Genomic DNA, 48478 nt, shown 5'->3' on the forward strand with positions numbered 1-48478 from the left:
CCCGCGCCGCCCGGGCGGGGCGGGGGGGGGGGCCCGCCCGCCCGCGACGGTATCCTGCGGCGCGGCGACGCGCGCTTCGCGGTGACCCTGCGCACATTCCCCGACCGGCCGGAACTGCCCGTCATCGCCACGGCCATTCAGGAGCAGTTGCGTCTCGTCGGTATCGACGTCCGCGTGGCGGTCGGCAACTCGAGCGACATTCCATTCGCGCACCGCGACGGTACCCTGGCACTGGCGCTATATGCGCGCAACTACGGCGTGGTACCCGACGCGTTCGGGGCCGTCGCGCAGGATTTCGGCGGAGAGGGCGGTGACTGGGGACCCATGGGCTGGCACGCACCGGCCATCGCCAGCGCGCTCGCCGAACTGCCGGCCACCGTGGACACCCGGCAGGCCCAGACCTTGCGTGGGCAAATCGCCGCGGTGCTGCAGCAGGAGCTACCGCTGATTCCCGTGGTCTGGTATCGGCAGACGCTCGCGGCCAACCCGCGCCTCGCCAATGTGTCGATCGATCCGTACGAGCGCACCTACCGTCTGACGCCACTGCAGTGGTCTTCATGAACGAGCAATCCGCTTCCCTTCCCGACGAGGCTTCGTTGCCGGACGCGTCCCCGACCCGCCGCGCATCGGCTGGCGGCCTCGGCCGCGCCGTCGGCCGCATCGTGCTCCAGCGCGGTGTGCAGGCACTGATCGTGGCGGCACTCGTGGGCACGCTGAGCTTCGTGATGATGCGGTTGCTGCCCGGCGACATGGCGTTTCGCGTGGCGGCGGGCCGCTATGGCTACGACATGGTGACTGCCCAGGCCGCGGAGGCCGTGCGCGCCGAACTTGGCCTCGGCCTGCCATGGGCGCAGGCACTGATGCAGTGGTGGCACCGGTTACTGCAGGGCGACCTCGGTCTTTCCGCGGTCACCGGCGCGCCAGTCGTCGCGGAGATCGGCCACCAGCTTGGGCATACGCTCATGCTGGCGATGGCCGCGCTTGCCGTGTCCTGCGCCATCGCGGTGCCGCTGGGCTTTGTCGCGGGCCTGCGCGCCGGTGGCGCGGCCGACCGTGCAACGCTGGTGGCCTCCGTGCTGTTGCGTGCCATGCCGCCGTTCGTACTGGGCATCGTGCTGGTGTCGGTGCTGTCGATCGATTTCGCGCTGATCCCGGCCGCTGGGCCGCACGATCACGGCGGCCTGCTGGCGCCGGCCATCACGCTGGGGCTCGGCCTGTCCGCCACCGCCATGCGCGTGGCGCGCGATGCCATGGCCGCGGTGACATCGTCGGCCTATTTCCGCTTCGCCCAGACCAAGGGACTTGCCGACCGCGACGCGCTGCTGCGGCACGGTGTCCGCAATGCCGCGATTCCGCTGGTCGCCTACCTGGGCGTCCAGCTGGTGTTCCTCGTCGAAGGCGTGGTCGTGATCGAGACGCTATTTGCCTGGCCCGGTATCGGCCACGCGCTCGTGCATGCGATCTTCGGCCGCGATGTGCCCATGATCCAGGGCACCGCGATCGTGATGGGGCTGCTGTTCGTCGTCCTCAATACCGTGGTGGATCTGGCCTGCGCGGGAATCGATCCCCGGCTGCGGTTGCGTCCATGGTCGCGCGGCACCGGCGCGGGGAGCGCGCCGTGACGATGCTTCGCTCTCCGCGCCATCTTTCAGGGCTTGCGCTGCTTGTGCTGCTGGCCGCGTTTGCACTTGCGGGTCCGTGGGTCGCCGGCCGCGCGCCGTTCGAGCAGAACCTGTACGGCATCCTGCAGGCACCGAGTCTGCAGGAACCGCTTGGCACCGATCACCTCGGCCGCAGCATGCTGGCGCGGCTGGCGAGTGCAAGCCGTCTGTCGCTTGGCCTCGCTGTGCTCAGTGTGCTTACTGCCGCGATCCCCGGGACATTGCTGGGTCTGCTGGCCGCCTGGCGAGGCGGCTGGACCGCGCGCACGATCGGCGCTATCGCCGATGCGGTGCTCGCGCTGCCCGGCCTGCTGCTCGTCCTGCTGCTCAGCGCGTTTGCGCCGGGTGCGTTCTGGCCGCTGTATGTCGGCCTGTCGCTCGTGCTGTGGGTCGAGTACTTCCGCGTCACGCGCGCGTCGGCGGCCGTGCAGCTCGCCAGCGAGCATGTGGAGGCCGCGAGGCTGCTTGGCTTCGGGCCGATGCATGTGCTGCGCCATCACGTGCTGCCTGAGCTGCTGCCGCTGCTCGGCACGCTGATGAGCTTCGGCGCGAGTGCCGCGGTGCTTGCGCTGGCCGCGATGGGCTTTGTCGGACTCGGCGCGCAGCCGCCTTCGGCCGAACTCGGCCTGATGATGACCGAACTGCTGCCCTACGCCGCCGAGGCGCCGTGGATCATCGCGAGCCCGATCGTCGTGCTGACGTTGGCCACGCTGACCATGGTGCTGCTTGGCGGCGGCGCAAACCGGAGGCACGCCGCATGACGCCAATGCAGCCATTGCTCGAAGTCGAGGCACTGCATGTGGAAGGTGCCAATGGCCGGTTGCTGGCGCCCGTATCGTTCGCGCTGCACGCCGGCCGCGCCCTCACGCTGCTCGGCGAAAGCGGCTCGGGCAAGAGCGTGCTTGCCCATGCGATCATGGGCACGCTGCCGCGTGGCTTGCGCGCGCATGGCCGCCTCGTGCTGGGTGGCCGCGCTTTCGATGCCGCCGACGGCGCATCGCGCCGCGCGTGCTGGGGCCACGAGATTGCGCTGCTGCCGCAGGAGCCGTGGGGCGCGCTCGATCCGACCATGCGCGTCGGGTCTCAGTTATCGGAAACGCATGCGCTGGTCGCCGGCAAATCGCGTGCCGAGGCATGGTCGCGCACGCTCGACGATCTGCGCACACTGGGTATCGGGGACGCGGCGATGGCATGGCCCATCACGCTGTCCGGCGGCATGGCCCAGCGCGCGGCATTCGCGATCACGCGCGCTGGCGGGGCGCCGGTGCTCATCGTCGACGAACCGACCAAGGGGCTCGATCATGCCTGTCGCGACGAGATCGTTGCGCGACTGCGGCAGGCGCTGGACGCAGGCTGCACGGTCCTTACGATCACCCACGATATCGCTGTCGCACGCGCATTGGGCGGGGATGTCGCGGTGATGCTGGGCGGCGATATCGTCGAACGTGGCGAGGCGCGGACCGTGCTGGCGCAGCCCGCGCACGCGTACACGCGTGCACTGATCGCTGCCGACCCGGAAGCGTGGACGGCCCACGCGGTAGCGGAACCCGGCGAGGAAATTCTCGGTGCCACGCGTCTGGGCAAGCGCTTCGGGCAACGAGCGCTGTTCCGCCACCTCGACCTCACCCTCCATGCGGGCGACCGCGTCGCCGTCACGGGTCCGAGCGGTAGCGGCAAATCGACGCTGGGCAACGTCCTGCTTGGACTGCACGCGGCCGACGAAGGCACGGTCCGCCGCCACACGGCCATCGACCGCGTGCGCTACCAGAAGCTCTATCAGGAACCCACCTCCGCGTTCGCCCCGCGCCGCAGCATCGGCCAGGCGCTGGCCGACCTGTGCAAACTTCATCGCCTCGACGGCGCGCGCATCGCCCCGCTGATGCGGCAGATGCGCCTGCCCGACGCACTGCTCGTGCGCCTGCCCGGCGAAGTCTCCGGCGGCGAACTCCAGCGCTTCGCCCTGCTCCGCGCGCTGCTGCTCGACCCCGTCTTCCTGTTCGCCGACGAACCCACGTCACGACTGGACCCGATCACCCAGAAAGAGGTCATCGACATCCTCATCGGCATGACCCGCGAGCGCGGATGCGCGCTGATGCTCGTCACGCATGATCCGTTCATCGCGGCCAGCGTCGCGATGCGGCGGGTAGAGATGCGGGGTGAGCAGATTTCATGAATCTGCCCAGAATCTACTCAGATCTGAGCGGATTCATTGCAAATCCGCTCAGATTACCTTAATCTGCTCACAAACTGAGCAGATTGAGCCCTAACCATGCAACGTCTTTCTCCTGAACAGGTACTCGACGCGATCGAACGACTCGCCAACGCGGGCAGGAACGAGGTGTCTTCCAGCGAAGTCACGCGCGAGCTTCAAGGAAGTTCGGCCTCGGTCCGCCGACATCTGGAAGCTTTGCTGGCCAATGGCAAGCTGACGCGCACGGGACAGGCCAGAGCCACCCGATATCGCTTGACGGGGTCCTCGCAGGTCGGGGTAGCCAGCCCTATCGCCCGACCTGCCGCCAGCAACGCACCCGCGTCCGATCCGTACGCCCATCCCAACTGGTCGCAGGCATCCCGCGTGTTGCGCGAGCAGTTGAGCGCGCCGCTCGGTGCCAGGGCCCCGGTCACATATCATCGCGGCTTCGTCGATGGATATCGTCCGAACGACAGTTTCCTGCTTCCCCAAGGGCTGGCCGATGAGCTCTATCAACTGGGCCGCCTGACTGACCAGCAACCGGCGGGAACCTACGCGCGCAAGGTCTTCGAGCAATTGCTGGTAGACCTGTCCTGGTCCTCATCCCACCTCGAAGGCAATCGATACACGCTGCTGGCAACGAAGGAACTGTTCGAGCGCGGCGTGGATGGAGACGATGCCGACGCAACCATGCTGCTCAATCACAAGCGCGCGATCGAGTATCTGGTGGAGGGCGTTCCCACTGAAGGCCTGACGATGGCCGTACTCCGGAATCTGCATGCAACGCTGATGGAGGCCCTGCTTGCGAACGACAACGCCCTGGGCGCCATTCGGAGCACCGTCGTCAATATCAGCGACACCGTTTACGTTCCCGCTCAGGTGCCGGCGGTACTGCACGAGATGTTGCAGGCCATCGTCGACAAGGCTCGTCTCATCAAGAACCCGGTCGAAGGCGCGTTTTTCCTCTGGGTCAACGTCGCTTACCTGCAACCTTTCGAGGATGGCAACAAACGCACGAGCCGCCTTGCGGCGAATATTCCCTTGATGCTGTACAACTGCGCACCCCTGTCGTTCCTCGATGTGGATCCGTCGGATTATGCGCAGGCCATGCTCGGCATCTACGAACTCAGAGACACGTCGGCGGCCGTGGATCTCTTCGCATGGACCTACCGCAGATCCATCAGGAAGTACGCCGCGGTGAAAAACTCCTTCGCCGCACCGGACCCGAGGCGCCTTCGCTATCGGCCCGCGCTCGAAGACGCCATCAGAATGGTCGTACTCGATCGCCAGCCCGCCGACGCTGCGATCAGGGCTGTGGAACATACGGAAGACAAGGCTCCGGGCTTCGCCGCCCTGCTCGCTGAAACGCTTCAGTCGCTAGGCGAGTACAACTGCGCGCGGTTTCGCCTCACTTCGAGCGCGACGAAGGAATGGGTCGAGGCGGGACGCCCGATGTAAAGGACCGCAATTAGATCCGTTCCGCCCGCGCCGTCCGGCGGAGCACGTCGGCTGGCACGCCGAATGTTCTGACGAAGGCGCGCCGCATGCGTTCGCGGTCGGCGAAGCCGGTTTCCCGCGCGACCACGTTGATCGTGTGCCGGCCCTGCTCGATCATGAATCGGGCCGCTTCCAGCCGGAGTTGTTCCACTGCCTTGGCCGGAGACTGGCCGGTTTCGGCCTGAAAGGTCCGGCTGAACTGGCGCGGGCTCAGGTTGGCCACGTCCGCGAGTTCCTCGACGGTGAGCGGATTTCGCAGATTGCGGCGGATATGCGCGAAGACCAGTTCGATGCGATCGGACTTCGGGGTCATGTCGAGCAGTGCGGAGTGCTGCATCTGCCCGCCCAGCCGGCGCTGGTTCATCACCAGCAGCCTCGCGACCAGCTTCGCCACGTCGCCGCCCAGATCGTTGTCGAGCAATGCCAGCGCGAGGTCGATGCCGGCGGTCATGCCGGCCGATGTCCACACCGCGCCATCGTTGATGAAGATGCGGTCTTCCTCGGTGAGGACGTCGGGATAGCGCACCCGGAATTCCGACGCATGGGCCCAGTGCATCGTGGCGCGCCTGCCAGCGAGCAGACCCGCTTCGGCCAGCACGAACGCGCCGCTGCAGATCGAGGCGACGCGGCGCGATGTCTTCGCGGCCGCTTTCACGTACCGCACCACTGCCGAGTCCGCTGCCGGCATCTTCACTTCGGTGACCGACCCCACGATCACCGTATCGAACGCGGCGTCGCCGAACGCCTCGGTCTCCAGACGCATACCGCCCGAGGACTCGACCGGCCCACCGTGCTCCGACAGCACATGGACGTCGTAGCAGCGCCCTTTCATCGGTATCTCCGCCAGCTCGAATACCGTGAGCGCTGCAAGGCTCATCATCTGGAACCTGTTCGGGACGACGAATCCAATCCGGTGCATGGCCGCTCTCTTGAATGACGGATGTCATGAATGGTGGCAACAACGACATCATCGTAATGGCTCGCGACACTAAGGTACAAGCACTCGCTGCAGCAAGCAGCCACGTCACGAAAGGAACACCACATGTCGAAAGTCATCCGGGCCGCGGCGGTACAGATCGCACCCGTACTCTACAGCCGCGAAGGCACCGTCGATAAAGTCGTCAGAAAGATTCTGGAACTGGGCAAGCGCGGCGTGCAGTTCGCGACGTTTCCCGAGACGGTCGTCCCGTATTACCCCTACTTCTCCTTTATCGAATCGCCCTTCGCCATGGGTGCCGAGCATTACAAGCTGCTCGAACAGGCCGTGGTCGTCCCGTCGGACACTACCCGAGCCATCGGCGATGCGGCACGGCAGGCCGGCATGGTCGTGTCGATCGGCGTCAACGAGCGCGACGGCGGCACGCTGTACAACACGCAGTTGCTGTTCGATGCCGACGGCACGCTCGTGCAGCGGCGCCGGAAACTCTCACCGACCTACCACGAGAGGATGGTCTGGGGCATGGGCGACGGCTCGGGCCTGCGCGCCGTCGATACCGCCGTGGGCCGCGTGGGTCAGCTCGCCTGCTGGGAGCACTACAACCCGCTCGCCCGCTATGCGCTGATGGCGGACGGCGAGGAGATTCATTCCGCGATGTATCCGGGCTCGTTCGCGGGCGATCTGTTCTCCGAGCAGATCTCGGTCAACATCCGCCAGCATGCGCTGGAAGCGGGCGCCTTCGTCGTCAACGCCACCGCCTGGCTCACGCCCGAACAGCAGCAACAGATCCTGAAGGACACCAACACGACGCAGGTCGGCCCCATCTCCAGCGGCTGCTTTACCGCCATCGTCTCTCCGGAAGGCGAATTCATGGGCGGCGAGCCCCTGCGCGAAGGCGAAGGCGAGGTTATCGCCGATCTCGACTTCTGGCAGATCGACAAGCGCAAACGCATGATGGACTCGCGCGGTCATTACAGCCGCCCCGATGTCCTGGGGCTGGTGATCGATCGCTCGCCAAAGCTGCACGTCACCGAGCGTCTGCTGCGCGCGGCGGACGAAGAACCCGTACGTATCGAGACACTGGCCTGAGGAGCTTGGAAAATGGACTTCAACGATGTCATGCTGGAACGCAACGCCGAGTTTGCAAAGACCGCGTTCGCCCCCGAACTCAAGATGATGCCGTCCACAGGCACCGTGGTGGTCGGTTGTGTCGATCCGCGTGTGGATCCGGCCAACGTACTGGGCCTGAAGCAGGGCGAGGCGGCCGTCATCCGCAATGTCGGCGGTCGCGTGAACAAGCCGCTGCTGGACACGCTCGCCATTCTGGGTGTGGTCGCGAAGGCCGCGGGCCGACCCGATGGCGCGCGCAATCTCGTTTTGCTGCAGCACACGGATTGCGGCATCATCGGCTGCCATCATCACGCGCCCGCGTTGCTCGCGGACCATCTCGGCGTGGAGGCCTCCGGCCTCGACGAACTGGCGGTCACCGATCCGTACAAGGCCGTCGCGCTCGACGTGGCCGCGCTCCGGGCCAATAGCAAGCTGCCCGACAACGTCGTGGTGTCGGGCCTCGTCTACGACGTCAAGACCGGCGAGATTGCGACCGTCGTACCGCCCGCACCACTGCGGGCGCCGAAAGCCTGAAGCTCAATGCGCGTAGACCGCTTCCCAGGTCTTGAACCCCTTGACCTCGATCGGGTTGCCGAACGGGTCGGTGAAGAACATGGTCCACTGTTCGCCCGGCTCGCCTTCGAAGCGCACCTGCGGCGCGAGGACGAATTCGGTACCGGCCGCCGTGAGGCGGTCGGCCAGCGCGCGCCAGTCCGGCAGCAGCAGGATGATCCCGAAATGCGGCATCGGTACCATCGCATTGCCGACGCGCCCCGTGCGGGCGGTGTCGAAGGGCTTGCCGAGGTGTAGCGAGATCTGGTGGCCGAAGAAATCGAAATCGACCCAGGTCTCGGTGCTGCGGCCTTCCTTGCAGCCCAGGACGTCGCCGTAGAAGCGGCGCGCCTCGTCGAGGTTCGTGATGTTGAAGGCGAAGTGGAAAACCGATTGCGCGGGTTGCGTCATGAAGCGTTGAATGCCGATGGAGTGGATGGAAAGCGTCAAGCCGCCGGGCGGCGCCGAAGGACCGCGCCGGCGCGCGCGCCAGTCGCGGCGCCGTCGCGCCATGCGAGCTCGCCATTGACGAGCACGCACACGATGCCGGCGGCCTGTGCCACCGGCTGCTCGAACGTCGCGGTGTCGATGATACGCGCGGCGTCGAACACCGTGATGTCGGCGTAGTTGCCCTCGGCCAGCACGCCACGGCCCTCGAGACCGAAATGGCGCGCCGTCAGGCCGCTCATCTTGTGCACCGCGGTTTCGAGCGGGAACAGCCCGACGTCGCGGCTGTAGTGCCCGAGCACGCGCGGAAACGTGCCCCACAGGCGCGGATGCGGCACGGGATCGTGCGGCAGGCCATCGGAGCCGATCATCGTTTGCGGGAAAGCCAGAATGCGGCGCACGTCGGCCTCATCCATCAGAAAGTAGATGGCGCCGGCCGGTTGCAGCGCGTCGACGGCGTCTTCCGGCGACAGCCCCATCTGCGCGGCGATCGCATCGAGGTCCTGCCCCGCGTACTCGGGATGCGGCTGGGAACGCGTCACGATCACGCGGCTCGACACCGCAAGGCGATCCTTGCGCAGGATCGTCGAACCCGCCTGATAGGGATAGCAGTCGAGGCCGACGCAGTGATGGCGCATCGCCTGCGACAAATGCCCGAGCGTTTCCACCGAGCGGCCATGATTCTTCGGGCCAATCAGCTTGTGATGGGACACCACGGTGCCCGCTTCGGCCGCCGCGCCGATGGTCACGGCCTCGTCGATGGCATCGCAGACTCGATCGCCCTCGTCGCGGATATGGCTCGCATGCACGCCGCCGAAGCCCCGCATCGCCGAAGCCACGCGCGACATCTCGTCGGTGGGCGCCGGCATGGCCGCGGGATAGGCGGCACCCGTGGACATGCCACGTGCGCCCGCCACCATCGCATCGCGCAGCAATGCCTGCATGGCACCGATCTCGGCATCGGTCGCCGCGCGATCGAGCCGGTCCATCACCGCCACGCGCAGCGAGGTATGGCCCACGAGGCATGCCGCATTGACGGCCGGCATCGCGCGCTCGAGTGCATCGAGGTAGTCGCCGAACACCGTATAGCGAAACGCGGACGCCTCTTCGCCGAGCAGATCGAGCGGCGGTGGCACGGTCTGCCCCGGCGTGGCACACCACGGCGCCAGGCTGATGCCGCAGTTGCCGGTGACCACGGTCGTCACGCCCTGGCTGAGTTTGGCCGGCATGAGCGGGTTCTGCATCAGATAGCGGTCATCGTGCGTATGCGCGTCGATAAAGCCGGGCGCCACGATATGCCCGCCCACGTCGAGCTCGACGCGACCGCGCGCGCCGGACAGATCGCCGATCGCCGCGATGCGCTGGCCCTCGATGCCCACGTCCGCATCGAAGCGCGGCGCGCCCGTTCCATCGATCACCGCGCCGCCGCGCAGCACCACGTCGAAGTCCGCCATGATCGTCAGTCCAGCGTCGCGCCGGACATGCGGATCACGCCCGCCCAGATCGGACGCTCCTTGTGCGCGAGGTCGAACAGCGCGCTGCGCGGGCCGGTGGTGACTTCGTACGCCATGTCCGCGAGGCGTGCCTTGAGGGCATCCGAATTGGCTGCCTTGTTGAACGCGCGGTTCAGCATGTCGAGGATCTGCGGATCGACACCGGCCGGCGCGACATAGCCGGTCCATGCCACAGCCTGATAGTCCTTGAGACCGCTCTCCGCCATCGTCGGCAGTTGTGGCAGGCGGCTATCGCGCTCCTTGCCCGTCACGGCCAGCGGCACGACGCTGCCGTTCTTGAGGTATGGAGAGATCGACGTGATGTTCTCGAACACGAGGTCCACCTCGCCGCGCAGCACCGCGAGGTCGGCTTCCGGGCCGCCCTTGTACGGCACATGCGTGATCGACACGCCGGCCATCGACTTGAACATCTCCGCGCTCAGGTGCCCCGTGGTGCCGTTACCGCCCGATGCCACGGCCAGCTTGCCCGGCGCCGCCTTGGCCTTGGCCACGAGTTCGGCCACGCTCTTGACGCCCAGGTCCTTGCGCACGGCCAGCACGTTCTGCACGTAGCCGGTGAGTGCCACCGGCGCAAGCTGCTTGTCCGCGTCGTACGGCAGCTTCTTGTACAGCGACTGGTTGATGGCCAGCGTCGCCACGTTGGCAAACCCGATCGTGTAGCCGTCGGCCGGCGCATTGATGATGGCCTGCGTACCGATGATGCCGGACGCGCCCACGCGGTTCATGACGACGATCTGCTGCCCGATGTCGCGGCCCACGGCTTCGGCGAGCAGACGCGACACGATATCGGGTGTGGTGCCGGCATTGAACGGTACGATCAGCTGGATCGGGCGCTCGGGGTAGGCGGCGAACGCCTGGGCGGACAGCAGCAGCGAGGCGGCGGCAAGCGCCATGCGCGCGAACTTGCGGAACGGGTTGAGGTTGGGAGACATATGATGCGATTCCTGATTCGGCGGGGTTGGCCGCACGTTGGTGGTAATCCGGCGCATGCGCCGGCATGGGCACGGGTTGTCTCAGTTCCCGTGCATCGCGGCCGCAGTGGACTGCAGCATCGTTTGTAGAAGAGGAAGATCGATATTGCCGCCGGACAGCACCACGACGGCATCGCGGCCGGCCAGGTCGATGCGGCCGGCAAGCAGGGCCGCCAGCGCAACGGCGCCGCCGGGTTCGACGAGTAGCCGCAGTTCCTCGAGCGCGAAGCGAATCGCGGCGGCGACTTCCTCGTCGCTGACCGCATGGGCGGCATCGAGGTAACGGCCGTTGATCGCGAAGGGCAGCTCGGCCGGTGTGACGGCCTGCAGCGCGTCGCAGATCGATGCGGCGCCCGCCGCGTTGGTTTCGCGCTGACCGCTGCGCAGCGAACGCACGGTATCGTCGAATGCGGCGGGCTCGGCGGCGACGAGGCGCGTGCCGGGACTGATGGCTTCGATCGCGAGCCCGCAGCCCGCGAGCATGCCGCCGCCGCCGCATGGCGCGGCAAACGTGCCGAGGTTGCGGCGCGCGCCCGATGGCAAGTCCTGCAGCGCTTCCAGCGCCAGCGTGCCCTGTGCCGCGAGCACGTCGGGATGATCGCCGGGCGGCACGAGCGTGCCGCCGGTTTCGTCGAGCAGACGCATTCCGATGGTCTCGCGGCTTTCATGGCGGCGGTCGTAATGCACGACGCGCGCGCCTTGCGCCAGCGCGCGTTCCACCTTGTTGCGCGGCGCATCCACGGGCATCACGATGGTGGCTTCCACACCAAGACGTTTGGCGGCCCATGCGATGGCCTGCCCGTGATTGCCCGTCGAATACGCGATGACGCCGCGCGCCCGCGTGGCATCGTCCATCGCGAGCAAGGCGTTCAACGCGCCGCGCGCCTTGAACGAGCCCGTGACCTGCAGGCACTCGGGCTTGATCCATACCGGCGCGCCGGTCAATGCATCGAGCCGCGCGCTGCGCAGCAGCGGCGTCCGCACGATATGCGGAGCCAGCGCCCCCGCGGCGCGTTCCACATCGGCGAATACGGGCACGCGCATCTCGCCGAGCATCTCGTGATGAATCGTGGCGGGCAGCGCCGGACGGATTGTCGATTGCATCGAGGCCTCCATCATGCGGATGCCGGCGTCCACACGGGCGGCGCCTCGCTGCCCGTCTGCTCGGTAATGCGGCCATAGGCTTCGATGCGGCGATGCTTCTCGAAGTTGAACACCGTGGAGCGGCCCAGCTCGCACAGGTCGAGGTTGCAGTCGGCGACGATCAGTTCGTCGTCCCACGTAGTGGCCTGCGCGAGGATCTCGCCCTGCGGATTGACGATGATCGAGTGGCCGAACAGCTCGTGCCCATCCTCGTTCCCCGCCTTTGCCACCGCCGCGGCGAACGTCGCGTTCTGGTAGCAGCCGGCCTGGATCGAAAGCTGCGAGTGGAACACGCGCAGGTGATGGGCCTCGAACCCGCGGTTCTCCTGATTCATGCTCGGGGTGTTGTAGCCCAGCATGACCAGTTCCACCTGCTGCAGGCCCAGCACGCGCCACGACTCGGGCCAGCGGCGATCGTTGCAGATCATCATGCCGAGGTTCACATCGACGTCGCCGATCGGCGCGCGCTTCACGGGGAAGCCGAGGTTGCCGATCTCGAAGTAGCGCTTCTCCAGATGCTGCACCTTGCGGTGCGTCGCGAACTCGGCGTGGCCCGGCAGATGGACCTTCCGATACTTGAGGATGATTTCGCCCGACGGCGCGATGACGACCGACGTGTTGAACCGGCGCTTGCGCACGATGCCCGTTTCATCGGGCTCGAATGCGATTTCCGCGTAGCCGAGGTAGACGGTCAGCCCATACTTGCGGATCGCATCGAACAGCGGCTGGGTGGCCGGCGACGGCAACTCGGTTTCGTACCAGCCTTCGGCTTCGTCGAGGTCCTCGTGATACCAGCGCGGAAAAAACGTCGTCAGGGCCAGTTCCGGGAAGACGACCGCCTGCGCACCACGTTGGTGTGCGCGTTCGAGCAACCGCACCATGCGGCCAACCGCAACGTCGCGGCCCTCGTGTTTCTGGATCGGGCCAAGCTGGGCGGCGGCTACGGTGATGAGTCGGGTCATGGATCTGGCGTGCGGGGGCATCTGACGTTGAAGGCAGGGCCAGTGTAGGGAGGCCGCCATCGCGCCGAAAGCGCCCGGCCCGCGCGCCGGCAGGCCCTGCCCGGCAAGGGATTCCGGGTGCTCCGGCCTTGCCGCGCAAGGGCTGCCGGCCAGCCGGGGGCGATCTCGCCATCCATGACCCATAACCGTGCGTTATGGGTTTCCGACAAACATTGATGCCGCTTCGGCCGCCGTCGTCGCAAGGCCGCCACACACGCGCGCGTGCTTACCCCGCCTGCCGGTCGAGCAGATGCGTGAGCGTCGCGACGAATCCCTTGGCCAGCGTGGACATCGCCTGCTGGCGCGAGTGGATCAGGTAGATCTTGTGGGCGAGCGCCGGCCGGATCGGCTTGAGCACGATATCGCCGGCCCCCTCGGGGGTGTAGCCGAACGACTCCATCAGCGCGACCCCGACACCTTCGCGCACGAGCGCCATCGCCTCCGGTGTCGAGCGGATCTCGATATCGGGCGCGAGCGTGCCGCGCTCGGACGTGAGGAACCGCGCGGAGAGCCGGCCGAACGGCGTATCGCCGCCGTAGCCGATAAAGGTCGAGCCGCGCAGATCGTCCACGGTCAGCTCGGCGTACTCGGCCAGCGCATGGCCACGCGGCACCGCGCACATGATGTTGCCTTCGCCGATCTCGCGCGCACGCAGCTCCGAGCCTTCCGGCGGCGCCATCGACGCGATGCAGAGGTCCGCATGCCCTTGCGCCACGAACGTCATCAGCGCGTCGGACGGCAATGGCCGGTAGTGCACGCGTACCGACGGATGCCTGTGGCGAAAGCGCTGGATCGCGCGCGGCATCAGCCATTCGCTATAGCTCGGGCTCGACACGATCGAGAGCTTGCCGTCGCCATGCTCGGCGAGACTCGCCGCCACCTCGTTGAAGCGGCGCACCCCATCGAGAATGGGCCGCACCTCGGCAAACAGCCGATGCGCCTCGGGGGTGGGATGCAACCGCCCACGCTCGCGATCGAACAACGCAAAGCGCATGCGCGACTCGATGGTGGCGAGCACGCGGCTGATCGCGGGCTGCGACACGCACAGCATGCGGCCGGCCTCGCTCAGCGAGCCGGCCACCATGATGGCGTGGAAGACCTCGATCTGGCGGAGGTTGAGCGGCGCGGAGGAACTGCGGGCCGGGGTGGGCGGCTGTGAAGGGGAAGGCATGCGAGGGTGCGCTCTGCGGGCGCTTGATCGAGCAGGACGCTTCGTCACGCAAGATTTACGCCACGGCAGTCTTCATCCCGCCCGCGCCGTCAAAGAGGCACCATCGCAAAGTCCTCCTTGCCGACGTCGCACAGCGGGCAGCGCCAGTCATCGGGCACGTCCGCCCATTTCGTGCCGGGCGGAATCCCCTCTTCGGGCACCCCTTCCGCTTCGTCGTAGACCCACCCGCAAAGCAGGCAGACCCATTGCTGGAATTCCGTATCGGCCGATGGCGCGGGCTTGCTCACGGCCTTGCCGGGCGCCCGCACGTCGGCCACGTCGGCCACGTCGGCCACGACGTCCAACGGCATGACGAGCGGCGGCGCGGTATCGGGAAGCTGTTCATCGAGCCGCCGCTGCAACGCCTCGCACAACGCGCGCGCCTCGTCGCGAGAAAGATCGATCCAAAAGGGCTCCCCCGCCGCGTCGTTGAGCCGGCGAGCGGAGAACTGCAATTCGAGAAATGTGCCTTTGGTGTACATGCGGGTGAATCGTCTGAAGTGAGACAGAACGATAAGCCAGCAGGCGCCTGGCAATGCGGGCCGATGCCGTACGAGTCGTACAAAATCGTTGAGGATCTCAACAGATGGCGGTGTTCGCGCGCGCGGGCGACTGGCACGATGGGAGACCACTTTTTGACCAGCACGTTGCGCAAACTGAACTAGGAACGAACATGTCTAAACGCCGTCTTTTCGACGTACTGAACGAAGGGTTCGACGAACTCGCGGCAGCGCGCGCGGGCAACATTGCAGTTCAAGGACGGCCGGTCCGCGCCGTCAAAACCTGTTCCAGGTCCTTCAACGCCGCCGCTGCCGTGGCGAGCGGCTCCTCCGCGTGTGACATCGCCACGGTCTCGCCCATTTCGTCCGACGTGATGCGAATCGCCTTGCTCTTGCCCCCCACATGCGCAAACGGGTCGCCGCGCGGGTAAGTGCGAATGCCGACGCCCGCGCGGATCGTGCCCGCCTCGCGCGTCAACGTGCCGACAAGCTTCGGCGTCAGTCCCGCCGCGCGCCACGCGTCGATGTCATCAGGCGTGACGGAGGCGATGCCCTCGACGGACAGATCGTCCATGGTCAGGTCCGTGCCGAGCCCGAAGTTCGCGAGCAATAGCAGCTTGCAGGCGGTGTCCCACCCTTCCGTGTCGTTGCGGGGATCCGCCTCCGCGAAGCCGCCTGCCTGCGCCTCGCGCAATGCGTCCTCGAACCGAAGGCCCCGCGTCATCATCGCGTCGAGCAGGTAGTTGGTGGTGGCGTTCAATATGCCCTCCACGCGCGTGACGTTGCAGCCCGCGAGGCTGCGTTCGAGCAGATCGATGGTCGGCAGGGCCGCGGCGGCCGCGCCGCTGAGCTTCAGCAACGCGCCCTTGGCGCGCGCCGTCTCGCGCAACGCGCGCCCGCTATGCACCAGGGCGCCCTTCGATATCACGATGGCATCACGGCCGTCCGCCAGCGCCGCGCGGAGGTACGGCAGGCCGGGGCCGCCCGTGCGGAAATCGCTGGGGCCCGCTTCGATCAGGATTTGCGCGCCGCTTGCGAGGAGGAACGCCGGTCCCGACAAGCCCGCTTCCAGCGCGTCCAGATGCCCGGCCTCGAGTCCGCCCGCATCCCTCACACCAGCCCGCGCGCCGCAGACGGCGACCAGGCGGACGTCCGCCCCGTACACCTGACGAAACCGCTCGCGGCGCGAGAGCAGCAGGTTGGCGGTGGCGCGGCCGACGTTGCCGAAGCCTGCGATGGCGATGGGGATCGTGCGCATGGTTGTCATGGGTCAGAACAAGCGATGGCGCGAGTCTGCATCATTCCCCGGAAATTTACTAGACGACTGGTCTATTCTGGGCTACAGTCCAACCCATGACGACTTTGCGCGCCACCGAAACCCACGACACCCGCGAGAGCATTCTTGCCCACGGCCAACGCATCATGGCCGGCAAGGGATTCTCCGCCGTGGGCATCAACGAGGTGCTGTCGGCGGCGGGCGTACCGAAGGGCTCGTTCTATCACTACTTCGGGTCGAAGGACGCGTTCGGCGAGGCGCTGCTCGATAGCTATTTCGAGGAGTATCTGGCCGAACTGGATGCCACGCTGACCGCGCCGGGCCTGAATATGGCGCAGCGCCTGATGAACTACTGGACGTTCTGGAAGGACAACCAGCTGTTCTACGACTGCCAGGGCAAGTGCCTCGCGGTCAAGCTCGCGGCGGAGGTGGCGGATCTTTCCGAGTCCATGCGCCGCGCGCTGATGCGCGGTACGACGGGCATCATCGAGCGTCTGGCGCGCGCCATCGAGGCGGGCGCGGCGGAAGGTTCGCTGTCCATCGACAGTACGCCGCGGGAAGTTGCGACCAGCCTCTATCAACTCTGGCTCGGGGCCAGCGTGATGGTAAAGATCGTGCGGACCCCGCAACCGTTCGAGAACGCGTTGTCGGTTACGCGCGATACGCTGCATATCCGCGCCTGAAACAGGCAAAACAGCCGCACTTCTTCGGAAGTGCTTTTTTTGACTCACTTACTAGACGACCGGTCTAATTTATCTGGAGCACAACATGACGGCATACGTGATCTTCATTCGGGAAACGGTGACCGACGGCGAGGCCCTCGCGCGCTATCGCGAGGGCGCCCGCGCCGCGCGGGCGGGGCATCAGCTCTCGCCCATCGCGTTCTATGGCGCGCACGAGGTACTGGAAGGCGCGCCCGTGGACGGCGTTGCGATCCTGAGTTTCCCGTCCATGGCCGAGGCGCGGGCCTGGTACGACAGCCCCGCGTATCAGGCGGCGCGTCCCCATCGCCTTCAGGGCAGCACCGGCAAGCTGTACCTCGTCGAAGGCGTCGACGCGCAGCCGGCGGCCGGAAACTGAACCCACTGGAGATACCACATGAACACCCATCCGATGTACTTCAAACCCTTGCAACTGGGCCGCCATACGCTGCGCAACCGCATCGTCCTGCCACCGCTGACCCGTCAGCGCGCCGCGCAGCCCGGCGATACCGCGACGGATCTCATGGCCGACTACTATCGCCAGCGCGCGAGCGCCGGCTTCATGGTGACCGAGGGCACGCAGATCGAGCCGCGCGGGCAGGGTTACGCGTGGACGCCTGGCATCTACACCGATGCGCAGATCGAAGGCTGGCGCAAGGTCACCGATGCGGTCCATGCCGAGAACGGTGTCATCTTTGCCCAGCTGTGGCACGTCGGGCGCGTGTCGCACCACGCGCTGCAACCCAACGGCGAGGCCCCCGTGGCGCCCTCCGCCATCGCGCCGCAGAAAGTGAAAGCGTTTATCGAGACTGCGCCCGGCGCGGGCGAACTGGTCGTGCCACCGACCCCGCGGGCGCTCACCGTGCCGGAGATCAAGGAATTGGTCGCGCTCTATGCGCAGGCCGCGCGCAACGCGATCGCGGCCGGCTTCGACGGCGTGGAACTGCATTGCGCCAACGGCTACCTCGTCAATCAGTTCATCTCGGCGCATGCCAATACGCGCACCGACGAATATGGCGGCTCGCTGCAGAACCGCCTGCGCTTCCTGCGCGAGATCGTCGATGCGGTCGCGGAAGCGATCGGCGCCGATCGCATGGGCGTCCGCTTGACGCCGCTGTTCGAGACCACCACGCAGGACCGCGTCTACATCGGCCTCGTCGAGGCGAACCCACATGAGACCTACATCGAAGCGATCCGGATTCTGGAGAACGCGGGCGTTGCCTATCTGTCGATCGCCGAGGCCGACTGGGACAACGCGCCGGACCTCCCGGTGACCTTCCGCCAGGCGGTGCGCGAAACGTATTCGGGGCGTGTCATCTATGCCGGCAAGTACACGGTCGAGCGCGGTGCCCGAATGCTCGAGAGCGGGTTCGCGGACATGATCGCGTTCGGCCGCACGTTCATCGCGAACCCGGACCTGCCCGCGCGCATCGCCAACGGCTGGCCGCTGAATCCGCTCGATGTGGCTACGCTCTATGGCGGCAACGAGAAAGGGTTGACGGACTACCCGACCTTCGGGGAGCGATAAGTCACCAGACGCTGATCAAAGGGCCCTGATGCCGTACGAGTCGTACGGCATCGTTGATGAAATCGACATGGCTCTGCTCTGGATCATGGCGACCTCATACGCTGACGGCTACTCTACGCAGCCCTGCGACCAATGCAAACGGTCCGTTCACGCGAAGAGAACAACGGCATGACATCCAGCTTCCGCGTCTACATTGACGAGTCTGGCGATGAAGGATTCAAGTTCCTGCCTGGCGAGAGAGGCAGTTCTCGTTGGTTTGTGCAATCCGCTACGGTGGTCCGCACCGTCAATGATCTGGCGATGGTGCGACTGATCAAGGACGCGAGGGTGTTGTTGGGCAAGCACCCGAAGGCACCTTTGCACTTTCGCCATCTACGGCATGAGCATCGGGTCCCGTTGGCTCGCCTGATCGGTGAAGCACCGCTACGCCATGCACATGTGCTGGTACACAAGCCATCGATTGCCGATCCGGAGATTTTCCAGCAGGAGGCATTTTCTCTTTATCGTTACACGATCCGGCTCTTGCTTGAGCGAGTGAGTTGGTTGTGCAGGGATACGGTACGCAAGGGGGAAGGAGATGGCAAGGCAGAACTGATCTTCTCCAATCGCTCGGCGATGTCATACCGCGATCTGCACGAGTATATGGTTCGACTTCAACGCGTAAGCGAATGCCGCATTCACTGGCACAGCCTTGATCTGACCCGAGTCGAAGCAGTCAACCATGACCAGCTTGCAGGCCTGCAGATCGCGGACGCCGTGGCGACGAGCACGTACTACGCAGTCAACCGGAGTCAGTACGGCGAAACGGAAGACCGCTATTTGCGTTTGCTTGCGCGCAACCTTTTTCGCGCAAGCAATGGCAACGTGGACGGCTATGGTTTGAAGTTCTGGTGTGGTGACGCCGTGGAGGCGGAGCGTCAGCATGTACTTGCCGCGGTGCGTAACACGTAGCAACAAGCAACTAGAAAGGGACGGTTGCAGGCCCCGGATTCGAGGATCCCACCCATACGGGCTGCCATCTCGCGACGACCTCTACAAGCTCCGCGCTTGCCTGCAACGCCTGCAGTATAAGACCTCTTCCACGTTGGGCGCAATGTGCGTCGACGTGGTTGGTGAGCTTTCAAGTTGACAGCTACACTCTGGAGACAAAGGGACAACCGATGGGGAAACGGAAGGATATCTGCGCCGAACTCATGCACGATCCGGAGTTTCGGGCACGCTACGAGGAGCAGCAAACTCTTCTGCGTAAGCGTCGGCTTTTCGATGCGCTGAAGGATATCGCCGCGGTCTTGGCTCGTCATGGTGCTCCCGTCACGACAATCGGCGACGACTCGGTGGCTCGGGAAATTGCCCGCGCGGGTACGTCGCATCTCAGGATTGCGCGCGAGCGCTTTCAGATGAGCGCCGATCCGAAGAAGCAAAAGCTGGTCGAGTCCAAGTAACGACAACCGTCATGCGCAAGCAGCCGCACTTCATGTGCGGCTTTTTTTTTGCGTTCTGCATTGGGATGTGCAATCCGTATGCCCTTGGTTGCGTCGTTTAGGAACTAGGTATCCGAGTCCGCATGCGTGGAATGTTGGGTTATCAGCTAGTACGTGCGATTTCCAGCCTCGCTTGAAGTTATAACGGAGACGTCGTGGGATGAGCATGATTGGACGACCCATCTTGCAGCGGATGTCTGGGGTCAACGCAAATCGCCCCCAGAAGCCTGCGCGCTCAGGCATGGCGGCATGCATGAGTCGCCCTCAACCTTAACGGTTATAGTGCGAGACACATCCACACTGACCGGAGGTTTCCCCTCATGCTGACGCAGGACACCGCCTTGCAGATCGCCTATGCCGGGCGGCCCGACATGCTGCTGCGCCTGGCGGAATTCGCCAGCAGCTATGCACTGCCCGATAAGCCCGCCCTAATTGTGCAGGCGAGCCCCGAGATCCAGGACGCCGCGCCCCCCTTGGCCGACTCGGCCATCAAGATGGCGTTAAGCCACGGGACAAACCGCCAGGTAGCTTGGTGGGATGGCTTCCACTCCTCTCAGGGCGCCCGCCCGGTCTTCCGCGGCTGGGCGTGCCGAGACGCAAGGAACGATCCGCAATGGGCGCTCGAGATGCATCGCGACGGCTCGTGTATCGCCGGCGTGTGGGCCTTCCCGGACGGCCATCGCGAACCGGCCGGACCTTGCTTGCATGACTTCTATGCGGGCGCCTTCGAGGACTTCGTAAAAATGGCGCTGCGGCTCACCGGCGAATCGCCGCCATCCTATCGGTTGACGGCCACCCTCCTGCACGCGAACCGCTTACCCTTCGTCACCGGCAATGGCGGCTGGTCTCGCACTACCCCAGCGCCACACCTCACTACGCTGCAGTGGCCCCTTCGCACCGTGTCACAACCCGATGCGTGGAACGCCGCCGTCACCGCGATGAATACTGAACTATTCGGCGCATACGGCCTTGTCTACCACCCCGAGTCGCGTTAGTACGGCGGGCCACGCACCGCGTCAGCGGAGACGCTCCACGAACAGTTGCCAGAGCACCTCCGCCGCGCCTTCGGGGGTCAGCTTTGCGTCGTTGCCGGACCATTGCTGCATTTGCTGGCGAAAGTACATCGCCTGATCATCCGCCTCGACATGCAGCATCTCGTTGTAGCTATTGTCCTGGGCATTATCATTGCCGGAGTAGCCAATCTGCGCGCGCCCGCCATAGAGCCGACTGATGCGAACGTAACATCCCGCCACCTTCTTGCCGTCCCGATAGAGGGCGCCGGTAAAGCCCTCGTTGGAAATCGGCCGGAAACGCGCCTCGTAGCCCGGATTGCGCGGCGCCACCTCTTCCATTGAGTTCTCAAAAAAGGCACGGATGTAGGCGAACCCCTCCTCGAGGAACCGATCCCGGTCGATGTCGCTGAACTGCTTGCGTAGCGCAAGCGTGCTTGAACGCGGCCGCGCAGCCGCCACCGGTGTGCTGGCCGGCGTCGCTTGGGCGAGCGGTGCCGTCGCCCCGCTCAGGCTCTCGCGTCGCGGCGCCACCAGTTGTCGCAGCGACTGCACAATGTCCACAAATGCATCATCGTGGGAGGGCCATTTACTGATCGGCTTGCCGTCCTGTGGCAGCGCCTTGAGACGGCCAAACGGCGCTGAGTGCCAGTCACAGGGCCGCACAATCAGAGGAACTACGATGGCGGTGCCCGCCGCGTGCCGTGCCAAGGCGCGGGTCATCTCGATGCCATAGCAGTAATCCGAGGCCATAAAGTCGGCGCTGACCAGCATGAGGATCAGGTCGGCGCCCTCCAGTTCGGCACTGACATAGCAATCGACCTCCCCTCCGGCCGGAATCCGATGGTCGTGCCAAAGGTCAATCAATCCCTGCTTACGTAGGAGGGAGGGGTGTTTTTCGAGTTCGGCACGGTAGGATTCGTCTGCGTGACTATAGGACACAAACGCGCGCGTCATGGCGGCTCCGATGACCAGGGATTTCGCATTCTCGCCAATCCTTGCATGCACCGGCGCGCCGCCACCGCTGTCGGAACCTTTCCAGCGCTCCGGGCGCTGCGGCGAAGTGAGTCGAAGCCGCGCACCAGAGACTGCGATGATCCGCGCCAGATCACGGCCGGGAGGCGGAGTGAGGAAAGGTATGCGTTCATACAATCGGAGGGGTCTATTACATGATCGAGAAGATCGACATCGAGAATTTCGGGTGCTATGCCAATTTCGTTTGGAACAAAGCAGTCAGGGATCCGGGCAACAACGTTGCCAAATTCAAGAAGCTCAACGTCCTGTACGGTCGCAACTATTCTGGCAAGACCACGCTCTCGCGTATCGTCCGCGCCCTAGAGACTGGCTCGATATCGCCTCGCTATGCCGGGCCGGCGTTCCAGGTAACGCTGTCTGGTGGCGTCTTGTCTCACCACAATATTCCCACCCCTGCCCACACGGTACGCGTCTACAACAAGGATTTCGTCGATGAGCACTTAGCGTTCCTGCGCGATGAGACCGGCCACATTTCACCCTTTGCCGTGCTGGGCCAGCAAAACAAGGAACTCGAAGCGCAAATCGACGCCTTGGAGAAGGAACTGGGCAGCGTCGAGTCGCAGACGGGTCTGCGGCACGACTTTCAAGTCAAGAAGGTAGCGCATGCTAACAAGCTCAAGCTGGCTAGCGATGCGGCCGAAGGCCTCGAACGGTTGCTTGTCGACAAGGCCAATCGACGCCCGACTGGCATCAAGCACAACCCGCTGTATCGAGACGCGACGTATGACATTCGTAAGCTCAAGCTCGATATCAAATCCGTGAAGGATGGCAGCCTTGCGCCCCTAGCCGAGGAGGACAAGAAAGCGCTGATCGCGCTACTCGGCGAAGCTCCGCTGCCCGACGTCCGGCTCTTACCGTCGTTCAATCCATCGCTCGCGGCGCTCGGTGCCACGACCAACAAGTTGATCACCAAGAAGATCCAGCCAAGCGCGCCGCTCCAGGAGCTGCTGAACAATGCCGTCCTGCAAAGTTGGGTGAAAGCCGGTATCGGCCTCCACCGCGATACGCGAACGACTTGCGGATTCTGTGGCACGCCTCTTCCGGCAGCGTTGTGGGATACGTTGGGCGGCCACTTCAATCAGGAATCGGCCGACCTCGACAGTCAAATCACTGCGGTGTTAGGCGAGATTTGGAAAGAGCGCGGTCGCATCGACACCCTGCTTCTAATCAGCCCCGAAGCCTTTTACGCATCGCATCGGGCGCGCTTTGACGAGCTGGCGCGCACGTTGCAGGAACTCCTTGATCACTACCGAGCCAGCCTGCTCGCACTGGAGACCGAGCTGACCGCGCGCCGCGACAATATCTTTGTCGAGCGACTGCCTCACGACGCCTTGGATCCGTCACCGTCGATTGTGGAAGCAATCGCCGCCATCAACGTGCTGATCGACCTGAATAATCAGGCAACCGCATCGTTGGCAGACACACAGGCAGTTGCGCGCACTGAACTTCGTCTAGGTGAGATTGCGCAGTTCGTGGCGGATATTGGCCTCGCGGCGGAGGAAGATCGAATCCGTGGGCTGTCGGCCGATGCGAGCACGGCCAAGGCCGAGCGTGATGCAATCGAAACAGAGGGCAAGCAACGCAGTGAAAAGATCGCTCACCTGAAAACCCAGCTTCGCGATGAGCGCCGGGGCGCCGAGCAGGTCAACCGATATCTTGGCCACTTTCTTGGACATGGTGGCTTGCGGTTGTCGGCCTTGGAAGCGGAAGGCTCGACCACGTATCGGTTCCAAATCATGCGCGGGGAGCACGCAGCGTACAACCTCAGTGAGGGGGAATGCAGCTTGGTGGCGTTCTGCTACTTTCTTGCCAAGCTCAAGGATGTCGACACCGAGGGTAAGAAACTAATCGTCTATATCGACGACCCGATCTCGAGCCTGGACAGCAACCATATCTTCTTCGTTTTCAGCTTGATCGAGACTTACCTCGCAAAGCCGCTCGAAGACAACGATGGCAATGTCCTCAAGGACGCCAACGCCAAGCCGAAATATCGGTACGAGCAGCTGTTCATCTCTACTCACAATCTCGAATTTCTGAAGTACTTGAAGCGGCTAACGAAGCCCGGGAAGGACAATGAGAGCTTCCTTATCGCGCGCAAGGACTCATCCAGCGCAATCGGGCTGATGCCGCATTACCTGCGCAACTACGTGACTGAGCTGAACTATTTGTTCGGTGAGATTTTTTGCTGCGCAGATGATGCCAATGCCACGGACCAGTTCCATAGCTTCTACAATTTCGGCAACAATCTACGGAAGTTTCTCGAGGCCTTTCTCTTCTTCAAGTATCCCTCTGCCCGGAACGACCGCGCCGATCATGATGAACGCGTCAGACTATTTTTTGGTGACGGCTCCAATACGGAGGCCTTCGTCCAGCGACTCATCAATGAGTTTTCGCATCTGGGCGAATTCATCGATCGGAGCACGCAGCCAATCGATTGCACGGAGATTGCGTCCCTCGCAAAGTTTGTGCTGAAGAAGATTCGCGACAACGATCGCCAACAGTTTGATCACTTTCTGCTCAGCATCGAAAGATCGGATCCCTTTGCTCAAGCCTGAGCGGTCTTCGTCCGAAGCTTGAGTCGTAATTGATCAACTCCGGATACGCATGCACGTTCGAGTCGCACGTGCAGCGGAAAATATTGGCGGCGCTTCGGCACGAGAGCCACGCAGCGGCCCACGCTGGTGTCCACACCGAACACAAGCCGTAAGCGATTGGTGCATTGAACACCGCGCATCAATCGCTTACGGCTACGCCAACCGGCGACTTAGCCCACCATTGCTCGCAATTCCAGGGCCTATATCGGATGCGCTGGCCGTAAGGGCCGTTCTGCGCAACGCGGCATAAAGCGTCGCCTTGACATCGCCGCCACACTCGAGCAACGACCGGCGTCCGTACGAGAACCGTCTTGCTACCGCGGCGTGCGTCGCTTCCGCCATCGCATCGACACGGGAGCATTCCCTGTGCGAGCGCCAGCAGAAGAACACCATTCGATAAATCCCACGGAGGTCCCGCCGCCCCGAAATCGGCCACTGGCCGGATCCGAGTCGTCCGGTGTAGCCATTAACTTTGAGACATGACAACAGCAGCGCCCCCCCGCGACACCCCGTCGCACCCCTGTACTTTTCCCTCTCTTTCGTTCTAAACTTTCACAAACTTCTGAAAATTGAAAACGAACCGCCCCCCTATGTCCCCTGCCGTCCCGATGCAACTGTCTCCGCTGGTCCAACGATTCGTCCTGCATTTCGGCGAGATGGGCAGTCGATGGGGGATCAACCGGACCGTGGGGCAGATCTACGCGCTGCTGTTCACCGCCTCCCGGCCGCTCAATGCGGACGAGATTGCCGAGGCGCTCTCGTTTTCGCGGTCCAACGTGAGTATCGGGCTCAAGGAGCTCGAGTCGTGGAATCTCGTGCGGTTGTCGCATCAGCCTGGTGACCGGCGCGAGTACTACTCCGCGCCCGACGACGTCTGGGCGATCTTTCGGACGCTGGCCGAGGAGCGGCGCCGGCGCGAGATCGACCCGACGCTGTCGATGCTGCGCGACGTCCAGCTGGAGTCGCCGTCCTCGGCCGAGGATCGCCATGCGCAGGCGCGCATGAAGGAAATGTATGGCCTCATCGTGCTCGTCACCGGCTGGATGGGTGACATGCAGAAGCTCGACGTCGCCACGCTCGAAAAACTGATGCGGCTGGGTTCGCGCGTGACCAAGCTGCTCGAGGTGAAGGACCGCATTGCGTCCGCCGCCAAGTCCACGCGCGCCAAGAAGGAATAAAGGCCATGTTTGCCGAGCTAGATCCGGTGATACTGGCGCGAATCCAGTTCGCCGCCAATATCACCTTCCATATCCTCTTCCCCACGATCAGTATCTCCCTCGCGTGGGTCCTGCTGTTCTTCAAGCTCCGCTACGGCAAGACCGGCGATGAAAGCTGGATGGACGCCTACCGCCTCTGGGTCAAGGTGTTCGCGCTGACCTTCGCGCTCGGCGTCGTCAGCGGCATCACCATGAGCTTCCAGTTCGGCACGAACTGGCCTGGCTATATGGAGACGGTCGGCAATATCGCGGGACCGCTGCTCGCCTACGAAGTCCTTACCGCCTTCTTCCTCGAAGCCACCTTCCTCGGCATCATGCTGTTCGGCATGCATCGCGTCAGCAACCGCATGCATACCATCGCCACGCTGCTCGTCGCGGGCGGCACCACGCTGTCGGCGTTCTGGATCCTCGCGCTGAACTCGTGGATGCAAACCCCCGCCGGCTTCGAGATGATCGACGGCCGCGCGCATGCGACCAGCTGGTTCGAGATCATCTTCAATCCGTCGTTCCCGTACCGCCTCGTACATATGCTGCTCGCGTCCGGACTGACCGTCGCGTTCCTGCTGGCCGGACTCTCGGCATACCGCTGGCTCCGCGGCGATCGCGGCCGCGACACGCTCGCCGCGATGCGCACGGGCGTGATGCTCGGCGCCATCCTCATTCCGCTGCAGATCGTGGCGGGCGACCTGCATGGCCTGAACACGCTGCACCACCAGCCCGCGAAGATCGCCGCGATGGAGGGGATCTGGAAGACCGAGAAGGGCGCGCCCGCCGTGCTGTTCGGCATTCCCAACGCGACCACGCGCAGCAACGACTACGAGATCGCCATTCCCAAGCTTGCCTCGATCTACCTCGCGCATGATCCCGAAGGCGAGATCAAGGGCATCGACGCGTTCGGCGACAAGCACCCGCCCGTGGCACCGATGTTCTACGCGTTCCGCGTGATGGTCGGCATCGGCCTGCTGATGCTCGCCGTATCGTGGGTGGCCGCATGGCAGTTCCGCAAGCGCGGCGCGCCCGCGCCGTGGATGGCGCGCGCCCTCGTGGCGATGACGTTCTCCGGATGGATCGGCCTGATCGCCGGCTGGTACGTGACCGAGATCGGCCGCCAGCCCTACCTCGTCTACGGTGTGCTCACGACAGCGCAAGCCGCCTCGAAGGTGCCCGCAACGATGATCGGCTCCACACTCGCGATGTACCTCGCGCTCTATCTCTCGCTGCTGGCCGCCTATATCAGCGTGGTGTTCCATCTTGCGCGCAAGGCCGGAAAGAGCGCTGGGCCCGACTCACGAATCATGACGCCCCAGCCCGTCATCCTCACGCCTGCAAGGAGCGCGCAATGACCCCCGATCTGTCCCAACCCGCGGGCTGGCTCCCGCTCGTTTTCCTCGGCCTGATGGCGCTGTCGATGCTGATCTACGTGATTCTCGACGGCTACGACCTCGGCGTCGGCGTGCTGCTGCGCCGCGCGGACGACGCCGACAAGGACACGATGATCGCGTCGATCGGTCCCTTCTGGGATGCCAACGAAACCTGGCTCGTGCTCGGCGTGGGCCTGCTGCTGACCGCGTTTCCGATCGCGCATGGCGCCATCCTCACGCATCTGTACCTGCCCGTGGCATCCATGCTCGCCGGCCTGATCCTGCGCGGCGTGGCGTTCGACTTCCGCGTGAAGGCGCGCGATCCGCACAAGCCGTGGTGGAATCGCGCGTTCTATGCAGGCTCGCTGCTCGCGAGCTTCTCGCAGGGCCTGATGCTGGGTCTCTATATCACCGGCTTCCGCTATGACTGGCCTCACCTGCTGTTCGCGATCGCCGTGGGCCTGTGCCTCGTGGCCGGCTACTGCGCGCTGGGCGCGGGCTGGCTTGTCATGAAGACCACGGGCAGCCTGCAGAAGCGCGCGACCTACTGGGCCCGCCGCAGCCTGTGGCTGACCGGCGTGGGCGTGACCGCGATCTCGGTGGTCACACCGCTGGTGAGCGATCGCATCTTCGACAAGTGGTTCTCGCTGCCGAACATCATCCTGCTCGCACCGATTCCACTGGCGACCGTCGCCATCTTCGTCGTGCTCGACCGTCTGCTGCGACGCCTCCCCGCCATGCAGGCGGCCGGTAACGACCGCTGGTGCTGGGTGCCGTTTGCCGGCACGGCCGCGATTTTCCTGATGGCGTTCAACGGCCTCGCCTACAGCCTCTTCCCGTACCTCGTCGTCGATCAGATCGATATCTGGCAGGCGGCCAGCGCGCCGGAGTCGCTTGGCGTGATCCTGATCGGGGCAGTCATCGTGCTCCCCACGATCCTCGGCTACACGGCCTACGCGTACCGTGTGTTCTGGGGCAAGGCCACGGATCTGCGTTACTACTGATCCCCCTCGCCTCCCGCATTAGTTTTTGCCTATCACCGCGATAGGCAAAATTTTCTTCACTTATCTGATGCATCAGCTATTGTTGCATCAACCAGTTGGAGCACCGCATGGACCATTACACGAAGGACAACTTTCAGATGACGAAGAGCGTGGGCTTTCAGCTCAACCGCGCGCGCAATTCGTTGGTCATGGAACTTGACGGCGCGTTGCAGGAACTGGACATCACGGCTCAGCAGATCGGCATTCTGCTGGGACTGACGCACGGGGTGGCGAGTACGCCCTACGAACTCTGCAAGATCCTGGCAATCGACACCGGCCTGATGACCCGCATGCTCGACAAGCTCGAGAAGCGCGGCCTGCTGGCGCGTAGCCGAAGCCTGGAGGACCGGCGCGTGGTCAATCTCACGATTACCGACAAGGGTCGTGAAGTGGCCGCTCGCATTCCGGATATCGTCCCGCCAGTGCTGAATCACCGGCTGCGCGACTTCACCCCTGCCGAGTTCGACGAGTTCCTGCGCCTGCTCAACAAATTCAATAACGCCTGAGGGCGGTTTTTCTTTCGCCCATTACCTGATAGGTCAGAAAATGATGAATCAGCATCGGCCACGGACATCACGCGTCTCGCGTCTGCTGGCCCCCGCCCTCACGATGGTCGCCGCGGCCGTACTGGCCGGCTGCGCCAACTACGCTGGCATCCATAGCGACAAGCAGATGGCCGAGCCGGCGCAGCTCGCCGCCACCGAAAGCCTGCCCGCGCAGCAGGGGCGCTGGCCCGCCGCGGACTGGGCCGACCAGTTCGGCGACGCGCAGCTCCGGTCGCTGCTCGATGAAGCGATGGAAGGGAGCCCGACGCTCGATATCGCCCGGGCTCGCGTCGATGCGGCGCGCGCCATGAGCGAGAGCGCGAATGCCAACACATTGCCGCGCGTCGGCGCCGGCTATTCGTGGTCGCGCCAGCGGCTCAGCGAGAACGCGCTGATTCCGCCGGGCTTCGGCGGTTCGTGGATCTCGGAGAACAAGGCCGTCCTCGACGCCTCGTACGAGCTCGACCTCTGGGGCAAGAATCGCGAGGCGCTGAAGGCCGCCGTGTCGTCGGTCCGCGCGAGCGAGGCCGACGCCGAACAGGTGCGGCTGACGCTGACCAACGCCATCGCTCGCGCCTATAACGAACTGGCCCGGCTCTATACGCTGCGCGATATCGCGAGCGACGAGGTCGTGCAGCGCCAGGACGTGCTGCGCGTCACCAACGGTCGCGTCACGATGGGCCTCGAAACCGAAGTGGAAAAGCGCACCGCCGAGGCGGACCTCGCCACGGCCGAAGCGGCGCTGTCCGCGCTCGACGGTTCCATCCGCCGTACGCGCTATCAGCTGGGCGCGCTGCTCGGCAAGGGGCCCGATCGCGGCCTCGCGATCGCCAGGCCCGCGCTCGGCGCCGGCGCGGAAGTGCGCCTGCCCGACAACCTGCCCGCGGACCTGCTGTCCCGCCGCCCCGACATCGTGGCCGCGCGGTGGCGCGTCGATGCCACGCTGCACGATATCAAGGTGGCCAAGGCCGAGTTCTATCCGGACATCAACCTGTCCGCGGCGATCGGCCTCGATGCCATCGGCTGGGGCCGCTTCCTGCGCGCGGCCAGCCGTACGGCTTCCGCGGGCCCTGCCATCCATCTGCCGATCTTCGATGGCGGCGCATTGCGCGCGCAGCTCAAGGGCCGATACGCGGACTTCGACTATGCCGTGGCCAACTACAACGAGACGCTGATCAACGCGCTCACGGATGTGGCCACGCAGCTGTCGGATATCCAGTCCATCGACGCGCAGATCGTCAATGCCGAGCGTAGCGATACCGCCGCGCAACGCGCGCAGAAGCTCGCCATCGCGCAGTACAAGGCTGGCCTGACGACGCAGCTCACCGTACTCAACGCCACGACCAACGCGCTCGCGAGCAGCCAGAACGTCGCCAACCTGCGCATGGCGCGCCGCGACCGTCAGATCGCGCTGGCGTCCGCGCTCGGCGGGGGCTTTACCGATGCTTCCGACTCGATCCGGCAGGCAGCCGTCACGCAATAAATCCGAACACAGGTGTCATCATGAACGCAGAGAACAAAACCGAAACCACGGCGATCAAGTCCTCCGAAACGGCGACCGCCAACGTCAATCCCTCGGCAGGCAAGCGCAAGAAGCTGCTGGCCGCGCTCGGCCTCGTCAGCGCGCTTGCCGCGATCGGCTACGGCACGTACTACTACACCGTCGCGCGCTTCCACGAAGAAACCGACGACGCCTACGTCAATGGCAACCTCGTGCAGATCACGCCGCAGGTCACCGGTACGGTGGTCACCGTGAACGCCGACGATACGCAGGTGGTCAAGGCCGGCGAGCCGCTGGTCACGCTCGACCCCGCCGACGCGCGCATCGCGCTGGCGAATGCGGAGGCCTCGCTCGGCCAGACCGTACGCCAGGTCAGCGCGCTATACGTCAACAACAATGTACTGGCCGCCACCGTGCGCCAGCGCGAAGCCGACCTGTCGCGCGCACAGTCCGATCTGCGCCGCCGCACCGAAGTCACCGAGACCGGTGCGGTCTCCGCGGAAGACGTCGCGCATGCCCGCGATGCGGTGAAGATTGCGGCAGCCGCGCTCGATACCGCGCGCCAGCAACTTACCGCCAACCACGCGCTGACGGATCGCAGCAACGTGGCCGAGCACCCGAGCGTGCAGGCCGCCGCCGCGAAGGTCCGCGATGCCTGGCTCGCCAACGCGCGCAACACGCTGCCCGCACCCGTCACGGGGTACGTCGCGCGCCGTTCGGTGCAGGTGGGCCAGCGCGTGGCGCCGGGCAATCCGATGATGGCCGTCGTGCCGCTCGACGGCGTGTGGGTCGATGCGAACTTCAAGGAAGTCCAGCTGCGCCATCTGCGCATCGGGCAACCGGTGGAACTGCGTGCCGATGTCTATGGCAGCAAGGTGACGTACCACGGCAAGGTGGTGGGTTTTGCCGCCGGCACGGGCAGCGCGTTCTCGGCGCTGCCCGCGCAGAACGCCACCGGCAACTGGATCAAGGTCGTGCAGCGCCTGCCGGTGCGCATCGAACTCGATCCGGCCGAGTTGCGCGCGCATCCGCTGCAGATCGGCCTGTCGATGCTCGTCGATGTGGACACCAAGGGGACCGGCGCGGAGCTCGGCACGGCCAACACCGCGTACCGCACGCGCTATGCCACGGAAGTGTTCGAGCGCCAGGGCGAAGAAGCCGATCGCGAGATCGCGCGGATCATCGCGCAGAACGGCTCGCAAGGCTGACGCACCAGTCCCCCATCGGAGCGCATCATGTCCTCTCAGGCACCGACCACCCCGCCACCGCTGACCGGCACCCGTCTGCTGCTCGGCAGCTTCGCGGTCGCGCTGGCCACCTTCATGAACGTGCTGGACTCGTCGATCGCGAACGTCGCGATTCCGACGATTTCCGGCAACCTCGGCGTGTCCGTCGACGAGGGGACATGGGTGATCACGCTGTTCGCGGCCGCCAACGCCGTGTCGATTCCCCTCACCGGCTGGCTGACGCAGCGCATCGGCCAGGTGCGGTTGTTCGTCGGCGCCCTGCTGATGTTCGTACTGTCGTCATGGCTGTGCGGCATCGCGCCGAACCTCACCATCCTGCTGGCCGCGCGTATCCTGCAGGGCGCGGTAGCCGGACCGCTGATCCCCCTCTCGCAGGCCCTGCTGCTCGGCTCGTTCCCCAAGGACAAGAGTTCGTCCGCGCTCGCGTTGTGGGCGATGACCGCAACAGTGGGTCCGATTGCCGGCCCCGCGCTCGGCGGCTGGATCACGGACAGCTATTCGTGGTCGTGGATCTTCTATATCAACGTGCCGGTCGGCCTGTTCGCGGCCGCGGTCACGTGGGCCGTCTATCGCGACCGCGAGTCGAAGACGCGCAAGCTGCCGATCGACCTCGTCGGCCTCGCCTCGCTGGTCACCTGGGTCGGCGCGCTGCAGATCATGCTCGACAAGGGCAAGGATCTGGACTGGTTCAACTCGCCCGTGATCGTCACGCTTGGCGTGGTGGCGCTGCTTGGCTTTGTCTTCTTCCTTATCTGGGAGTTGACCGAGCCCAATCCGATCGTCGATCTTCGCCTGTTCAAGGGCCGCAACTTCCTGGCGGGCACGGTGGCGATCTCGGTCGGCTACGCGGTGTTCTTCGCGAACCTCGTGGTGCTGCCGCAGTGGATGCAGCAGTACCTCGCCTATCCCGCCGTCAATGCGGGACTGGTGACCGCACCGCTCGGCATCTTCGCGGTGATCCTCGCGCCGGTGGTCGGCAAGTTCCTGCCGAAGGCGGAATTGCGCGTGCTCGCCACGCTGTCGTTCCTCGGCTTCGCGGCCGTGTTTTTCATGCGGTCCAACTACACCACAGGCGTCGATACCTTCACGCTCGTGCTGCCGACCTTGCTGCAGGGCATTCCGATGGCGCTGTTCTTCGTGCCGCTGACCGCGATCATCCTGTCGGGCCTGTCGCCGGACAAGATTCCCGCGGCGGCCGGCTTGTCGAACTTCGCGCGCGTGTTCTGCGGCGCGGTAGGAACGTCGCTGGCCACCACAGGCTGGAACAACCGCTCCATCCTGCATCACGCGCAGCTGGCCGAGCAGGCAAACCCGAACAACCCGACCTATGTGGCCGCGATCGATGGCATCCAGCGCACGCTGAATTTCTCGCCGGACCAGGCCATCGCGTTCTTCGAGCGCAGCCTGAACACGCAGGCCGTGATGCTGGGGCTCAACGATATCTTCTGGATCTCGAGCCTGACGTTCGTGGTGATCATTCCGCTGATCTGGTTCACGCGTCCCGCGCGTAACGGTGGCGGTGCGGCGGCCGCCGCGGGCGCGCACTGAGGACAGCCTGGCGGCGCGCGTAGTATGCTGCCGCCATGGATGTCAACACGCGCCCCAACCGTCTGATCTCGCGCCTGCGCAACCATGCGGGCGCGCAGGTTCGCGCGATCACGCGCAGCAATTCGGGGCTCACGCTCGACTACGACAACCCGCCCGGCGACCCCGGACTCTTCGGACCCGATGCGGTTTGCTGGCGCGTGCATGCCGATTTCCCCGCGATGCTTGCCGGCGGTGTGAGTGCATTGCTGCTGCAGGCGCTGCATCCGCTGGCCCTCTCCGGCGTCTGGGATCACTCGACGTTTCGCGTCGATATGCAGGGGCGCCTCGGGCGCACCGCGCAGTTCATCGCTGGCACCACGTACGGTAACCGCGCCGATGCGATGCGGTTGATCGAACGTGTGCGCCGCATCCATGCGGGCATTCGCGGCACCGCGCCCGATGGGCGGCCCTACGCGGCAGACGATCCGGCGTTGCTGACGTGGGTCCATGTGGCCGAGGTGTCGAGCTTCATGGCCGGTTACCTGCGCTATGTCGGGCCGCTTTCCGCCGCCGAGCAGGATCGCTACTTTGCGGAGGAGGCGCGCATCGCGGCGCTGCTGGGGGCACCCGATGTGCCGGCCTCGCGCGCGGCCATCGATGCCTATCTTGCCGCGCAGCGGCCTTTTCTGGTGGCGAGCGAGCGGACGCACGAGGTGGTGCGGCTCGTGATGTCGATGCCCGTTCCGCGACGGCAGTTGCTGCCGGCTGTACGGGTGATGACCGATGCGGGGGTGGCGTTGCTGCCCGCGTGGGCGCGGGAGATGTTGCGGCTTGACGGTGCGTCGCTGCGGCGGCCGATTTCGCTTGCGGCGATGCGGGTGCTGGCGCCTACGATGCGGTGGACGCTGGGGGCCGGGTTAGCGGCGCGGGCGCGCCGGCGGGCGCTGATGCCCTCTCCCGACGGAGAGGGCGCCGACCCGCGATAGCGCAACGCGCGTTACTCCGCTGCGGCAGCCGCCGCCTTGGCCGCTTCCGCCGGGCTGCCGCGCAGCGCCACTTCCTTGAGTCGCATGACGAGGAACGGCGAGATCAGCGAAACCGCCGCGCTCAGCAGGAACAGCGTGCGGAACGCGTGTTCCGCCGCCGCGCGGACGGCGGCCGCGTCGGCCTGGTCGGCGCCGCCCAGCGCCCGGCGGAACATGCTCATCAGCACATCCTCGCCCGCATGCCCCGTCGACATCGCCACGCCGCTATGCCGCAGCAGCGCGATGAGCACCGTGGTCAGCACCGCCACGCCGACCGCGCCGCCCAGCAGGCGCGAGAACGCGGTGAGCGCCGTCGCGATGCCCATCTGCTGTTGCGGCACCGCGTTCTGCGTCGCCACGAGGCCACTCGGGAATTGAAGGCCGAGCGACAGGCCAAGCACCACCATCACCAGCAGGCTCGGCAGCACATCGTGCACGGGCACGAACGCCAGCCCGACGATCGCGATCGGCGCGACGACCGAGCCCGTCATCTGCAGCGGCTTGTAGCGCCCCGTCCACGACATCATGCGCCCGGCGATAAACGCGCCGAACGGAATCGCAAGCGTCAGCGGCACCAGACGCAGCGCCGCGATATCGGCGGGCGCGCCGCCCACCACCTGGAACCGCAGCGGCAGCAGCACCGACATCGCGATCAGTTGGAAGAAGCACAGGAACAGCGTCGTGCAGCAAATGGCCACGGTCGGCACGGCAAGCAGATCGAGCGGGATCACCGGATCGGTCGCGCGGCGCTCCTGCCAGACGAAGATCGCGAGCCCCAGCAGACCCGCGAGCAACAGGCCGATCGACTCGGCTTCGAGCGGCGAATGCCCCTGCCCGAGGCGCGTGAGGAAGACGAGCACACCGGTGAGACCGCCGCCGAACAGCAACGCGCCCGGATAGTCGATGCGATGGCGCCGGCCGCTGACCGGCAGATGGCGCAGCGTGCGCCGCACGACGACCAGCGCAATCAGCGCGAGCGGCAGATTGATCCAGAAGATCCAGCGCCACGACAGCCAGTGCGCGAGGTAACCGCCGATAACGGGACCCGCCATGCTGGCCACGGCCCACACGCCGCTGACATAGCCCTGATACCGGCCGCGCTCGCGCAGCGGCACCACGTCGCCGATGGTCGCCTGCGATACCGAGATCAGGCCGCCACCCCCGAGCCCCTGCAGGATGCGCGCGAGAATCAGCATCGGCATCGACGTCGCCATCGCGCAGAACACCGATGCGAGCGTGAACAGGATGATCGAGAAACTGAGCACGGCGCGCCGGCCGAGCACGTCGGAAAGCTTGCCGTAGATCGGCGTCACCACCGTGGAGGCGACGAGGTAGGCCGAAATCACCCACGCCATGTCGTCGAAACCGTTGAGCTGCAGCGCAATATCGGGCAGCACGACCGCGACGATCGATTGCTCGAGCGCGCCCAGCAGGATGGCGAGCATCAGGCCGAACAGCACCTGCATGACGGGCACCTGTGGCAATGGCGCCTGTGTGGCGGAAGCAGCGGCAGCGGAGACTGCACTGTCTCGGGCGGGGGAGGAGGAAGACATGGAGCGCGGCAGACGGCGGCGCTCGGGGCTCATGGATGTGCCGATGTGCGGCACGGGCCCTCGTTGGCCTTGTCTGCTCTTGTGATCAAGGAGAACCGCCATTGTAGGCGAGTTCTCCTTCGGCGCGCATGTCCGCTTTCTTTCAGAAAGTTTCCCACTCGCCGGCGCCGGCGGTCGCGAGCGCGGGGCTCGCGGCCGGGCGGGCATGGCCCGGACGGCGCGCGGGCTGCAATACCGGCTCGCGGCGCTGACGCTCCACCGGACCGCGCGCTTTGGCCGGTGTCGCCGGCGTGCGCGTGGGCAGCACGGAAGCCTGCGGCTTGCGCGTCACCGGCGGGCGGACCGCTGCGGGGACGGCGGGTTCGCGCGTGGCGCGCGGTGCCGGGGCGGCCGTCGGTTGCGCGGGGCGCTTCGTCTCGGCAGGCGCCGGGCGCGCCGCAGCCGGAGCGGCCGCCGCGTTCACCGGGCGCGAGATGGCGCGCACGCGCGTGGCGGGCGCCGTCGTCGCGGACGAGGCAGCGGGCTCGCGCACGACTGCGGGAGTCGGCGAAGGCAAGGCGCGTCCGGTGCGAGCCGCGGACGAGGTGGACGCGGACGCGAGGGCGGGCAGGCGCGATGGCAGCGCGCGTGCGGAAGGTGCGGAAGGTGCGGCAAGGGCGGGCACTGCGGCATGGGCGATGGCTGCGCGGCTCGTCGCGGCACCCTGCGTGCCGCCGATATCGAACTTGGCGACTTCGGTCACCAGCCCCTGCGCCTGCTGCAGCAGGCTTTCGGCGGCCGCCGCGGCCTCTTCGACGAGCGCCGCGTTCTGCTGCGTCACGCCTTCCATCTGGGTAATGGCCAGGCTCACCTGCTCGATGCCGGCCGACTGCTCCTGGCTCGCCGCGGTGATCTCGCCCATGATGTCCGTCACGCGGCGGACCGCGCCGACGATATCGTCCATGGTCCTGCCCGCCTGCTCCACCTGCTTCGCGCCGTCCTGCACCTGCCGGACCGACCCGTTGATCAGTTCGCCGATTTCCTTCGCCGCCGCGGACGACCGCCGCGCCAGCGTGCGCACTTCCGCCGCCACGACCGAGAAGCCCCGGCCCTGCTCGCCCGCGCGCGCCGCTTCCACGGCCGCGTTGAGCGCAAGAATATTGGTCTGGAACGCAATGCCCTCGATCACCCCGATGATCTCGGTCACGCGCTGCGACGACTTCGAGATGCCGTCCATCGTCTCCACCACGCCGCGCACGGCACGGCCGCCCTGGCTGGCCACGTCGGATGCCTTCACCGCGAGCTGGTTGGCCTGGCGCGCGTTCTCGGCGTTCTGACGCACCGTCGAGGTCAGCTGCTCCATCGATGCAGCGGTCTGTTCGAGCGAGGCCGCCTGCTCTTCCGTACGCTGGGACAAATCCGTGTTGCCGGTGCTGATCTCGCGCGCGGCGGTGTCGATCGAGCCCGCCGCCTGCTGAATGCCATGCACAAGGCTGCGCAATTGACCGAAGGCCCCTTCGAGCGCGCCGAGCATGCGGCCCATTTCGTCCTGGCTGCGCACCTCGATCGTATGGCCGAGCCGGCCGGCCGACAGCGCCTCGGCCGCGTCCAGCGCGTGCCGGGCGGGCCGCGTGATGGAGCGCGTGATGGCCATGCCGAGCATGGCAGCGACCACCGCGGCCACGATGGCCAGGCCAATCAGCACGTCACGTGTGAGCTCGTACCGCTCGCTTGCGGTACCGACGGCGGAGATCGCCATCTTGCGGCCCGATGCCGAGAGTTCGTCGAGCTTCTCGAAATACGGCACCTGCGCCGGACCCAGCCCGTTGGCGAGACCGCTTCGCGCGCCGTCGAAGTCGCTGGCCCGCAGTTGCTGGATCACGGCATCGAGCTGCTTGTTATAGCCTTCGCGCGCCTGCGTCAGCGAGTCCAGCATCGCCTTGCGATCGGGATGGCCCGACTGCTCGAGCAGCTTGCTGAATTCCCCGAGCGTGCGCGCCACGTCCTCGCGCACGGCGACGATGCGCTCGGCATTGCGCGTGACGATCGCCGGATCCTGCGACAGTGCGGCGTCGCGCACCAGCATGCCGATCTGTTGCGCGTCGCCCTTGACGCGATTGAGGTCCAGCACGCGCAGCAGACGCTGCTCGACGGCCGTATGCATGGCGTCGTTCATGCCATGGAGCGACGACACGCCCACTGCCGCCACGGCGGCCAGCAACACGACCACCAGCAGAAATGCCAGGGACAGCCTTGTCCCGATGCCTGTATTTCGCAAGCCCATCACCGTTCCCCTTCTCTCTTGTTCGCTTTGGTTTGGCAGGAGCGGCGTATCACCCCCGGCAGTTCAGGCCATGCGGGGGGACGCACGGAGGCCCTAACGGCGTGGCCGGAAGGCGACTTGAGGCGGAATTTGAAATGACGGGTAAAACACTGGCAGTTCGGCAAATTGACCCGCTGCCGGGTGGCGTCTAATAGCTCCCGTGCACTCTGAAGGATATGGAGCGACGCGGGCTCGCCAAAAAAAGAAGCCCACGCGCGGGGTGCTCGTAGGCTTTCAGGACTGCTGTAGAAGAACCGGACTTTTGGCTCAGGCCACGAATATAAACCCGCTTACATGAGGTGTAAATCGACCTTCTATCAGGGAAACCCCTGATGGTGGGTGTAAGTGGCAAGTGAATTTCTTCACTAAAAACATTCGAAGGCATCACTTTTGGCGCTGCCGAGAGATAACGGCAGCATCTTCACAAACCTTAAGTCTTTGGTTTGTGCCGATCGCGATTCTTTTGGCAAGTCTGTAACTCTCAATCCGAGAGTTACCTCAACCTCACAATTTTCACAACGATATTGTTAGAGCAAACGCTCTAGCCGATGGTCAGCGCTCGCTCTCGTCACGATTTGTAAAACTTTGTTACCCTTTGGCCTGAAGTATTCCCCTTCTCTTCTGGCAGCGCCCGATAAACAAGGCGACTGCGGGATCTCCCGCGCCGGTACCGAGAGTGAATGTTTCATCCCTCGTATCGTCGTCAGCCGCCAGATCCCTTGTGGGCTCTTCCGGAGAAGTTGTGAAGCAGGAAAAAAAGGCCTCCAGACCCAGTCGCAAACTACAGCACCTGCAATTTGCGGCCCACAGCGCCAGTCGCGTTCCGGTCATCGTCCACTTGTCGAACGGCACACGCCTCACGGGCGTGGTCATCGCTTCGGACAATTACATGCTGCTGCTCGGGCAAGATCTCGACGATCCGACGCCCGTGCTGGTGTACAAGCGCGCCGTCACGGTGGTGACGCCGGCCGGCCCCGAGGGCGAGGCCGTGGTGCCGGACGCGGAAACCTCGCCGGATTTCGTGCGCCTGTTCGTACCGCGCACCCGCAAGCGCCGCTGAGCACAACTCTAGTAAAAGTCACACTAAAGCTTCCCCACCGCTGGTCGATAACCCTTGCAACGGAGGCACTCTACCCCTGCTCCAGCAGGCAGCCAACGTTACGGCACCCGCCGGAATGCCTAAAACATTGCAAATAGGAGTCGTACCATGGCGCAAGTCATCAACACCAACATTCTGTCTCTGCAAACGCAGAGCAACCTGAACACCTCGCAAGCTTCGCTGAACAGCGCGATCCAACGCCTGTCGTCGGGTCTGCGCATCAACAGCGCAAAGGACGACGCCGCTGGCCAAGCCATCGCCAACCGCTTCACCGCCAACATCCGCGGCCTGACGCAAGCTTCGCGTAACGCCAACGACGGTATCTCGATCGCTCAAACGACCGAAGGCGCGCTGACCGAAGTCAACAACAACCTGCAACGTGTCCGTGAACTGTCGGTGCAAGCCGCCAACGGCACGAACTCGGGTTCGGACCTGAAGTCGATCCAGGACGAAATCAAGCAGCGTCTGGCTGAAATCGACCGCGTGTCGTCGCAAACCCAGTTCAACGGTGTGAAGGTTCTGGCCAAGAACCAGAACATGACGATCCAGGTTGGCGCGAACGACGCTGAAACCATCACGATCGGTCTGCAGCAAATCACGTCGAAGACCCTGGGCATCTCGGGCTTCAGCGTTGCTGGCCCGCAAGGCACGACCGGCACGATCGCCAACGGTACCGCTGTTACCGCCATCTTCGGCAACGGCGCAACCGGCACCAGCGCAACCGGCGTGTCGGCTGCCGACATCCAGCGCGCTCTGGGCCTGAACACCTCGTCGGCTATCAACGCCCAAGACCTGGTGCAAGACTCGAAGGGCAACCTGTTCGTTCGCGTGAGCATGACCGGCCTGACCGCCGCCGACGACACGGCTCTGTCGGCCAAGGGCTTCGCTGGCAACGGCACGGCTACCTCGACGACGATGTACATCGCCGTCAAGGCAAGCGACGCCGTGAACAACGGTACGACCGCTGGCTTCACGATCAACGGTGCAGCGCTGACGTCCTCGGACTTCCAGCAAACCGCTACGACGAACCCGCTGGCCACGATGGACGCCGCACTGTCCACGGTGGACAACCTGCGTTCGGCCCTGGGTGCTGTGCAGAACCGGTTCGAATCGACGATCAACAACCTGAGCACGACGGTGAACAACCTGTCGGCTTCGCGTTCGCGCATCGAAGACGCTGACTACGCAACGGAAGTGTCGAACATGACCCGCGCGCAGATCCTGCAACAAGCTGGTACGTCGGTGCTGTCGCAAGCCAACCAGACGACCCAGAACGTGCTGTCGCTGCTGCGTTAATCACGCCGCAGGAAAGGCCGGGCCGCAAGGCCCGGCCTTTTTGCCGGAATGTTTTGCAGGCAGACCGCTGCCTGCAAAGCGTTTCAACAGGACACTGACCCGAGCCTTTTCGGACGGAGAAAGACCATGGCACACCCTAATACCGTTTCGATGCCCCCGGCGCAGGTCGCCGCGCATCCCGCCACCAGCCAGGCGCCAGCGCCGGCCGGCGCGGCCAAACTGCCCGGCGAGCCGCAACGCGCGGCGGACCCCGCTGCCCCGTCTTTCTCCAGGAACTCCGATTCGTCCTCCGACACCACCGGTGCCGTGCAGGAGCTCGTCGATGTTCTCAAGACGACGTCGATCGGCCTGCGATTCGAGATCGACGACAAGACGCACCGCGTCATCACCAAGGTGATCGACAAGGACACGGGCGAGGTCATCCGGCAAATGCCGAACGAGGAAGTCCTGCGCGTCGCCCGCGCGATCGACAAGTTGCAGGGTCTGTTTGTCAGTCACGCCGTGTAGAACGGCATCCAGTTGAAGAAAAAAACAAGGTAAAAAACATGGCAGGAATCTCCAACATCGGTGTCGGTTCGGGTCTGAATCTGCAGGATCTGCTCACGTCGTTGCAGACCAACGAGAATCTGGCGCTTACGCCCATCCAGGATCAGGCCACCGCCTATCAGGCGAAGCTGTCGGCTTACGGCAAGATCAAGAACGCACTGGATGCGTACCAGGCGGCAGCAAAGAACCTGACGAATCCGAAGACCTTCTCCGTGGTGAAGGCGGCCGTCAGCAACGGCATCCTGACCCCCACGACGAGCACCGACTCCGTGCCGGGCAGCTACGCCATCAAGATCACGAAGCTCGCACAGGCGCAGACGCTGGCCTCGGCGGGTCAGGCCAGCCAGACCACGGCGATCGGCGGCGGCACCATTACGTTCGATTTCGGCAAGGACCTTGCCACCGGCGGCGCGCCGACCAGCACCAAGACGGTCACCATCGGTTCCGACACGTCGCTGCAGGGCATCCGCGATTCGATCAACAAGGCCGACGTCGGCGTGAAGGCCAGCATCGTCAATGACGGTTCGGGCACGCCCTATCGTCTGGTGCTGACGTCCGCCAAGACCGGCGAAGACATGTCCATGCGCGTGAGCGCCAGCGACAGCGCGGTCAGCAACGTCCTCGCATTCGATCCGACGCAAGCGACGCAGCCGAACGGCATGCAGGAAAAGATCAAGGCCGGCAACGCCGCCCTCACGGTCAACGGCATCGACATCGTCAGCCAGGAAAACACCGTCAAGGACGCCGTACCGGGCACCACGCTCGCGTTGACCGCAACCGGCGACACCACGCTGACCACGACGCAGGACAACGACGCCATCAAGAAGGCCGTCACGGACTTCGTGAGCGCCTACAACGCACTGCTGACGGAGGCCGCGACGCAGACGGCGTTCGACACCAGCGCCAACAAGCCTGGCGATCCTTCGAGCTCGTCGCCGCTGACTGGCGATGCCACGCTGCGCAACATCCAGACCAGCCTGCGCTCGATGCTCAATGCCGGCCTGCCCGATGGCAAGGGTGGCACGCTGTCGCTGTCGCAACTGGGTATCTCGTTCGACCTCGACACGTCCAACAAGGGTCAGAACTACGGCAAGCTCAAAGTCAACGACGACAAGCTCGACGCCGCGATCCGCGACAACGCTTCGGGCATGTCCGCATTCTTCGGCGGCGTGAACGGCAGCAAGGGCCTGGGCAACACGATTTCGGACTATGTTGATGGCCTCAACGCCGATGGCGGCGCACTGAATGCCGTGACCACCGGTCTGACCGACTCGCTCAAGGACCTGAACGACAAGTACACCCAGACCCAGGACCGCATCCAGACGACCATGGACCGCTACAAGGCTCAGTTCACGGCACTCGATGCACTGGTCGCCCAGCTGAACCAGACCAAGTCCTACCTGACGCAACAGTTCGCGTCGCTGTCCAGCAGCAACAAGTAACACTTTCGGAGATCGCCATGTTCGCGCGCCAAGGTATCAACGCTTACGCCCAGGTCGGTGTCCAGACCGGCGTCATGAACGCGAGCCCGCACAAGCTCATCGTCATGCTGTACGACGGTGCCCGCTCGGCCATCGCGCGCGCAAAGTTCCACATGGAGAACGGCGAAACGGAAGCGCGCGGCAACGCGATCTCCAAGGCAATCAATATCATCGACAACGGTCTCAGAGCCGTGCTGGATCATGAGGCAGGCGGAGACATCTCCGCCAACCTCGAGTCTCTCTACGAATACATGACGCGCCGGCTCCTGCTGGCAAATCTGCGCAACGACGCCACCCTGCTGGATGAAGTCGATGCACTGCTCGAGAACCTGGCCTCGGCGTGGGCCGCCATAGGCGACCCCGCGGCATCCGAAACCCAGCAGCCCTCCTTGGCAACCGAGGCTCAGCCTGCGCTGCAAGAATCCTGAAATGCTGTCTATGTCCCCTATCGTTCGTAGCTATGAAGAGCTGCTGTTGCTCTCCGAGCAAATGCTCGAAGCCGCGCGTGCCGGAAACTGGGACGCGATGAGCGAACTGCAGCAGGTCTACCTGGCCGAGGTCGAGCGCCTGCGCCAGCTGGACCATGCCGTGCCCTTTTCCGACAACGAGCGCCTGCGTCGCTTCCAGTTGCTCGAGCGCATTCTGGCGTTCGATGCGCGCATCCGCGATCTCACGATGCCGCGCCTCGCGCAACTGGGTAGCCTGCTCAACAACTCGCGCACGCAGATGAGCCTGCACCGCGCGTACGGCGCAGTAGTCTAGACGTCCCGCCCCTTACCCGAGGGGCGACGGTCGCGCCCCGCGTTTCCTGATACGTGCCCATGACCGGCGTTCATCTGCCTCCCAGCCTTCTTCCCGGGCACACTCCCGATCCGCAGCTGACGCGGCCATCCCTGACGATCGACAGGCTTGCCGCGCTGATGCCGGCGCCCGAGGTCACGCAGGGCGACGTGCAGTCGTCCACGGGCGGCGCGCTGCCGACACGTCAGCCGAATGGCGTCGCAGCGGGCGCCGGCAATCTGGCGAACGCTGCCCAGACCACATCCACGCGCGAGACGCTCAGCTTCGCGGCGCGCGCCATCCTGGACGTGATGGGCAACGCCGACTCCGTTCCCATGCGCGCGGCATCGCCGCTGTTGCCTTCCGCGCCCGCCGCCGGCACCGCACCCGCATCCGCAGCCGCGATGGCAAACGGACTGGCCGCACTGGTTGGCGAGAGCGGCCTGTTCTACGAGTCGCACCTCGAACAATGGGTCAGCGGCATGCGCCCCTTGACCTCGCTGCTGGCGGAACCGCAGGGCCCGCTGCGCCAGCCGGTCGCACCCGGTAGCCAGCCGCCGGCGAACGCCGCACCGCAGCCGAGCCCGGGCCCGGTCGCCATGCTGCCCTACAGCGGCCCCGCAACGCCTCCGTCACCACAGAGCAACCCGGCCGCCACGCTGGCGGAACTGACGCGCCCTGTCGTCTTCCCGCCTGCCAGTACGCATGGCGCCCCGATTCCCGTCAACGCCGCCTCCCACGACGCAGTGGCCGCGGAAGTCCTGCGCGCGAACAACCGTATCCGCCAGTCGTCACCGGGAGGCGCAAGTCCGGCGGGGACAGTCGGCGACGAACGCCGCGCGGCGCAGGCCAGCGCGGCAGCACAGGCGTATCAGGCGACGGCGGAGGTCTCGCACGACGGCTATCACATCGCGCGGGCACAGCGCGAGGCCGCCATCGCCAACTGGAACACGCCCGACCCGACCCCTTCTTCCACCGACACGGGGCCGCCCGTGCATCCCGCGACCGAAGGCGTGGTGCGCCAGCAGCTGGAACTGCTGGCAACGCAGCAGTTCCGCTTTGCGGTCGATGCATGGCCAGGCATGCCCGTCGATTGGGAAGTCACGCGCCATGAAGGCGGACAACAACGCGAGGGCGCGGCGGAAGGGACGGCACAATGGAGCACGCGCGTGCGGCTGTCGCTGCCACAACTCGGCAATGTCGAGGCCGTGCTCACGCTGGGCGCGCGCGGGCTGGAAGCGCGGCTGCTCACCCATGACGACAGCGCCGCCGCGCGCCTCGTCGAGACGCGGGATACCTTCCGGCAGCAACTGGAAGCCCGAGGTATCGCGCTCTTGAACCTGCAGGTCCAGACCGCGGAAGTGGCGGACGGAGCGGCAGCATGAGCCACCAGAACAACCCGGACCACAGCGCCGATCGCAACGCCGCCGTAGCGCTGGCCTATGCCGCGAGGGACAACGCGCCCCGAGTCGTGGCCAAGGGATACGGCGTATCCGCCGAAGCCATCATTGCGCGCGCGCGGGAGGCCGGCGTCTACGTGCACGGCTCGCCCGCGCTCGTGAATCTGCTCATGCAGATCGACATGGACAGCCAGATTCCGCCGCAACTGTATGTCGCGGTGGCGGAACTGCTGACGTGGCTCCATCAGGTCGAGGCCGCTTCGGACTCGCCCGCGCCGATCCCCGCCCTCCCCTGAGAACGTTGCCTGGCGCGTGTTCCCAGCCAGGAGACGAACTCGCCACGCGGTACGAAATAGCGCCAATTTAGTCCCGTGTTCGGGCCAATGGCGCGCATTCCCCTTTGTTAAGGTTTTAGCATCGGCCAACCCATAAAGCTCTGGGTGGCAATGTGCCTAAACAAAGCAGAATGCCATGAATAAAAACGTCTCGATGAGCCCCGCGCAGCGCCTCATCCAGCAGGCCTGGGCGGCCCACGCATCCGGCAGATTCGCGGAGGCCATCAAGCTTGCGGGGACTGCCAAGCGCAGTGGCGCCAGCCTCGCGGACGCGAGCTACATCGAAGCCGTCGCGATGTCCGGACTGGGCCGCAATGCGGAGGCCAAGGCGCTGGGCGAAGCCAGCCTGAAGCGCTTTCCCAACCATGCCGGGTTTCTCGGCATGCTGGGCACGCTGGAGCTCCAGCTCGAGAATTTCGACGTCGCGGCAAAGCTGCTGAAAAGCAGTCTGGACCTGCAACCCGAGGTCGGCCATCTGTGGCAGGCCTATGGCGCGGCGATGTTCGCGCTCGGTCATTACAACGACGCGCGAATCGCCGGCGAGCGTGCCGTGGCGCTGCTGCCGAACGACCCCGCCGTGGTCGGCAACTACGCGAGCGCGCTGCGGGAATCGGGCGCCACCATGGAGGCGATTCCGGTGATGCGCCAGGCCTGCGCGCTGGATCCCCTGCAGCGCATCAACCGCTCGAACCTGCTGTTTACGATTCTCTACGACGAGACCATCGGCGCCGAGCAGCTGCGGCGAGAAGCCACCGACTGGGCGGAAACGCTGGCCCGCATGCCGATCGACGGAAAACTGCCCGAATTGAGCGGCAGCGATGGCGACAAGATTCGCATCGGCATCCTCTCGAACGACTTGCGCCGCCATGCGGTCGCCTACTTCCTGATTCCCCTGATCGCGAACATCGACCGCACCCGCTTCGAAGTGCATCTGTTCTCGCTCACGAGCGTGACCGACAACGTCACGCAGAAGATCCGCCAGTATGCGGAGAGCTTTCAGGATGTGTCGAAGCTGAAGGAGGCCGAAGTCGTCAGGCGCATCCGCGCCGCACGTTGCGACGTCATGGTGGACCTCGGTGGGTACACGGGCGCATCGCCGCTGCAATACATGGTGCACCGGCTCGCGCCGAAGCAGCTGACCTGGCTTGGATACCCGGGCACGACGGGTATGAAGGAGATCGAGTATCGCGTGACCGACTGGACGGCCGACCCCGCGGGATTCGAGCACAACTACAGCGAGAAGCTGCTGCGTGCGCCGATCTTCAGCGCGTTCCATCCGATGGTCACCAATCCGCTGTTCATCTACGAGCCGAAGTATCGCGTGTGTCCGACGCCCGCGCTGGAGAATGGCTACATCACGTTCGGCTCGTGCAATCACATCGCCAAGCTCGGCCCCAAGACCATGCGTCTGTGGAGCGCGGTACTCGCGCGCTGCCCCAACTCGCGGCTGCTGGTGGAAGCCGCGGGATGCGACCGCGAAAGCGTGCGCGAGATGTTGCGCACGCGCATGGAGCAGCACGGCATCGACACCAGCCGCGTGGATATGATTCCGCGCGATGGCGCCAATCAGTACCTCACCTACCATCGCATCGACATCGCACTGGACACCGCGCCGGTCACCGGCGGCACCACCACCTGCGATGCGATCTGGATGGGCGTGCCCGTCGTCACCTTCGCGGGTGACACGTTCCATCAGCGCGTGTCCACCCCGTTCCTGCGCGCGGCCGGCCTCGACGAACTCATCTGCGAAACCGAGGAGCGCTACATCGAAGTGGCATGCGCGCTCGCGTCCGATATCGCGCAGCTGGACGGCATTCGCCAGTCGATTCGCCCGCGTGCCGAGAAAAGCGAGATGTTCGACGCCCCCCGCTTCGCCACCTGGTTCGAGGACGAGGTGACCGAGATGGTCAGGGAATTCAAGCCCACCTCCCACGAACGCGTGGCGCGCAGGGAAGGCGTGTTCTTTGGCGGTACATGGTATCCGGCGGAAGACCTCGTGCTGTCGGTCGCCGCGCATCTGCATCTGCGCGAATACGGCCCGCTGCGCAACGTGCTGGAGAACCTGACGTCCACCTGGTATCGCCACTGGATGATCGCGTACGGGCTCGCCGAGATCAAATACGCGGAAGGCAAGCACGAAGAGGCCATCGAGCTGCTGGTGGAGGCCATCGGCATGCGTCCGTACGCATTGCCCCTGTACCGCAAGCTTGGCATCTGGATGGACGAGCAGGGCCTCGACAAATCGGCACTGGCCCAACTGCTGGACGACCAGTTCGGCCTGGCGCTGGAAACGCTGGAAGCTTCGGCGGTACCCGACGTGTTCGAGATCCTTGGCATCACCATCGAGCGCATCGACAACAACGTGGCGGAGGAAGCAACCGCATGAAAGCCGTGATCCTCGCCGGTGGCCTTGGCACCCGCATCTCCGAAGAGTCGCACCTGCGCCCCAAACCGATGATCGAGATCGGCGGCAAGCCGATTCTCTGGCACATCATGAAGATGTACTCGGCGCACGGCGTGAACGAGTTCGTCATCTGCCTCGGCTACAAGGGCTACGTCATCAAGGAGTACTTCGCCAACTACTTCCTGCACATGTCCGACGTGACGTTCGATATGCGCGAGAACCGCATGGCCGTGCATCACCGCAAGGCCGAGCCGTGGAGCGTGACGCTCGTGGACACCGGCGAGGACTCCATGACCGGCGGACGCCTGCGCCGCGTGCGCGAATACCTGGAACCCGGCGAAGCGTTCTGCTTCACCTACGGGGACGGAGTTTCCGACATCGACATCAGCCGCGAAATCGCATTCCACCGCTCGCATGGCCGCCAGGCGACCGTTGCCGCCGTGCAGCCGCCGGGCCGTTACGGTGCGCTGGAGCGGACCGGCCATGATCTCGTCAGCGGTTTCACCGAGAAGCCGCGCGGCGATGGCGCATGGATCAATGGCGGCTTCTTCGTGCTGCAGCCCGAGGTGATCGACCTGATCGAGAGCGATGGCATCTCGTGGGAAGAAGCGCCGATGCGCGAGCTGGCCGGCAGCGGGCAGATGGCGGCGTTCGAACATACGGGGTTCTGGCAGCCCATGGACACGCTGCGCGAGAAGAATCTTCTCGAAGACCTCTGGCAATCGGGCAAGGCACCGTGGAAGATCTGGTAACGACGCCGGGCCCCGCGAACGTCTTCGCGGCCTATCGCGGGCGACGCGTTTTCATCACGGGCCACACCGGCTTCAAGGGCGCGTGGCTGGCCCTGCTGCTCGCGCGCTTCGAGGCGCAGGTGAGCGGCTATGCGCTCGCGCCCAATACCGAGCCGAGCCTGTTCCATGCGGCCGACGTCAGGTCGGCACTGGAGCGCCATACGATCGCCGATGTGCGCGACGCGGGCGCGCTCTCGCAGGCCATGCGGGACGCACAGCCCGAGATCGTGCTGCACCTTGCCGCGCAGCCGCTCGTGCGCGCGAGTTATCGCGATCCCGCGCAGACGTGGTCCACCAACGTCATGGGCACCGTGAACCTGCTCGATGCCGTGCGCGCCTGTCCGTCGGTGCGCGCCGTCATCGTGGTCACCACCGACAAGTGCTACGACAACAAGGAATGGCTCTGGGGCTATCGCGAGACCGATGCGCTCGGCGGTCACGACCCCTACAGCGCCAGCAAGGCAGGCACTGAACTGGTCGCGGCCAGCTATCGCAAGTCGTTTCTGGCCGAACGCGGCGTGCTGCTTGCCACCGCGCGCGCCGGCAACGTGATCGGCGGCGGCGACTGGTCCGAAGACAGGCTGATTCCCGACGCGGCCCGCGCCACTGCCGCGGGGGGGGCGGGGGGGGGGCGCCGCCCCCCCCCCGCGCCCCGCCGCCCGCCCC

Annotated in this window: 44 protein-coding genes and 1 pseudogene; 33 read left to right on the plus strand and 12 right to left on the minus strand. The window is 65.1% G+C overall.

All coding sequences use genetic code 11. The features are described 5' to 3' along the window. The 5 genes and pseudogenes from AAHB16_RS30190 to AAHB16_RS30210 form a co-directional block, all read left to right on the plus strand. Positions 1–561 (plus strand): annotated as a pseudogene (locus AAHB16_RS30190) (ABC transporter substrate-binding protein); the annotation flags it as partial. Then, a complete protein-coding gene (locus AAHB16_RS30195; RefSeq protein ID WP_342052707.1) occupies positions 558–1622 on the plus strand; it encodes an ABC transporter permease in 1065 nt (354 codons plus the stop codon). The pseudogene AAHB16_RS30190 and the gene AAHB16_RS30195, both read left to right, overlap by 4 nt. A gap of 2 nt (positions 1623–1624) precedes the next feature. Next, complete coding sequence (locus tag AAHB16_RS30200; RefSeq protein WP_342052730.1) at positions 1625–2422, plus strand: ABC transporter permease; 798 nt, start codon at positions 1625–1627, stop codon at positions 2420–2422. Further along, the gene (locus tag AAHB16_RS30205; RefSeq protein WP_342052708.1) at positions 2419–3834 is read left to right on the plus strand and encodes an ABC transporter ATP-binding protein; all 1416 of its coding nucleotides are present in this window, start codon (positions 2419–2421) and stop codon (positions 3832–3834) included. The genes AAHB16_RS30200 and AAHB16_RS30205 overlap by 4 nt, the downstream gene beginning before the upstream one ends. 96 nt (positions 3835–3930) lie before the next feature. Then, a complete protein-coding gene (locus AAHB16_RS30210; protein WP_150376508.1) occupies positions 3931–5310 on the plus strand; it encodes a Fic family protein in 1380 nt (459 codons plus the stop codon). Between the two features lie 10 nt (positions 5311–5320). Here the strand turns inward: AAHB16_RS30210 and AAHB16_RS30215 are convergent, their stop codons facing one another. After that, complete coding sequence (locus AAHB16_RS30215; RefSeq protein WP_342052709.1) at positions 5321–6268, minus strand: GlxA family transcriptional regulator; 948 nt, start codon at positions 6266–6268, stop codon at positions 5321–5323. Positions 6269–6391: 123 nt separating this feature from the next. Here AAHB16_RS30215 and AAHB16_RS30220 point away from each other — a divergent pair, with 123 nt between their 5' ends. Both AAHB16_RS30220 and AAHB16_RS30225 read left to right on the plus strand, forming a co-directional pair. Then, positions 6392–7375 (plus strand): nitrilase-related carbon-nitrogen hydrolase, encoded by a 984-nt coding sequence (locus AAHB16_RS30220; protein WP_342052710.1) that lies wholly within the window; start codon positions 6392–6394, stop codon positions 7373–7375. Between the two features lie 12 nt (positions 7376–7387). After that, positions 7388–7930: a carbonic anhydrase gene (locus tag AAHB16_RS30225; protein ID WP_342052711.1), complete on the plus strand. Its 543-nt coding sequence runs from the start codon at positions 7388–7390 to the stop codon at positions 7928–7930. Between the two features lie 3 nt (positions 7931–7933). Here AAHB16_RS30225 and AAHB16_RS30230 read toward each other — a convergent pair whose 3' ends face one another. The 8 genes from AAHB16_RS30230 to AAHB16_RS30265 all read right to left on the minus strand — a co-directional run bounded on the left by AAHB16_RS30230 (position 7934) and on the right by AAHB16_RS30265 (position 15992). After that, entirely contained in the window at positions 7934–8359 is a 426-nt protein-coding gene (locus AAHB16_RS30230; protein WP_342052731.1) for a VOC family protein, read from the minus strand. A 35-nt stretch (positions 8360–8394) separates the two neighbouring features. Next, positions 8395–9849, minus strand: a complete 1455-nt coding sequence (locus tag AAHB16_RS30235) for an N-acyl-D-amino-acid deacylase family protein (RefSeq protein WP_342052712.1) — start codon at positions 9847–9849, stop codon at positions 8395–8397. A 5-nt stretch (positions 9850–9854) separates the two neighbouring features. Continuing rightward, complete coding sequence (locus tag AAHB16_RS30240) at positions 9855–10841, minus strand: Bug family tripartite tricarboxylate transporter substrate binding protein (protein ID WP_223851612.1); 987 nt, start codon at positions 10839–10841, stop codon at positions 9855–9857. A gap of 81 nt (positions 10842–10922) precedes the next feature. Then, positions 10923–11984 (minus strand): threonine ammonia-lyase, encoded by a 1062-nt coding sequence (locus tag AAHB16_RS30245; RefSeq protein WP_342052713.1) that lies wholly within the window; start codon positions 11982–11984, stop codon positions 10923–10925. Between the two features lie 11 nt (positions 11985–11995). Then, complete coding sequence (locus AAHB16_RS30250) at positions 11996–12985, minus strand: N-carbamoyl-D-amino-acid hydrolase (protein ID WP_150376500.1); 990 nt, start codon at positions 12983–12985, stop codon at positions 11996–11998. A 265-nt stretch (positions 12986–13250) separates the two neighbouring features. Beyond that, positions 13251–14195 (minus strand): LysR substrate-binding domain-containing protein, encoded by a 945-nt coding sequence (locus tag AAHB16_RS30255; RefSeq protein WP_342052714.1) that lies wholly within the window; start codon positions 14193–14195, stop codon positions 13251–13253. Between the two features lie 89 nt (positions 14196–14284). Beyond that, positions 14285–14716: a rubredoxin gene (locus AAHB16_RS30260; RefSeq protein WP_342052715.1), complete on the minus strand. Its 432-nt coding sequence runs from the start codon at positions 14714–14716 to the stop codon at positions 14285–14287. Positions 14717–14987: 271 nt separating this feature from the next. Next, positions 14988–15992 carry a homoserine dehydrogenase gene (locus tag AAHB16_RS30265; protein WP_342052716.1) on the minus strand — a complete coding sequence of 335 codons (1005 nt, stop codon included), beginning with the start codon at positions 15990–15992 and terminating at the stop codon, positions 14988–14990. A gap of 104 nt (positions 15993–16096) precedes the next feature. Between AAHB16_RS30265 and AAHB16_RS30270 the strand changes: the two genes are divergently transcribed. The 6 genes from AAHB16_RS30270 to AAHB16_RS30295 all read left to right on the plus strand — a co-directional run bounded on the left by AAHB16_RS30270 (position 16097) and on the right by AAHB16_RS30295 (position 20715). Beyond that, positions 16097–16693 carry a TetR/AcrR family transcriptional regulator gene (locus AAHB16_RS30270; protein WP_446718150.1) on the plus strand — a complete coding sequence of 199 codons (597 nt, stop codon included), beginning with the start codon at positions 16097–16099 and terminating at the stop codon, positions 16691–16693. Positions 16694–16778: 85 nt separating this feature from the next. Further along, a complete protein-coding gene (locus tag AAHB16_RS30275; RefSeq protein WP_342052718.1) occupies positions 16779–17090 on the plus strand; it encodes a DUF1330 domain-containing protein in 312 nt (103 codons plus the stop codon). Between the two features lie 18 nt (positions 17091–17108). Further along, positions 17109–18239 carry an alkene reductase gene (locus AAHB16_RS30280; protein ID WP_342052719.1) on the plus strand — a complete coding sequence of 377 codons (1131 nt, stop codon included), beginning with the start codon at positions 17109–17111 and terminating at the stop codon, positions 18237–18239. Positions 18240–18407: 168 nt separating this feature from the next. After that, on the plus strand, positions 18408–19190 hold the full coding sequence (locus AAHB16_RS30285; protein WP_342052720.1) for a DUF3800 domain-containing protein: 783 nt from the start codon (positions 18408–18410) through the stop codon (positions 19188–19190). Positions 19191–19432: 242 nt separating this feature from the next. Next, on the plus strand, positions 19433–19681 hold the full coding sequence (locus AAHB16_RS30290) for a hypothetical protein (RefSeq protein WP_342052721.1): 249 nt from the start codon (positions 19433–19435) through the stop codon (positions 19679–19681). 359 nt (positions 19682–20040) lie between these two features. After that, positions 20041–20715: a hypothetical protein gene (locus tag AAHB16_RS30295; RefSeq protein ID WP_342052722.1), complete on the plus strand. Its 675-nt coding sequence runs from the start codon at positions 20041–20043 to the stop codon at positions 20713–20715. Between the two features lie 21 nt (positions 20716–20736). On the opposite strand, the gene AAHB16_RS30300 is transcribed toward AAHB16_RS30295, so the two are convergent. Then, positions 20737–21687, minus strand: coding sequence for a toll/interleukin-1 receptor domain-containing protein (locus AAHB16_RS30300; protein ID WP_342052723.1), 951 nt, complete (start codon positions 21685–21687; stop codon positions 20737–20739). A 212-nt stretch (positions 21688–21899) separates the two neighbouring features. Here AAHB16_RS30300 and AAHB16_RS30305 point away from each other — a divergent pair, with 212 nt between their 5' ends. The 9 genes from AAHB16_RS30305 to AAHB16_RS30345 all read left to right on the plus strand — a co-directional run bounded on the left by AAHB16_RS30305 (position 21900) and on the right by AAHB16_RS30345 (position 33786). After that, on the plus strand, positions 21900–24320 hold the full coding sequence (locus AAHB16_RS30305; protein ID WP_342052724.1) for an AAA family ATPase: 2421 nt from the start codon (positions 21900–21902) through the stop codon (positions 24318–24320). A 647-nt stretch (positions 24321–24967) separates the two neighbouring features. Continuing rightward, entirely contained in the window at positions 24968–25537 is a 570-nt protein-coding gene (locus AAHB16_RS30310; protein ID WP_150377511.1) for a GbsR/MarR family transcriptional regulator, read from the plus strand. 5 nt (positions 25538–25542) lie between these two features. Then, positions 25543–26919, plus strand: a complete 1377-nt coding sequence (locus tag AAHB16_RS30315) for a cytochrome ubiquinol oxidase subunit I (RefSeq protein WP_150376462.1) — start codon at positions 25543–25545, stop codon at positions 26917–26919. Then, positions 26916–27941 (plus strand): cytochrome d ubiquinol oxidase subunit II, encoded by a 1026-nt coding sequence (locus tag AAHB16_RS30320; RefSeq protein WP_150376460.1) that lies wholly within the window; start codon positions 26916–26918, stop codon positions 27939–27941. The genes AAHB16_RS30315 and AAHB16_RS30320 overlap by 4 nt, the downstream gene beginning before the upstream one ends. A gap of 107 nt (positions 27942–28048) precedes the next feature. After that, the gene (locus tag AAHB16_RS30325) at positions 28049–28486 is read left to right on the plus strand and encodes a MarR family winged helix-turn-helix transcriptional regulator (RefSeq protein WP_150376458.1); all 438 of its coding nucleotides are present in this window, start codon (positions 28049–28051) and stop codon (positions 28484–28486) included. A 43-nt stretch (positions 28487–28529) separates the two neighbouring features. Continuing rightward, on the plus strand, positions 28530–30008 hold the full coding sequence (locus AAHB16_RS30330; protein WP_446718151.1) for an efflux transporter outer membrane subunit: 1479 nt from the start codon (positions 28530–28532) through the stop codon (positions 30006–30008). A gap of 20 nt (positions 30009–30028) precedes the next feature. Continuing rightward, positions 30029–31234, plus strand: a complete 1206-nt coding sequence (locus tag AAHB16_RS30335; protein ID WP_342052726.1) for an HlyD family secretion protein — start codon at positions 30029–30031, stop codon at positions 31232–31234. 27 nt (positions 31235–31261) lie between these two features. Continuing rightward, entirely contained in the window at positions 31262–32821 is a 1560-nt protein-coding gene (locus AAHB16_RS30340; RefSeq protein WP_150376452.1) for a DHA2 family efflux MFS transporter permease subunit, read from the plus strand. Positions 32822–32856: 35 nt separating this feature from the next. Beyond that, positions 32857–33786: an oxygenase MpaB family protein gene (locus tag AAHB16_RS30345; protein ID WP_150376449.1), complete on the plus strand. Its 930-nt coding sequence runs from the start codon at positions 32857–32859 to the stop codon at positions 33784–33786. Positions 33787–33797: 11 nt separating this feature from the next. On the opposite strand, the gene AAHB16_RS30350 is transcribed toward AAHB16_RS30345, so the two are convergent. Both AAHB16_RS30350 and AAHB16_RS30355 read right to left on the minus strand, forming a co-directional pair. Then, the gene (locus tag AAHB16_RS30350) at positions 33798–35291 is read right to left on the minus strand and encodes an MDR family MFS transporter (RefSeq protein ID WP_150377510.1); all 1494 of its coding nucleotides are present in this window, start codon (positions 35289–35291) and stop codon (positions 33798–33800) included. Between the two features lie 229 nt (positions 35292–35520). Next, positions 35521–37641, minus strand: coding sequence for a methyl-accepting chemotaxis protein (locus tag AAHB16_RS30355; protein ID WP_342052727.1), 2121 nt, complete (start codon positions 37639–37641; stop codon positions 35521–35523). Positions 37642–38422: 781 nt separating this feature from the next. On the opposite strand from AAHB16_RS30355, the gene AAHB16_RS30360 reads away from it, so the two are divergent. From AAHB16_RS30360 to rfbG, 11 genes are all read left to right on the plus strand, one after another. Beyond that, a complete protein-coding gene (locus AAHB16_RS30360) occupies positions 38423–38740 on the plus strand; it encodes an RNA chaperone Hfq (RefSeq protein WP_150376445.1) in 318 nt (105 codons plus the stop codon). A gap of 147 nt (positions 38741–38887) precedes the next feature. Further along, positions 38888–40075 (plus strand): FliC/FljB family flagellin, encoded by a 1188-nt coding sequence (locus AAHB16_RS30365; RefSeq protein ID WP_150376443.1) that lies wholly within the window; start codon positions 38888–38890, stop codon positions 40073–40075. Between the two features lie 126 nt (positions 40076–40201). Further along, positions 40202–40582, plus strand: coding sequence for a flagellar protein FlaG (locus AAHB16_RS30370; RefSeq protein ID WP_223851608.1), 381 nt, complete (start codon positions 40202–40204; stop codon positions 40580–40582). A 38-nt stretch (positions 40583–40620) separates the two neighbouring features. Further along, positions 40621–42063 (plus strand): flagellar filament capping protein FliD, encoded by a 1443-nt coding sequence (gene fliD, locus AAHB16_RS30375; RefSeq protein ID WP_150376441.1) that lies wholly within the window; start codon positions 40621–40623, stop codon positions 42061–42063. 17 nt (positions 42064–42080) lie between these two features. After that, complete coding sequence (gene fliS, locus AAHB16_RS30380) at positions 42081–42530, plus strand: flagellar export chaperone FliS (RefSeq protein ID WP_150376438.1); 450 nt, start codon at positions 42081–42083, stop codon at positions 42528–42530. Position 42531: 1 nt separating this feature from the next. Further along, positions 42532–42864: a flagellar protein FliT gene (locus AAHB16_RS30385; protein WP_150376436.1), complete on the plus strand. Its 333-nt coding sequence runs from the start codon at positions 42532–42534 to the stop codon at positions 42862–42864. A gap of 59 nt (positions 42865–42923) precedes the next feature. Continuing rightward, positions 42924–44267 carry a flagellar hook-length control protein FliK gene (fliK, locus tag AAHB16_RS30390; RefSeq protein WP_342052728.1) on the plus strand — a complete coding sequence of 448 codons (1344 nt, stop codon included), beginning with the start codon at positions 42924–42926 and terminating at the stop codon, positions 44265–44267. Then, positions 44264–44578: an EscU/YscU/HrcU family type III secretion system export apparatus switch protein gene (locus AAHB16_RS30395; RefSeq protein WP_150376432.1), complete on the plus strand. Its 315-nt coding sequence runs from the start codon at positions 44264–44266 to the stop codon at positions 44576–44578. The genes fliK and AAHB16_RS30395 overlap by 4 nt, the downstream gene beginning before the upstream one ends. A 175-nt stretch (positions 44579–44753) precedes the next feature. Beyond that, positions 44754–47003, plus strand: coding sequence for an O-linked N-acetylglucosamine transferase, SPINDLY family protein (locus tag AAHB16_RS30400; protein ID WP_150376430.1), 2250 nt, complete (start codon positions 44754–44756; stop codon positions 47001–47003). After that, positions 47000–47773, plus strand: coding sequence for a glucose-1-phosphate cytidylyltransferase (rfbF, locus tag AAHB16_RS30405; protein ID WP_150376428.1), 774 nt, complete (start codon positions 47000–47002; stop codon positions 47771–47773). The genes AAHB16_RS30400 and rfbF overlap by 4 nt, the downstream gene beginning before the upstream one ends. Then, a partial coding sequence (gene rfbG, locus AAHB16_RS30410) for a CDP-glucose 4,6-dehydratase (RefSeq protein ID WP_342052729.1) occupies positions 47758–48478 on the plus strand: 721 nt, incomplete at its 3' end. The genes rfbF and rfbG, both read left to right, overlap by 16 nt.

Source organism: Cupriavidus sp. OTU4054 (assembly GCF_038440175.1).
Lineage (GTDB): Bacteria > Pseudomonadota > Gammaproteobacteria > Burkholderiales > Burkholderiaceae > Cupriavidus > Cupriavidus pauculus_D.

Bases quoted from the DNA above. Each gene is read 5' to 3' on its own strand.
- AAHB16_RS30195 (WP_342052707.1), top strand. From the start codon at position 558: ATGAACGAGCAATCCGCTTCCCTTCCCGACGAGGCTTCGTTGCCGGAC.
- AAHB16_RS30200 (WP_342052730.1), top strand. From the start codon at position 1,625: ATGCTTCGCTCTCCGCGCCATCTTTCAGGGCTTGCGCTGCTTGTGCTG.
- AAHB16_RS30205 (WP_342052708.1), top strand. From the start codon at position 2,419: ATGACGCCAATGCAGCCATTGCTCGAAGTCGAGGCACTGCATGTGGAA.
- AAHB16_RS30210 (WP_150376508.1), top strand. From the start codon at position 3,931: ATGCAACGTCTTTCTCCTGAACAGGTACTCGACGCGATCGAACGACTC.
- AAHB16_RS30215 (WP_342052709.1), bottom strand. From the start codon at position 6,268: ATGCACCGGATTGGATTCGTCGTCCCGAACAGGTTCCAGATGATGAGC.
- AAHB16_RS30220 (WP_342052710.1), top strand. From the start codon at position 6,392: ATGTCGAAAGTCATCCGGGCCGCGGCGGTACAGATCGCACCCGTACTC.
- AAHB16_RS30225 (WP_342052711.1), top strand. From the start codon at position 7,388: ATGGACTTCAACGATGTCATGCTGGAACGCAACGCCGAGTTTGCAAAG.
- AAHB16_RS30230 (WP_342052731.1), bottom strand. From the start codon at position 8,359: ATGACGCAACCCGCGCAATCGGTTTTCCACTTCGCCTTCAACATCACG.
- AAHB16_RS30235 (WP_342052712.1), bottom strand. From the start codon at position 9,849: ATGGCGGACTTCGACGTGGTGCTGCGCGGCGGCGCGGTGATCGATGGA.
- AAHB16_RS30240 (WP_223851612.1), bottom strand. From the start codon at position 10,841: ATGTCTCCCAACCTCAACCCGTTCCGCAAGTTCGCGCGCATGGCGCTT.
- AAHB16_RS30245 (WP_342052713.1), bottom strand. From the start codon at position 11,984: ATGCAATCGACAATCCGTCCGGCGCTGCCCGCCACGATTCATCACGAG.
- AAHB16_RS30250 (WP_150376500.1), bottom strand. From the start codon at position 12,985: ATGACCCGACTCATCACCGTAGCCGCCGCCCAGCTTGGCCCGATCCAG.
- AAHB16_RS30255 (WP_342052714.1), bottom strand. From the start codon at position 14,195: ATGCCTTCCCCTTCACAGCCGCCCACCCCGGCCCGCAGTTCCTCCGCG.
- AAHB16_RS30260 (WP_342052715.1), bottom strand. From the start codon at position 14,716: ATGTACACCAAAGGCACATTTCTCGAATTGCAGTTCTCCGCTCGCCGG.
- AAHB16_RS30265 (WP_342052716.1), bottom strand. From the start codon at position 15,992: ATGCGCACGATCCCCATCGCCATCGCAGGCTTCGGCAACGTCGGCCGC.
- AAHB16_RS30275 (WP_342052718.1), top strand. From the start codon at position 16,779: ATGACGGCATACGTGATCTTCATTCGGGAAACGGTGACCGACGGCGAG.
- AAHB16_RS30280 (WP_342052719.1), top strand. From the start codon at position 17,109: ATGAACACCCATCCGATGTACTTCAAACCCTTGCAACTGGGCCGCCAT.
- AAHB16_RS30285 (WP_342052720.1), top strand. From the start codon at position 18,408: ATGACATCCAGCTTCCGCGTCTACATTGACGAGTCTGGCGATGAAGGA.
- AAHB16_RS30290 (WP_342052721.1), top strand. From the start codon at position 19,433: ATGCACGATCCGGAGTTTCGGGCACGCTACGAGGAGCAGCAAACTCTT.
- AAHB16_RS30295 (WP_342052722.1), top strand. From the start codon at position 20,041: ATGCTGACGCAGGACACCGCCTTGCAGATCGCCTATGCCGGGCGGCCC.
- AAHB16_RS30300 (WP_342052723.1), bottom strand. From the start codon at position 21,687: ATGACGCGCGCGTTTGTGTCCTATAGTCACGCAGACGAATCCTACCGT.
- AAHB16_RS30305 (WP_342052724.1), top strand. From the start codon at position 21,900: ATGATCGAGAAGATCGACATCGAGAATTTCGGGTGCTATGCCAATTTC.
- AAHB16_RS30310 (WP_150377511.1), top strand. From the start codon at position 24,968: ATGCAACTGTCTCCGCTGGTCCAACGATTCGTCCTGCATTTCGGCGAG.
- AAHB16_RS30315 (WP_150376462.1), top strand. From the start codon at position 25,543: ATGTTTGCCGAGCTAGATCCGGTGATACTGGCGCGAATCCAGTTCGCC.
- AAHB16_RS30320 (WP_150376460.1), top strand. From the start codon at position 26,916: ATGACCCCCGATCTGTCCCAACCCGCGGGCTGGCTCCCGCTCGTTTTC.
- AAHB16_RS30325 (WP_150376458.1), top strand. From the start codon at position 28,049: ATGGACCATTACACGAAGGACAACTTTCAGATGACGAAGAGCGTGGGC.
- AAHB16_RS30330 (WP_446718151.1), top strand. From the start codon at position 28,530: ATGAATCAGCATCGGCCACGGACATCACGCGTCTCGCGTCTGCTGGCC.
- AAHB16_RS30335 (WP_342052726.1), top strand. From the start codon at position 30,029: ATGAACGCAGAGAACAAAACCGAAACCACGGCGATCAAGTCCTCCGAA.
- AAHB16_RS30340 (WP_150376452.1), top strand. From the start codon at position 31,262: ATGTCCTCTCAGGCACCGACCACCCCGCCACCGCTGACCGGCACCCGT.
- AAHB16_RS30345 (WP_150376449.1), top strand. From the start codon at position 32,857: ATGGATGTCAACACGCGCCCCAACCGTCTGATCTCGCGCCTGCGCAAC.
- AAHB16_RS30350 (WP_150377510.1), bottom strand. From the start codon at position 35,291: ATGCAGGTGCTGTTCGGCCTGATGCTCGCCATCCTGCTGGGCGCGCTC.
- AAHB16_RS30355 (WP_342052727.1), bottom strand. From the start codon at position 37,641: ATGGGCTTGCGAAATACAGGCATCGGGACAAGGCTGTCCCTGGCATTT.
- AAHB16_RS30365 (WP_150376443.1), top strand. From the start codon at position 38,888: ATGGCGCAAGTCATCAACACCAACATTCTGTCTCTGCAAACGCAGAGC.
- AAHB16_RS30370 (WP_223851608.1), top strand. From the start codon at position 40,202: ATGGCACACCCTAATACCGTTTCGATGCCCCCGGCGCAGGTCGCCGCG.
- fliD (WP_150376441.1), top strand. From the start codon at position 40,621: ATGGCAGGAATCTCCAACATCGGTGTCGGTTCGGGTCTGAATCTGCAG.
- fliS (WP_150376438.1), top strand. From the start codon at position 42,081: ATGTTCGCGCGCCAAGGTATCAACGCTTACGCCCAGGTCGGTGTCCAG.
- AAHB16_RS30385 (WP_150376436.1), top strand. From the start codon at position 42,532: ATGCTGTCTATGTCCCCTATCGTTCGTAGCTATGAAGAGCTGCTGTTG.
- fliK (WP_342052728.1), top strand. From the start codon at position 42,924: ATGACCGGCGTTCATCTGCCTCCCAGCCTTCTTCCCGGGCACACTCCC.
- AAHB16_RS30395 (WP_150376432.1), top strand. From the start codon at position 44,264: ATGAGCCACCAGAACAACCCGGACCACAGCGCCGATCGCAACGCCGCC.
- AAHB16_RS30400 (WP_150376430.1), top strand. From the start codon at position 44,754: ATGAATAAAAACGTCTCGATGAGCCCCGCGCAGCGCCTCATCCAGCAG.
- rfbF (WP_150376428.1), top strand. From the start codon at position 47,000: ATGAAAGCCGTGATCCTCGCCGGTGGCCTTGGCACCCGCATCTCCGAA.